Origin of the sequence: Flavobacterium pygoscelis (assembly GCF_023162025.1) — a bacterium.
Lineage (GTDB): Bacteria > Bacteroidota > Bacteroidia > Flavobacteriales > Flavobacteriaceae > Flavobacterium > Flavobacterium pygoscelis.
Window position 1 is genome coordinate 1 of sequence record NZ_JALNUB010000013.1, and the last position, 45,899, is coordinate 45,899.

Consider the following 45,899-nt stretch of genomic DNA (forward strand, 5'->3'; position numbering starts at 1 on the left):
ACAACAGCCGTTTGGCGAGATTGGGGTTTTAGGCTTAATTTAAATATGGTTTTGTACTTGGAAAATTTGTGTTTAATAGAAAAATCTCGCATCTTTACTCCCCAACCTCGCCAAGCGCCAAGACGTTGTAGGCAATGCTGCGGAAGCGAGGTCCTAAAATAGATTGAATAAAATTAAACAAAAATGAATAATAACTTTTTTTCTAACTTATTTCTTTGGTTATCATTAATAATTTTACCAGAAATGGTCTTTTCTCAATCAAATGACTTTACCATTCAAGATGTGAAATTTGAAAGTCAAGGCATAACGCTTGCTTGTTCAATTGTAAAACCTAAAAATCCAGTTGCAGCAGTTGTAATTGTTCACGGTTCTGACCCAGTAAAAAGAGAATTAGAGTTCGCAAAAAGACTTGCTAAAGAAGGTATTGCTGTACTGACATATGACAAACGTGGAGTTGGTGAATCTGGTGGTGTGTATGTAGGACCTTCGGTTGGTACTAATAATATTGACACTACAAATCTTAATTTATTATCTGACGATGCGAATGAAGCAGTAAAAGCATTTCGAACCTTTTTGAAAAACAAAAAAACATCAATTGGATTAGTTGGCTTTAGTCAAGCAGGATGGATAATTCCAATTACTGCGAGCAAAAATCCACAAATAGAATTTATGGTTCTATTTAGTTGCCCTACAATTACAACTTTAGAACAGCTTAGGTTTCAATTTTATACAAATGGAAACAATAGTTTTTGGGAAAATCATACAGAAGCAGATGCTCGTGAACATATTAGAAATGACCCAGACAAGTATCAATTTGTGGCAACTGACCCAAAAATTTCTCTGAATACTCTTTCAATTCCAGGACTTTGGCTTTTTGGAGAAAAGGATATACAGATTCCTGTAAAATTGTGCATAGAACAATTAAATACATTTAAAGTTCAAGGCAAACCTTTCGAATACACATTATTTTCTAAATTAGGACACAATACATCTTCGGCCGATATTACAGAAACTGTGGACATTTCAATTCAATGGATAAAACAGAAAGCTTTGAATATTAAAAAGTTTAAATCATCAAAATAAAGCACAGCCTACAACAGCCGTTTTGCGAGATTGCGAATTATGTGGTAAATTCACGTTTATCTTTCGCAAGAAATTTAGTAGTAACAGAAAATACTCGGTTACGAAGCTCGCAACCTCGCAAAGCGGCGAAACGTTAGCGGTCAGCAGCGTTGGAGCAAATAAAACTACAGAAAAATAGAAAATATTTAGAATTTAAAAAGACAAATTTGATCGATTTTTTTTGAGTTTTTAAGATAGAAAATTGAAGTTGATTATGTTTATAGAAAGCAGAAACTTGAAAGTTGGAATCTGATTAAGTTTGTCGCATGTGGAAACTGGAATATTGGAATTAACTGAGATAACAAAAAAAAATGACGAAATTAGATAAATATTGAAATGGAAAATCGAAGTTTTTTAGAAGCGAAATTTTTTCGATTTTTTTTTGGATTTTAAGGTTATAGAAGATGCTTAATAAAATATTTGGCAGAAATTGAAAAGGCAATAATTATAATTTGGAATAGACGTTTAGAATAAATAAACTGCCGAACCGCTAACAGCCGTTTGCCATGATTGCGGGTTTAGTGGAATTAACGTTTTTATTCATATATTCGTTGCGGTAGAATATACTCGGCTTCGAAAGTCCGCAACCACGGCAAGCGCCAAGACGTTAGCGGTCAGCAGCGTTGGAGCAAATAAAACTACAGAAAAATAGAAAATATTTAGAATTTAAAAAGACAAATTTGATCGATTTTTTTTGAGTTTTTAAGATAGAAAATTGAAGTTGATTATGTTTATAGAAAGCAGAAACTTGAAAGTTGGAATCTGATTAAGTTTGTCGCATGTGGAAACTGGAATATTGGAATTAACTGAGATAACAAAAAAAAATGACGAAATTAGATAAATATTGAAATGGAAAATCGAAGTTTTTTAGAAGCGAAATTTTTTCGATTTTTTTTTGGATTTTAAGGTTATAGAAGATGCTTAATAAAATATTTGGCAGAAATTGAAAAGGCAATAATTATAATTTGGAATAGACGTTTAGAATAAATAAACTGCCGAACCGCTAACAGCCGTTTGCCATGATTGCGGGTTTAGTGGAATTAACGTTTTTATTCATATATTCTATAGGGGGTATAACCAAAAGTATACAGATAACTAATATAAAAAAGGTCGAAAACTCCAATGAAATAAAGGTTTAACACTAAAAAAGACCAAAAAGCAACTCAAAACGAAATGTATATTAACTACCATTTAAGTACCATTCAAATAAGTGTTTTAAACGCTTTAAATACATCAACTACCATTACCACAATAAAACATACCTAAAAGGTTCAAGTAGCTTTAAAACAAAGGCTTTTATAAATATAATAACCGTTTAAAATAGTATTTAAACGGTTTTTTTATGCTCTTTTATTAAAGATATAAGTACTACTAAAAAATAATGAATAGTATTTTTGCAGATAGTGTTGCGGTTAGTGTTGCAGTTAGAAAATAAGATATTTTTATATCTAAAACATACCCCGTAGTAAATATAAATTACTGTTTTAGATAAAAAAATAGCCTTACGCAATGGGATAATACCAAATACGTAAGGCTATTTTTTTTATTAATTTACTTTAAATCAGTACGTTATATTAAAAAGAGCGTTTTATTACATGAAAAATCTGCAAAACGTCATTTAAAGAATATTCAAAAGGTTTACTGGTTGGATTTCTTGATGACAAAGTTATCATTCCGTTTTGGTTCAGTTTAGAGATGTCTTTATGCCAAATACCATCTTTTGCGATTATAACAAAACCATATTTTGTATTATGAAAACCATTTTTCCACAAATGCTTTCCAACTTCTCTACCTAATATGTCTGCTCCTGAAGGGGTGTCGTAGCCACCACCATTCCACATGCTTTCTCCACTTGATTCAAACCCAACATAATTACCACGACCTATATGATCTACTTTAAATGTAATCTTTGAAAACTCATCCTTACATATTTTAATATCATCGTAACACTCTATATATGAAGCGTGCGCGACAAATGGGATTTTAAAAACCTCGATTCTGATAGTCTCATCAGGATAAACAAAATACTTATTCCCACTAGAATTTTCTAACACCTCAGGTTCTTGGTTGTCATCAAAAAGCTTTGCTTCATTTTGAATTTCATACACCAAGCCGGAAGGTTCATTAGCAATCATATTTAAATCATCGCTTGAAACTTCTTGATTAATTTTTTTTTCCATCTCTCCCACACCAGAAAGCAACCATTCTATATTAATTTCAGGATAATTAGATAAAATGTTATCTAAAAAATCTGAATTAACAGACGTTAGTTTCTGCTTTCCTTTGAAATTACCATACGTCATGCCTAAATTTTCAATAAATTTTTCCTTTCCAATTCCTTTATATTCAGCATATTGCAAAATTCTTTCCTTGATAAAGGATATATTTTTATCCATAATTTGTTTTTAAGATATTATTTTATCTATATTTGTCACGACAACAATACAAAACTATGGAGAAAAATAATACTGTCCTAACAAACGGACTAAAAACAAAACAGCAAATAAGTATTCTTGAAAAAAGATTGCAGTACGGAGACTACACAACTCTCGGAGCGGCACTTAGTTGTGCTCCTGATGCAGCTAAAAAAAGATTTGTTCGTGGTAACATCGAAGCATATAACGCATTGGATAGAATTATCACCAACCGTGAAAAAGTGGTTACCGATTTACAAAATAAACTTTAATTCCAATTTTATGTTTGAGTATCAACAAAACACACTATGCGTAGCTAGTACATGGCTTTATTCTACAGGAATAATGTCAGAGGCTAATTATAAATATTTATGCTCTAACGGTAAAATCAAAAAACTAACCATCGGAGGAAACGGTCGCAAAGCTTTAGTAGCTTACGAATCAATCCCTGATCGTTTCAAAAAACTGATCCGTGAAAAAGTGGGTGATCCCTACGCAACTGTCAAGAATATTGTTTTTGGCGATTATATGAATTGGGACCACGATGCCGAAATCTATTTTAGAGACTATCTACTAGAAAATGGCACTCACCTACCCGAAGAAAAGCAAAAAGAATATACGCATCAAGCCATTATGTTCAATGCTGTTAAGCATATCGCAATGAATATTGTAGTTCAAAAACGTTTCGGAGGCAAAAAACAAATGTGGGATCGAATGCTAGAGGCAATCGGAAACCTTCCTGAAACTTGGATGCACACTCGATACAAAAACGTAGTTTCTTTTAAACGAGCCATTCAAAAATACGAGCAAGAAGGTTACAGTTCTATCGTATCAGGAAAATGGATGAACTCCAACCCTTCCAAAATCGTTGACGAAGTTGCTGATTTCATTATGTCGCAGTATTGTCTTCCTGTAAAATACACTATCACTGAAGTATTAAAAATTTACGAATCAGTTCGTGAAGCCAAGGGATGGAAGTCACTAAGTGAGAGAGCAATTGGTGCGTGGTTGGATAAAACGGAACAAAAAAGAATTTGGATGCTCGCTAGAGACGGAAAAGACGAATATATGAAACACTTCGGTCATACAGTTACTAGAAACCGCACGCAATGGTTTCCTAACGCTTGGTGGGCTATCGATGGTACAAAGCTGGATTTGGTACACTTTGCTGATAACAAACAAAAGATGGCTGCCGAATTGAAAATAAACGTTGTTTTCGACGTTCACAGCGAAAAAATCATTGGTTGGGATATTGCTTACAGCGAAAACCACGCATCGCATTTTAGAGCGATTAAAATGGCTGTTAACGATTCGGGTTGTCGCCCGCATTTGTTCACTTATGATAAACAATCGGGGCATACATCTGGAAAGATGCAAAATCTATACAATAAACTACCTGTAAAAGGACACCATTACAGCCACAAAGTTGGTAGAAAGTCAAGTCCAGCAGAACAAATTTTCAATCGTTTACAACAGCAAGTAATCTCGAAAATGTGGTTTTCGGACAAGCAAAGCATCAAGGTTAGAACCGCAACCAACAAACCGAATACCGATTTTATTGTCGAGTACAAAGAGGCATTGCCAACAGTAGATCAGTTTAATAAAATATTCTCGGCCCTGGTGAACAAGTGGAATGCGGGAAAACAAGAGGACTGGACGTATAGCAGAACCGAACGATACAATGAAGAAACGGAACACCGTGAAGAAATAAGCATAATGGATCAATTATCAATGTTCTGGATTGACGAAACAAAAGTTAAGAAATACTACCCTCACGGTATGCCACTTACCGTGGAAGGTAAAGATTATATCTACGAAGTCTATGACGAAACCAACAATATCGACATGGAATTTAGAAGAAAATTTGTTGGCGAAAGTCTAATCGTTAGATATGATCCAGAACGATTGGATGAGTTTGTTGGGCTGTACGAATTGACACCATCAGGCGAAAAGAGATTTGTTGCTTATGCACAATCGAAAAGAATGCACGAGTCGATTCCTGTTTTAATGAAAGGAAATTCAAGAGCACTATTAGATCAAGACATTGCCATACGAGATGCAGAACTAAAACGAGATCAATTAGCATACGAAAACTTAATTAAGCGTTCCGGCATTACTCGTGAAAGCTTAATCGAAGAACAAGAGCTCATGATAAAGTTTCAAGGTCACTTACCCAAAGAGGAACAAATGGAAACCGACCGTACCGCATTTCATTCAAGATTTTAACTATTTAAAGACCATTTAAAAACTATTTAAACCCTGATTAAATCTAAGATTATGACACACACAGACAAACTAGCAATCGTAGAACATTTAGATCAATATATTACTCAAAAAGGATCACAAAACAAAGTGGCTATAGAAATGAAAACCGTTTCTGCCGCTACCCTATCTCAAATGAGAAATCACAACTGGGAAAACATTGCTGAAGAAATGTGGCGCAAAGTTTCTGCCTTTTTAGGTATAGGTACCAATGAGTGGAAAATTGCCGAAACGGGAAACTCTCAATTGCTTATGAAGTTGTTTTCTGAATCTCAAAACCACGCTTTGGTTATAGCTATAACAGGAAATGCAGGAAGTGGAAAAACTGCCATCGCCAAAAAATACGAAGAAGAAAACAAAAACGTGTATCGATTGTCTTGCAATGAATACTGGGACAAAAAATGGTTTTTGCGTGAGTTGCTTTCTAAGATGGGAAAAGAAACTGACGGTATGACCTTACCCGAAATGATGTACAAAGCGGTTACCACTTTAAAATCGGTATCAAAACCGAAGATCATTTTAGACGAAGCCGACAAATTAACCGATACCGTGTTGCTGTTTTTTATCACACTATACAACGAGCTCGAAGGACATTGTGGTATCACAATTATGGCTACCCAATATTTAGAAAAGCGCATTCGACGTGGAATAGCAATGCAAAAAAAAGGCTATCGTGAGATTTACAGCCGTGTAGGTTTAAGATTTATCGAATTAGATCAAACCACGTTTGCCGACATTAAAGAAGTATGTGTTGCTAACGGTTTGAAAGATGAGCAAGCTATTAGAGGAATTGCCAAAGATGCCGATGGTGATTTAAGACGAGTGAAACGATTGGTTTTCGCTAACAAAAGAGCACAGTAATGAGCGATTTCAGATACCATCCGATAATCGAAGACCTCAAAATTAATGAGGACGGGACCGTAATACTATTAAAAGGTCAGTCGATCAATATTTACGAACATGCGCATGGAAAAACAAAAAAAGGAAGAAAAGTGGTAACCATAAATCAAAAGACGCTAACCACTACCCGATTAACTCTCGAAGCTTGGCAGGGCGTGAAACCCTCGGGAGAAATGACCGCGCGGAGAGTTGATGAAAACGGAGGTGATCACTACTCTAATTTATACTGGGGGAAAACAGGATCTACAGCAAGTAATCAAAAAGACAATCCATCCCATGATGCGCGCAGAAAATTGACTCGTGAAATATATGAAGACATCAACGCAAGATGTGCTAAAGAAACCAAAAAGTCGCTGTTTAAAGAATACGGAATTGACTCCAGCACCTATTACCAAAGCAAGTTCTATGAAAAAGATAAATAGAGCCTACTCAGTATCAAACGTTCTTTCGAAAAAATTTAATGAATTAGAGTTTTCAGGCGAAATGGAAGCGAGTTTAGGAAAGCCGGATAAAGCGTTTTCTGCTATCATTTGGGGAGGAACAACTAATGGTAAAACCGAATTCGCAATACAGTTTGCTAGATACTTGACCAATTTCGGGAAGGTTGCTTACAACTCCCTCGAGCAAGGAGTTTCTGCCACTATGCAAAAAGCATTAGAGCGGAATCACATGGAATCTTGCGGTAATTCTTTTGTGTTGCTTGACCGAGAACCTTTTGAAGACTTGATAATACGAATGAGCAAGCCAAAAGCTCCAGACTTCCTTCTTATAGATTCTGTTCAATATACCAGAATAACAAAAGGACAGTATTATCAGCTGAAGGAACTAATGCTAAAAAAGGGAAAAGGAATCATTTGGATCTCACAAGCAAAAGGAAAATTACCTAAAGGAGCATTAGCCGATGATATCATGTTTGATGTCGATTTGAAATTATGGGTAGAGGGATTCAAAATGTTTCCTGATGGAAGGTTAAACGGAGGTGGTGAGCCATTCGTTATATGGGCAAAAAGAGCCGCTAAATATTGGAATGAAATAGTTTAAAAACAAAACATCATGAACAAAACAACAACAAAATTACAAATCACACAAGACGCTTACGAAACCATGACCTTAGAATTTTACATGCGCTGGTGCGAAAGCCTAACCGGTAATGTCAGACAATTCCAATCCATATTAGCAAATAAAGCGATCAATGCTTATTTCTTGATGGAATTAACAAAGTCAGAAACCGAGTTTCACAAATTAACTGATCTATATGTAGGATCTACGACTGTTTCGCCTTTAGACTTCAAGAAATGTTACAACGAGTGTACTTATCGATTGTTCAGTCTTCGTCCTGTTGCACTCCTTGAAGATTTAAAAATAAAAGGCAAAGCACAAGGAATACCAGTATTTAATCTAAGCCAAAACTAGCCTATGAAAATACATCAAAACACCACACGGTTCAACGATTTACATACGGTACTGACATATTGCACAGCGGTAGAAAAATCAAGTGATGGACGAAATTGCCTCTTTACAACACTAGAGCGCATTTGCATCAATCAGGAACGAGGCGCAATATACACCCAACAATCCGCTCAAAAAGGAGAGTTAGACCAAAGCCAAGTTCGCACCTATCAAGTGCCAGAACACATCGAATTAAAAATAAAACAATTACTAAATAAATAATCATGGCACAAAAATTTTGCAAACTTTTCGAAGTACAAGAACATCAAGTACTGTTTAGAAACTCCACAAATGATGATGGTGAAGAGGCAATAATAATGACTACTCAAATAGAAGGGTTAGAAATGTCCGCAACTATGACAGGTTTCGAAGAAAACAATACTACAGCCGATGAACAATTTGAAAAAATTGATCAATTAAAAGCAGATAGTTTTTTTATATCAATGTCTAACCTAACTCAAGAATAAAAATGAGCATCACAGCCGAATTAACAACAGCCGAATTAGAACAAATGTTAGCGAACCGCAAAAAAGCAGAACGCGCTAAGGAAGAAAAAGAAAAAGCAAAATATGAAGAAGACCGCGATAAAATGGTCGAAAAAGTACTGCTAACCGCTAGTGCCTTATTTAGAGAACTGGGAGAGTTTAAAACCTACTGTCACATCGAAATGGACAAACAAGCGGTGAAGCTCTCGGAATATGGAAAAGTTCGAAGCAACTCCAAAGGTGGTTTTTCAGTGACTAATTCAGATGATACGATGCGCATTACCCGCCGTAGAGATACAGAGCCTGTTTGGGACGAACGAAGCGGAAAGGCCGTAGAACTGATCTAAGAGTTTTTAGGCGATGCCATCAAAAAGCGAGACACTAAGATGCACGACATCTTAATGAGTTTCTTAGAACGTAACGCCAACGGTGATCTAGAATACGGTCGAGTAATGGACTTGTATAAGCACGAAGACAAGTTTGATGATCCACGCTGGAAAGAAGGATTAAAACTCATCAAAGAATCGTTCTCGAACCACCTGAAAGGGTACGGTTACGAATTCAAAATGAAAGGTGCTGATGGAAAGTGGCAAAACTTGTATTTAAACTTTTCAAGCCTTTAAGATGAGCGATCACAAAACCACAATACTACTAGCGATACTGCTAGTAGTATTAAACGGAAAAGAAATTGTCGAATACATCAAATGGCTTCGATTCAAAATAAGAACCTATTTCAAACAACTAGAAAATGAACGTAACCATAACGCCCGTAATAGATCACGAAAGCTACAATCTTAACGGCCATTTTGTCTATAAAGACACCCACGGCAATTGGACTTGCAAAACGGATTTATCCGATCTAGAGCTAAGAATGTTCAAGAGATACGAAAAATTAGTAATCAACAACCCTGCTTTTAAAAGACATACAAAAGCAAGTTATAAAACAAAGTAATTGGTTAGTTAATTCGGTTTCCCGTGTTAAAAAGTGGACGACTTTATGTCTGCGGGTTCGATTCCCGCCTCGGGAGCAAACTTTAAAACAAAAAACAATGTCAAAAAAAGATCAATATTTAGAAATTATTTTACAAACAAATAAATGGTTTGAAAATAAGACAGAACAATTAAAATTGCTTATCAATAAAAGAGAAACCTCTAAAATTTTGATTGAAGACGGTAAGGGTAATAAGGTTGACCTACCAGATGATATGAAAGAGGGCTTTTACTTTGGAATTCAAACTGCACTTGAAGTATATGGCAATTTTCCAGTTAAAATAAATCGAACTAATGACAGCAACTAAAGCCTACATATACGAAGGCACAGGAAGTGCCACAGACGACTACTTCAAGCCAAAAGCCACCAATACCAATTCCCCTCCATTGGAGGAGTGCCCAAAGGGCAGGGTGGTTCTTAACTGGGCCATCTTCGACAAAACCAACAAACAACACCTCACACTACTTTCTCAATTGCGCACACTACAGTGGACGATTCCAAGTGAGAAATGGGGAGAAGTCGCAGACCTTCCTAGATTAAGTGCCTTTTTAAAGAGTCCTGAAAGCCCCGTTAAAAAGCCTTTAAAGGAAATGCAACCAGTAGAGGTTTCAAAAACTATAGAATGTTTTAAATCAATGATCAGAAAAAAATACAAATGAAAAAACTACTAAGCAGAATATTCAACAAAATTCAATTTGAACTATACGGCGGTCAATCTGCTGCTTCAAACGAAACAACATGGAGATAATACTATTAAGAATTCTTAGCGCAGCTTTCATTTTTATGATTGGTTTCTTTTTTGGAATTATCAGAGAAAAACCAAAGAAAAAAACTGATAAAGCCAAAGGTGTAAAATGCACCTGCAGTAATCCACAATGGTGCGATATCCGTTGCACCGCAAAAGAACTATTCTATGAAGACAGCCGAAACTGACACATATAGTATAAAAGTAATATGTCCCCACGACATAGCACAAATTAGAGTAATAGAAATTATCGCTACTTGCGAAACCACACAACTGGTTTGCACCCAATGTGGCGAAGCACTCGAAGAACCTAAAACAGAATGTTAAGATGAGAAAAATATTAATTATACCAGAGAACTTACTAGAAATGGGTTTTCAAAAATTAAAAGGAGATGACTTTGATTGCGGAGGTTTTTATACATGGTTCGCTTTTTATAAAAATGGCAACGAGTTGCACATTACCTATGAATTCGATAAAGACGGAAACTTTACTAATGGTTATGTAGAATTCAATGGCGAGGTTTTAAAAGGTCGCGAAATTAAGGAACAAGATATTAAATTTTTAATCGAATTAATGTAATGAAAATAACCTTAAAAATATCCCCCTCACAACTGAACTCCCTAGTGTATTGTTTTAGCTCAATCAAAACGGTTTTGTCCGTAGAAACTCGGGAAGTAAAAGTAAGCCGTTTTATCCTGGAGAAAGTCGTGCTGAAGCTTCAAAAAAAACAACTGGAAAACCAAATGAGTCAAACGAAACTCTTTGCAAAAAAAAAGACAATCAGTTGCAGTCTTGATTATCCCGAAGCGCATTTTTTAGAATTATTTCTAGAAGTCGCTATACAACACCCACTCAATGAATACGATCGCAATGTAGTTAGACATTTTCAATCACAACTTAATCAAAAACTAACATGAAACAAAAAATATACATCGCTGGCAAAGTAACTGGCGAACCAATAGAAGAATGCCGAATCAAATTTAAAATAGCACAATTAGAACTGGAGGCCAAAGGCTTCATTGCTATAAACCCGCTCGAAATAGTAACAGACAGTACCACGCCTTGGTTTACAGCAATGCGCATGTGTGTATCCGTATTGGTCAATTGTGATGCCGTAGTCTTATTGCCTTGCTGGGAAGATAGCACAGGAGCGAAAATAGAAAGGAAATTAGCGGAAGACCTCCAAATCCTAATTTGCAATTACACTCCTTTTGGTTTAACCGTTTTACAAAAGCACCAATGGAACAACTAACGACCTACAAAGTAACCTTCAAAGAAACAACGGACGAATGGCTTTTTCAGTACAGAGAATCGGATCGAGTAATTCACGCCTTTTTCAACCTTAAAGGGGTGCGAGTTTTAAAGCTCTTACATAATGTTCAGTTTCCTGGTACCATAGACGAAATGGAAAAATGGTCGCAGTATAAAAAAATTGTGACTATAGAATTAGTGATAAACGATTACTCCTTTGAAACGTTTTGGACTAAGTACAATTTGAAAGTAAAAAAAGATGCTTCGCAAAAGGCTTACGAAAAATTAAACCTGGTCGAAAAAATTAAGTGTTTCAACGCTCTTAAAAAGTACGATGATTTTTTAGCTAAAACAGGTCAAGCCAAAGCGCACCTAGTTACCTGGCTCAATCAAAAAAGATTTAATGATGAGTATTAAACTATTATAACTACCCGGATTGGCAATCGTTTTAATGTTGCCAATCCAAAGTTATAATCGATAATAACAAACACAAAATATTTTAAAAAAAATAAACATGAAAACAAATAGACAAATAATCACATTTATAGCTGTAACGATAGTATCGTTGCTATCGTTTAATGCAATGGCACAAAACGGCTTGCGCATTAATGACACAGAATACTTTACATTTTCGGCATCAATAGATCCTAGAGCAAGCATCACCGAGAAAACGGCAGATATCGTTGCAGAGATAGAATATGTAGGCGCAATTTATGCCAAAGCAGGCGTTGAATACTTCCCAGGTACAACACCAAATTATTTTGATGTTCACGGAGCCGTAGGACTCAATGCAATGATTGGACGCTTTAATCCAACCCGTATTTATACCGGAATTAGGTTAGGACGCATTTTTAGAGAAAACAAATCACGAGGCGAACTATTTGGTTTAGAAAGCGGAATAGATTTCCCAATCACCGAAAAGCTTTTTATAGGAGCACGCGCCACTTATGACTATCGCAATGACGGAATTCCATTAGGTTGGGATTCCTATTGGAGAGCTTCAGGGTTTATTAGAATAGGAATTAAATTTTAGTATCATGCAACATAAAATAAAGAACACCGTCGCCTTTCAAGGCTTAACGCCAATGCAAAAAGGGATTTACGTACGCCGAAAACCTATGAAAGAAATTGAAGATCATTACCGTGAAGCCTCAAATATAGGTTTTGAAAAATGGCTACAAAACCACAGCCCTACAACATTAATTAAAAACATAATTTTAGAACTTACACAAGATGATACTAGGATTTAGCACACAGATAAACAGTAAGCCTACTTATTTTGTAGAGAAAATTAACCGAGGTTTTTTAATTAATCAAATTCACAAAGACTTTGAGTTTGATTGCGATAAATATCCAATTGATCTATTCAATCTTAACAAGTATGAGCCAAAAATCCACACCATTCGTGAGGACAAAACCGAAAGATGGAAAGCAGGAATGAAGATTGATTTTTTTATCAATGTTCGCACAAAGGATATGTTTCGGTTTGCTCCTGTTCTGCCAGTTGTCAGTATTCAAAGCTTCGAAGTTGAAAAGTTATGTGATACTGGAGAATGGTATAAAGATTTTATTGTATTGGTAGATAATGTCTATCAGGACGTAGACGAAATTAAACAAATAGCACAAAACGATGGCTTCGATACAGTAGAAGATTTCTTTGAATACTTCAACAAAGATTTTAAAGGAAAAATTATTCATTGGACGGATAAGAAATATTAATTCTTACATTTGATTTATGCAAACACACACACTTATATTTTCCGTTCCAAAACTTCAAATTCCTGAAGTGTTAACAATTGAATTTGTAATTAATATAATCAAGAATGATTTAGCTTCGATTGATTACTTTGGATTTGAAATTGATAACCAAGCCGATTACACAGATTTTGAACAACAAGAAGTCAATGATAAAAACACATACATTGACTTTAATTTTTCAACTCCAAATGTTGTCGAATACAAAGCACTTTCTAAAACTGAAATAGATACTTTGATTTTGGAAATTATAGAAAATTCGGAATCTATTGAATTACGTGCAGATCATAAAGACGTCACTATTTATTTGTAATCAAAGCTAAGGTTTATGCTATCAAGTCAGGACATAGAACAGGTAAATAGAATTCTAAAAAGAATTGTTCCTAGCATTATGCTTTCCGTTCAAAATTACAATCCCGATCAGGAATTGAGAGAAGGTATAGTTATTGGCATACCAGGCAAAAAAAAGGGGTTTAATGAAATGGTTTACACTAATATCGAAAACATTACACCTTGGCAGCTAAAAACATTTGATACAATGGTCAAAAAATTCCTTCCAAACAAATCAACAATAGAACAACACGGAACCATTACACGGATAATTTTTAAATAGTGCCGTTTATTTGCATAATTAAAATAAAATCCTACATTTGAAATAACTTAAAAAATATATTATCATGAAAAAACTTATTTTACTTTTGACTTTATTATTTGCATTTACTATAAGTGCACAACAAAAAAAACAATATAGAAGTGCTAAAACGGGTCAGTATGTGACAAAAGCTAAAGCCGAAAAAAGTCCATCTACTACCTATAGTACACCAAGAAAATCAAAAACTAAAAGTAAATAATTTTGAAAAAAATTATCGTCTTGAGCACATTAGCCCTTTTGTTGGGCGGTGCTGCAGTTGCCTACGAATACGCTGGCAAAAAATGTACAGGATCAAAAAACTGTAGCGCATGTAAAAATTGCAAAGGATGTAAGTATTGTAAAAAAGAAGGTGGCACCTGTGGTGTATGTAATTAAGTATATTTTATGACATTTTTTGACTTTTTAAAAGACCTCAACGATACAGCTAAAGAAAGATTAAAAACACCTATTTCTGGCGCTTTTATATTTTCCTTTGCCATATACAATTGGAGACCGATTGCACAATTATTTTTATCAACTAATTCCATAGAAGACCGAATAGAAATAATTAATGTTGAGTATTGTAATTGGTCTGCAATAATTGTTCCGATTGTAATGGCTCTTATATACACGCTAATTGTGCCAGCTATTATGATTATGATTGATTGGATCCTAGTGCCAATTAAAAAAAACCGAATCACTAGAATCTATGTTTCTAAAGAATTCCTTACTGAAAAAAAAATAAAATATGCTTCGCAAGAATTTAAGTTAAAGAGCGTAGAGACAGGTAATAAACAAATTGAGGAGTTTCAGATGAAAATAAAAACTTTAGAAGAAAGTCTAAAGCAAATGAATAATTCATATAATAATACTATAAGTGAATTGAACGAAAGACTAAGTCAATCCAATTTACTAAATGTTAATTACTTAGAAGAAGTGAATTTTCTTAAAACCAATAAAGAAAGTGAGGAATCTGATTCATATATTATCAAGACAATACCAAAGAAAATTAAAGAACAGTTTTTAAGAATTAATTATTCGAGAACTGATGGTGAAATTGATTTTTCTAATCATGATGTATCTGAAAGTTTAATAAAATATCTCATTGCATACAATCTTGTTAAAAAGCATAACGAAGATGGTAAATTTTATATAACCACAAAAGGAGTTAATCTCTTTCATCACTTAAATATGGTAAATAATTTGTAACTATGAAAAAAATAATATCGATTATATTGTTAATAATTGGCTTTTTTGCACAAGCACAATTTACACCAGGGCAATTAAAAGAACTCACACAGAAACAAGCTACCGCATTGTCTAATGAGATCGCAAACAATTCAAAGTCACCATTAGTTTTTGTAGAAGCTAAAGAAAACACAAAAGGTGATTACTACGTTATGAACTTTGGTACAGGAGAAAACATGCTAAAAGTAGTATTTAATGTTTTTTATAAAGGGGAAAATAAAGCACTCGAAATTAAAGGCGAAAAAATCTATAGATTTTATCAAGCTTTTGGCACTTACTTAGATTTGTTTCCAACTTGGAAGAAGATATTTAAGCCTGAAGCAGAATTAGAAAAAACGGTAGATGATTTTAATTCTCAGGAATTAATTGATAAATCAGACAAAGTAAATTTCAAATTTAAAGGTGAGGGAAAACAATGGAGTATTACAAATTGGTCATAATAAAACAAACCATGCAATCAGCGTGGTTTTTTTATGCTTAAAACTCAACTTGCACCATATAACAAATTTGCATATTTTTGACTATGCAAATTACTAACCAAGCTATCGGGATTCAAAACAATAAGCTTAAGCGTTATAAGCTCATTATGGATTTGTATAATTTGCACAAAACAGAAGACATTCCTGATGCGGTTGTTTTAAGAAAATACATTTACCCAGTTTACCCAATTTCTAGAACTACTTTACACACCATCCTTACTACTCCAGTCAACAAACAAATTGCCGAACTGGAAGTTGTTAAAAACAATCAGCTCCGATTTGCAATTTAAACATTGTGAACGCCTAGGTTATAAATGACTTGGTATTGTTGTATGCCGTCGTCACGCTTCACTCTTCTAAAACTCCTGCGTATTAATGCACCAGTGTTTAAATCGGGTTTAAACCCGTGAATGACTTTGTGCGCCTCTTCCATTAATCCCGACAACAACCACGCAACCTCTTTTTGACCTAATGGTGCTTTACCGCTAGAGTTGGTTATTTTTAAGTTGGCAAAAATCAAAGTAATGCTTCCTGTTGCCTGTTGGCGGTTCTGCGGTGTTGCGCTTTTATCAATTCCTATCTCGCTATAATCAGCGCCCGAAAAATCAATTAAACAACACGGCCACTTCACGGGCGCATGTGGTCCATAATCGTCTAGTTGTCCCCAATCTTCATCTACATAGTTTATTCCGGGTATTGCTTGTATTTTGTTCTGTATGCTTAAAAGTATTTCTTTCATGGGTTAAATTTTTTAATTAGTTCCTGGTTAAACAATTCCATATTGTCGTCAATAACTCCTTTTACAATTTTTACAACTTGCGGATGATCGCCCACCATTTGCCTTTTCTCAACTTTTATTTTTTGCCCTATTTTCATCAAAGCGAGTCCTTTCCATTTTGAAGCTTCAGCGGTAAGTTTCACATTTTTTTTGCTGTTGCTTTCGCCTCCGTTGGCTTTTGTGGTAATGACTCCAGTCGCTTTGTAATACATCGCCCAAAAGTATTTTTTCATTTGAGCCGTGACCGTGATCTCACCACCTTCGTTGTGGATAGATGCATAAGGCAACGAACTGCTAAATAAAATCATCCCATCTCGAACATTGTATTTTATCGAACGGCGTAAATTCCCAGAGCGATTCATAACAGAGCCGCGAGAGTTATTAATTTTTGGAGAAGCCCATTTCTCTGTAAAAAAGGCTTTGCGCTCAAAATTTCGGTCGAATTCGTCCGAAAGTTCAACGGCTAAATCTTGGGTGATTTTTTTTTCTAAGTCGTTAATATCCATTTTATTTGATATAATGTATTGTTATTCAAAATACTTATATTAATTTTGTTGTTATGATAACCATATTTGACTATAGCCCAACACCTCAAGAACTAAACGACATTCGTTTTGATTCTTTTTCGTTGTGCTTAAAATTTGGTATTGAAACTTCAAAAGAATTAACTCCTGAACTTTATAAAGAGTTAGTTTCTCAGGACAATGCCTACTACGACTTAGCATCTTTGTTTGAGTTTAGAGGCGATCAAGAAAAAGCAGATCAGTTTTGGAATAAACTTCCAAAAGAAACTCGCCTCAACGGACTGGGCTATGATTGTGCTGATATTGCTATTTAGCATTTGCAATAAAATACTCGTTTACCTTACTACCAATACTGCTATAGTCGCTCATTAAATGAGGCATAAAATCTTTTACTGCTTGTTTTTCATCAATACCGTACGTTTTTAGTTTTGCTCTAAAGTCGTTTATCCAACCTTGGTATCCATATCCTTTTTCTAATATTTCTGTTTGGTGAATTGCTTCGCCCCCAAGCTTTTTTATAAAGTCTGGATAAGTATGACGCGCACAAAATTGGTTTACTGTCTCCATATTTTTAATACCAACAGGAGACAACTTTCTTGGTGCTGTTTGCGTTTTTGCGTGCAATATTTCGTGCCATAAAGACTCAAAAGAATACTCCTGGTTAAAAGTCATTTTCTTTCCGCTTTTAATAGCTGCCAAACCACCTTTAAACTCTTCTAAAGGATTAAACTTTATGCTTGAAAATTCGTGACTGCTCATAGTAATTTTAGAACCGCCAACCCATTTGCCAGTTTTATCACTATAAGACATACTGTGCTGCATCATGTAAGACCGTGATTTTAATATTTTTATATCGTCTAAGCCGTTTCTAAAGTCTTCAGGAGATAGTTTTGCATAGCTCATTAAAATATTCTTTATCTCCTTATTAGTCGGCTCATCACCTTTAATAAAATCCGCGATATTAATACTATCCTGTTTTTTCAACTCCTTTCTAACTTTGTCCGCTCCCGCAACTTTGGTGTATGGATGCGTTGGAGGAAAAACAACTTTTTGCGCACCTGGATTAAATCTAAAAATCGCTAGTTTGTTTTTTCCGTCCTTACCAATTTGTGAGGTTGCCGTTTCTGCCTTCGTAATTGATTTTGCACTATCGCTTACTTCATACTTTCCTTTGCGCACTTGTACAGCATTACAACGACAACGCCAACCGTTTGGCGGGTAATAGGACAACCAAAAAGCATCATCACTTGGTAATGTCACATCTCTTAATGCATCATGAGAGTCACGCACACGATCATCACCTGCAGTGCGATATTGCAAGTCGTAATCGTTGCTGATATTCGCCCAATTTCCTGCGGATTGCGAAGACGAAACCGCAAATTGATATTCTGCCTCTAGGTAGTTCTGGTTGTAGTTTTCTTTGATGCTTTCCACATCTTTAGAAAATGCCGAAAAGGATTTTATTTTGCCGTTCTCTGTCAAAAGTAATTGTGACGCTTCCGCCAATTGCGCATTCGTTTTTAATCCAGAAAAGATAAAGGTGTCTTCTTTTAAACTTTTTAACATTGCTTCAGGAATGTCATTGTCGGAAATAGCACCGTTTAAAATTCCGCTAGTTTCTTTGATTAAATCTTTATACGCTTTAGTGTTCCCTATATCCTCAGGTTTGTAATTGCCTTTTTTATGCAACTGTTTAAATGCTTTTTCAACACTGTTTAAGATGCCTTTAAATTTGTCTTTATCAAAAGCTAAAGTTTGGTTTTGTGTTTTACAATCGTCACAATCACAATCATACAAAAACGATAATCGACTATTTAAAGCCCCAAAATATTGGTTGTAATATTTGGGGCTTAAACGAAAAAATCCCCTCCCAATGATAGTTTAGTTGGTTCTGGACTGGTAACTTGTTTTGCTTTTACAATTTTCAATCCAAAAGTGCTGTTCATCCACTCTACATCCATTTCATAGCTAGTCATCGAGTCCTTAACCATTGTCCATAACTGTGCAATGTCCTCCGTTTCGGGATAAGAAAAAACGCAGTCACCAGACAATACGCCAATATTTATTAATGCAGGGATAACCTTTGTGTTCCAGTACTGCTCAATCAATGACAAGTCGGCATCAACCAAAGTTTGCAAGGTGTCTTGCATTGTTTTTTCTTTGGAGTTGGAACCGTTCACAGTATCTTGACCCATAACCGCACCTGAAATTAACATGGAGATTTCGTTGTTACAAAATGTCATTAACTTTTGGTACACATCACCGTTAGCATTGGAAGCTTGCGCCCATTCAAATTTTTCGCTTTCATCAATAATGAACCAAGCGGCCGCACCCATATCTTTCATCATGCGTTCTGCTCTTCGCAACATCGCTACGTTTTGGGTGTCGGTTTTCATTACTCTTGGCGGTATTCCCGCAATCTCACATAATTCAGACCAGCAACTTTGTGCAAATCTTTTAAACAATACGTGTGGTACGGCGCTGTTTAGCAGTCCTAATTCTTTAGGATTACCAAACTCTAATATCCAAGTGCCATATTCTGCCATTTCGCGATACGCAACAAACTTGTCAGCGTTATAATCGGGGTAAAATAAACCCTCACGAGGTTCGATGTTTTGGCGATCAATCAACGTGCATTGCAAGTCTTGTGCTTCACCTTCACCAATCCAGTTGAATTCAATCACAGAATGGCCGTGTGTAATTGAACCAATAATAGCTTTGTTCACCTCATTTACCCAAATTTTATTTTGAAGCAATGCCGTGAGCTCTTCATTTTCTTTTCCGCTTTTGTCGGAAATAGTAAAGGACGTAGCTAATGATTTTAATATTCGATTACCCAGTTGAGAACTCAATAAGCCATCAATAGAAATCTCATCATACAGATTGTATAATAAATGGCGTTTGGGTTTTTCGGCTTTGCGCGCCATTGTCAAAGCGGTATTCCAAGAACCAATATCTTGACGCACGCGTGACATTGATTTTTGAAGTATTTGATTAACTAACTTTGTATTGTCTAATGCACCTGCTTTTGCGGGAGCTGTTTTTTTTTGTACTGCCATTATATATCGTGTATAAATTTAACTCTTGAACCATAGCCAAAAGTGTCTGTTTCGTCGCTAGAGTCTGCAATTGGTATAATCGGTAAGGAATCGAGTGTTACAGTTCCTTTTGATAACTTAACAAGCCATGCAACGGCTCTGTCGTAGCGTTCTTTAGCTTGTTCATAAATCACATCTGCATTACACAGTTCTACAATGTACCATTTGGCCACGGTGATAGTATGTGTTAAAATCAAAGCATTTCTTTGCGCTCCTGTTGTTGCAAAAATGGCAGGAACATTATATAAAGAAGCCCCTGACAAATAACCACCTACCTCTTGAATTGCTGCGCCAATAGCTTGCAGTACTAAGTCGTCATTGCCTTCGGTGATTTGATCTACTTGATAACCGTAAATGGCGCTTCCTAAATCTTCTTTTGCTAAAAACATACTAATGTTGTTTGATGATTTTTTGAATGATCTTAACCCAATGTTTCGGGCTAGAGCTAATTTTATTTAAAGGACCTACACCTTCATAAATTTGATGTTGCATATAAATTGGAAACCCTAAAACATCCACGCCTATTTGATAGCTTATTACTCTCATATTTTTAAAATTTTCTATTGTTAACTGCTCCAAAAGAATACCCGCCTTCCATTTGCACGGTTTTGTTTTCTAAAATCCAAACACCACCTTCTAACATATCGGGTCCGTCCATCATTTTGGCTTTTTCCGAAACGCCTAACATTTGATCTTCCATAACTCGCATGTCAGGATCATTCTTTTCGGCAATGTTGAAAATCAAATTACCCAATCGGTTCTTTGGTTCTAGCGTTCCTTCGATACGGAAATACTTGTCTGTTTTCTTTCGAGCATCTGCAGTAATTGGTAAATGCAGTATTCCGCCACCTTGCTTTTTAATCTCAGGCAAAATCACCTGTTCATAATGTGGTGCCTGCAGCGAGTTGTTTTCGATATAAATTCTTTTAACATCAACTTCGTGAGCGGCTAAATAACTATAAGCTTCATACAGGTAACTCACAAACTTGGAGTTGTTGGTTTGCTTGATCCATACTTTGTACAGATAGTATTTAGTGCCTTTTTTACCTATTACGCCCACTGATTTATAAGAAGCTTGTTTGTTGACGCCACGGTCTTTATTGGAGGTCGATGGATCGGCATACACCAACACATTGTCGCACGATTTCAACGGCGGGCATTTGTCGTATTTTAACTCTTGAAAAACATCACCCGAACTTTGTGGATTGTTGAAATATTCTTTTTGAGCTGAGCTCCAAGAAATCGTTTTTAAAACACGATCAATATTTGCTTCACTATTTTTGGCTGGCCAAGTGCTTTTTCCTTCTTTATCTCGAATGTTAACGATGTCGTGAATGTCTGCTAGTTTTGCCATTTCGGTAACACAACAATACTTCGCAATAATATTTCCGCATATCATAATTTGCAAATCACTTGAAATAGAGCGTGTAGGAATCAACGCCTCCATTATCCATTTTACTTTTTGTTTAATACGTTCTGGGTTTCGACATTCCTCATCGGTGTCAATGTCGTCAATGTTGATTTTGTCAGGTCGCTTTTCATCTTTACGGGTACCACGTGGACTTTGTCCCGCCCCGAGAGCTCTAAAGCTAACACCTTTACGAGTTGTGAATTCCCCTGCCTCCCAATTACCAATACTTTCTTGTACTCCATAGTCGTTAATAATTCGGTTGTTAGCTTCTAAAATCGATTTGTATGGTAGCAACAACCTACAAGCGTTGTCATAAGTACTTGATATTTCAAGAAAATTTGACTTTCTACCTGTCATTGCCATATATAAATCTTCCATCATTGTACGTCCAGACTTCGACAGCTCTCTAGCCCAGCTCCTAACTTCAAACCATTCAAGATTTGCCAAAACGCGTTTAGTTGCCTTAATGTGGAATGGTGCGGGTTCTGAAGTATAGAAGTTTGGAAAATAGTATTTAAACCATTGTTCCGGGTTTTTCTCTAGTTTGGCAATACGATTGTTTTTATCAACTACACTTTCGGTTAAGTCAATAGGTGTAGCCTTTCGGGTATTGTCCCGAAATTGCTGCCATTGTTCAAAATACTTTTTATCCTCTGCTTTAGTAGCCATACTGTTATTTCATTTTTGCAGTGATGAAAACATCAAACAGATTCGTAATTGTTTTCGCTAGTTCTAAATCTTGCGGGCGTACAAATTCAATGAAGTTTCGAGCCACTTCTACAGTATCACCAATTGAGGTTTCAGTTTCTAGTCGGTTAATTGCTGCGGTAAGTTTTATAATGGTGTCGGCTTCCTTATTTACAGCCACTTTAAAATCTCGGTCTGCTATATCCGTATTCAAGAAATCAAGTTGATCGTATAAAAAAGCGAGCTGGTTTTGCTTGGTGGTCAGCAATGATTTTTTCAAACTATCCCACTTGTCTTTTTTAATCCAGGACGCAATGGTTTTTTCGGTCACAAACACCCGTTCTGCAATTTCCTTTTGCGTCAATCCGCCTCCTATATATAAAGATTTTGCAAACTCTTTTTCTTGCTTTTTTAGTAACGCCATAATCGTGATTTTATACGCAAAGTTGCCGTAATAATCAACGTTAAAAAAAATACTGTTCAGTAGCTTTAAAGAGTTGTTAAGTCAATAAACACAAGTGTTAAGCGGTTTAACACTTTTTTTTTTGCTACTCAAAAACAACTAATCTTTGCCATCACTATAAGACATAACTAAAAAAAATTACACATGCCAAAACCTTTTGTTTTTAACGATGAGAACCAAGCCAACAGCTACGGATTTAGAATCCTAACTGCAGGTATTAGTTTGAAGCGTTTCAAAAACAATCCAGTAATGCTAGATCAGCACTATAATTCTACAAGTGCCGTATTGGGGCTTTGGGAAAATATGACGGTTGACAAAACACTTTTACTTGGAGAGCCTGTTTTTGATGTAGAAGACGAAGCCGCCTTGAGAATATCAGGTAAGGTAGAGCGCAATATTATCAAGTCCTGTTCCATGGGAATCACGTTCAAGCGTGAAGACTTAAAGATCATCGGTGAGGAATTGATAATGACAAAGTGTGAGCTATATGAATGCTCCATTGTTGCAGTTCCTTCCAATGCTAATTCTATCAGACTATACGCTGATGGTGGCGAATTATTAAAGGATGAAGATGTGAAACAGTTGTGTTTGTCGCTACAACCTGAAGAAATACAAGAAATCGAATTAAACCTAGAAAACGATATGAAAAAGATCACATTAACACTTGCTGTCCTTACAGCATTAAGTTTTGATAAAGCAACCCCTGAAGTGGATGTTGATGCCGTAGAAGCCGCGGTACTTAAATTATCAAATGATAACGCAACGCTGACTGCAAAACTGTTGACGTTGGAAAATGAAAAAGAAAAAGCGCAAGAATTGGCCATTGAAACAATGGTGTCGCTTGCTATTACTGCAGGAAAGATTCCCGCTACCAAAAAAGCGGATTTTGTAGCACTAGCTGTTGCCAATTTCGAATTAGCAAAAAGCACCTTAGAAGGTATTCCCACAAAAGTGACATTGGCGGGAGGTATTGTTCCGGTTGTTCCTGGTGCGGTTGCAAGTGTAGATGAGTTTGAAAAGTTGTCACACGAAGCAAAATTAAGCTTCAAAGCAACAAATCCAGAGGGTTACAAAAAATTGTTTAATCTATAAATTAAAATATTATGCCAGCAGCATTTCCAGAAATGTGGGAGAACAGAGTGCGAACTTTACTCCAAGATGAGCAATTAGCTCCGTGGTTAGATGGTATTCCTGAAATCGACACTCAAGTTCTTGAGGTTGGTTCTGGATCTGCCTCTGAATCAAATATTATCCATATTCCTATTACAACTTTTAGACCAGGTGTATTAATCAATAATACAACTTATCCAATCGCTTTAGTGGCTTATGATGATACAAGTATGACTATTCAGTTAGACAAATATCAAACGAAGGTTACAACCTTGACCGATGATCAAGTGATGGGTTCAAGCTATCCACAAATAGATTCAGTAACAAAATCACATCGTGATGACATTACCGAATCAAAATTTGCTAAAGCAATTCACGCTATTGCACCACAAGTTGCAGTTGCAGGAAAAACTTTTGTAATTCAATGTACTGGTGACGAGGTTACACCAGGTGGTAGACGTAAAATGCTTTGGAAAGATTTAGTTGCTGCAAGAAAAGCAATGAATGATGCCAAATGTAAAAAAAGAGGTAGAAGAATTGTGTTGTCTGATGATCACGTTACAGATTTATTAGAAGATAATTCTAATAAATATGCAGATAAACTTGCAGATTATTTATCAGGCGAGATTAAAGGAATGTTAGCAGGTTTTCAAGTTTTTGAAAATGTTGACAATCCAATGTATACTGCTTTAGGTGCAAAGAAAGCTTTTGGTTCTGTTCCATCAGGAACGGATAGATCAGCATCGGTTATTTTCCACCCAGAAAATATTGTTAAGAAAACGGGACTTACAAAACAGTATATGTCAGATTCCGAAAGCGATCCAGAAGGACAAACAAATAAATATGCTCTTAGACATTATTTCATTGCTGTTCCTGTGATGGATAGATACTCAGGCGTAATTATTTAGTATAAATAGAATGGCTCTCATTTCTTGAGAGCCATTTTTTAAAAATCAATTGATGTTAGAATCCTTACTATTTCCCGCAATCGCTTCTTTTTTAACTGCGCTAGGAATGAAAATCCTAGAATGGAATAAAGACAAAGCCACAACCAAATCGACCGAAATTGATAACGAAATCAAGTCGGCTACTTTTTATCAAACCCTTTTGGATGATATGAGTAAGCGATTGGAGGAGTCTATTATTGCTATTGAAAAAAGGGATGTTAGGATCAAGGAAAGAGATGAAAGGATTGAACACCTGATTGATGAAATGGAACTCCTTACGGGTGAATTAAGAAAATACAAACAACTTAACGGTAAAACGTAATGAGCCTATTATCAGAAGCAATTATAAAAAAAGCGATTACTCAATTAGGAGTGAAAGAAATTCCGAAAGGAAGCAATGCAGGTCCTGAAGTTGAGATCTATCTAAAAAGTGTTGGACTCGGAAAAGGATATGCCTGGTGTATGGCATTTGTTTATTGGGTAGTAAACGAATCGGCTATTAAAACAGCGATTAAAAACCCTTTAAAGAAAACAGCCAGTGTATTAGATCAATACAATTCACGACCACTATTAGTTCAAAAAATACCGCAATCGGGTGATATTTTTATTATGGATTTTGGCAAAGGAATAGGTCACACAGGATTTGTTGAAAAAGTAGTAGGTACACAAATCTACACGATTGAAGGCAACACCAATGCAGATGGTAGCCGTGAAGGTTATGCCGTTTGCCGACGAAAAAGAGAAATTAAAACCATTAAAGCATTTTTAAGAGTATGAAAAAATTGAAACTCATATTTTGTTGTTTGTTCGTTCTCCTCACAATGGTTAGTTGCGGAAGTAGCAAACCCATTGTGTTGCAGAATGAAACTACAAAAACAAGAATTGAAACGGTACACGATACTGTTTTTAAAATCGAAAAGGACTCTAGTTCTATTGCAGCATTGTTAGAATGCCAAAATGGAAAAGTCATTTTAAAAAAAATTGTCCAGAGCGAATCAGGGAGTAAATTAAAAATCCCAAAGATTCGCCTCGCGGACAACTTGCTCCGAGTCGATTGTGAAGCGGAAGCGCAAAAGTTATTTGCTCAATATAAAAATACATTCGAGAGCGAAAACAAAATTACACAGTCGCCCCCAATTGAAGTGAATAAACTCACTTTTTTGCAAGTATTACAAATTTATATGTTTTGGGTCTATAGCCTAATCGCTGTAATCATTGCCGGTTGGGTATTTATAAAATCTAAACTTTAATTATTATGAAAAGTAAGTATTTCAAAACAAGTGATGGAACTGAGTTCTTCACAGAAACAAACGCAATTAATCACGCTCGCACATTAATAGACAAAACGGTAACGCCTCCAAGTGTTGACGTTGAAGAAATCGAAGTTCAAGAGGTCGAAACCATAAATGGTAAAGTAACGACTGAAGAGGGAACCGATGAAGGAACCGATGAAGGAACCGACGAAGGAACCGACGAAGGAACTGATGAAGGAATCGACGAAGGAAAGGACGAAGGAACTGATGAAGGAATCGACGAAGGAACTGACGAAGGAAACGACGAAGGAACCGAGAAAGGAACTGGAGAAGAGCTTCCAAAGATAAATTTAAGCAGATTCAACAAAGCACAATTAATCGCATTTGCTGCGGATAATGAACTTGTAGTTGATGAAACGGCTACTAATCCCGTAATCCTTGCTTCTATTGAAGCGCAACTAACTGAAAAAAACCAAGCGTAATATGTTACCAGGAATCAATATAGAATTTCAAAACGGTCAGTTAGGTCAAGTAGTTGATCTTCCAGATGGCACAGCGGGATTGCTTGCGAGCGCAACCGCTGTTGGAATTACCTTTTTGCTCAACACACCGTACCAAATAAAAAGTATGGTTGATGTTGCGGCATTAGGAATTATTCCAGACGTAAACAATCACGTGCTGTATAAAACTTTGAAAGAGTTTTATGCTGAAGCAGGCGAAGGTACAGAGTTGTGGTTGATGGGCTTTGCAAAAACAACTAAAGTAAGCGACTGGTTTACGCTGGATGTTTTGACAGGAAAAGCACCTGCAGAAAAGTTGTTAGATAGTGCCAACGGAAAGATTAGAATGTTGTTTACAGCATTTTCGCCTTCTGGAGCTTATACGGTGACTTTGGCGGGAAGCATTGACGCTGATGTAATGATCGCTACTAATCTAGCACAACAACTGGCTGTAAATTATACGGCTAATAAATATGCACCATTCTTTACCATTATAGAAGGTTATGCCTTTGATGGTGATAAAGTTACCTTAACGGAATTGAGCACAGCAAGTTTCAATCGTGTAATGATCGCTTTGGGTGATACCGAAAAGCGCACAGGAACATCAGCTTCAAAAGGTGCTGCAGTTGGAATCATTGCAGGACGTTTTGCGAAAATTTCAGTCCATGTAAATATTGGAAAAGTACGTGACGGTGCGCTGTCTAACTTGGTGGCCTATATTTTAGACACACCTGCAGAACAATACGATGTTGAAGCTTTGCACGATAAAGGGTATGTGACTTTTAGACAACACACAGGAAAGTCCGGTTACTTTTTTACCGATGATCCTTTGGCTTGCGAAATTCAAGACGATTATCACTATGCATCAAGACGTAGAGTAATTGACAAGGCGTATCGCTTGGCTTACACCGCTTGTTTAGAATTCCTTTTGGATGATAACACAGTGAACAACGACGGCACACTTTCGCCTATTTATGCAGGAATTATTGAAAATGAAGTCGAGAGCTTGATTTTTAAACAAATGACTGCAAACGGTGAACTTTCGTATGACTCTGGTGATGCCAAAGATAGAGGTGTGATTTGTAAGATGGACTTAACAAATAATGTTACTTCTACTTCAAAATTGAAGTTTTCTAAACTTCAAGTAAAAACGAAAGGTACGAACAGATGGATTGACGTCCCTCTGGGATTTGTGCCAGTAACTTCTAATTAATTAAGATATGGCTTTTAATAGTAGAGAATATGAATGGGCTGACCTTACTATGATTTTAGGTGGTCGAGACGTTGTAGGATTTAGAGCGATTAAATACTCAGAGAAAATTGAACGTGAAGCGGTCTATGCCAAAGGAAGAAATGCACATTCGATTCAATCGGGAAATTCTGCAGTAAATGGCGAAGTAACCATGTTACAATCGGAATATGAAGCGTTGGTTGTTTCGGGCAAAGGAAGCATTATGTCACTTTCCTTAGATGCTCTTGTTGCTTATGGAAATCCTTTAAACTTAGATGCTATCGTAAAGGATAGAATTGTAGGGATTCGATTTACAGAGAGTTCGAAAGAACTGAAACAAGGAGATAAGTTTATGGAAATCACATTGCCATTCGTAGCGCTGAGAATTCAGAATCAAGTCTAAAAACAAAGAGAATTATTATTTAAAAAATCCCTTCCTATGTGGGAAGGGATTTTTTTTTAAACAACAAACAAAATGAACAACATAACATTAAAATTAAAAAGCGGTCAGGCTTCACTTGAAGAAATTGACGCATGGAAAGCAAAGCATGGCGAAATCTTTGCAATTGTTGTGGAGGATAAAATTGGGTATTTACGCAAAGTAGATCGTAAGACTTTGAGTTTTGCCTCAACAGTTGGCACAAAAGATCCAATGAAATTCAACGAAATTATTCTGACTAATTGCTGGTTGGGTGGTGATGAGGAATTAAAGAACAATGACGATTACTTCTTAGCCGTTAGCGGAACGCTTTCACAATTAATAGTTGTAAAAGAAGCCGAGCTGGTAAAGTTGTAGCCGCTGCGGAAGTTGATCCAGATGATTGGATTAGAAAAACCAACGCACAGCTTCGCTATTATTTACGCATTGAAGATCCGGATAGTCTTAGCGATGAAGATTGGGCGGCAAAATTTCAAGAATTACAATGGATTAGAAAATCCGAAGACACAACAAAATAAGCGATGAACAACGTTTTTAATTACATATTCAAAATCACATCCGATGCCGAAAAGGTAACTGCGGGTATGAATAAGCTGAATGCTTCTGTCGATAAGATAGAACACAGCACGTTGAATATGGATAAAACGTTTGGGAAAGCTTTTCGCAATATGCAACGAGATATTGCAACTATAAAACTCACGTCGATATTAGACCAGGTTGATCGAGTAGCAACAGGATTAAACACCCTGAATAAGCCGGGCATGGATTTGAGTACAAACATGTACGACTTGCAAGCGATAACTGGAGTTGCAGGTGAAAAACTAAAAGAGATTGAAGGTTATGCGCGTGAAAGCGGTAAAACTTTTGGTGGTTCTGCCGCTGATGGTGTCGAAGCTTACAAGTTGATACTATCGCAGTTGAATCCAGAGATTGCTAAAGTACCTGTTGCTTTAAAAACAATGGGAAATGATGTTTCTATTCTTTCCAAATTAATGGGTGGTGATACTGCAGCCGCGACTGAGGTTTTGACAACAGCAATGAATCAGTACCAAGTTTCGACCGAAGACCCAATACAAGCCAGTAAGGAAATGTCAGTCATGATGAATGTTATGGCAAAGGCCGCGCAAGAAGGATCTGCAGAATTACCACAGATAAAAGGAGCGTTGGAGAAAGCAGGTATGGCAGCAAAAGGAGCTAATGTATCTTTTGCAGAAACTAATGCCGCTATTCAGATTCTGGACAAAGCAGGTAAGAAGGGTTCTGAAGGGGGAGTTGCCCTTATTAATACATTGGCAACATTATCACAAGGGCGATTTTTGCCTAAAGATGTTCAGGAGGAATTAGCAAAAGCAGGCGTTGATATCAACATACTTGGAGATAAAACTCTAACGATGGCTGATAGAATGAAGCCATTACGAGCTATTATGAATGATAGTGCTTTGGTAACAAAATTGTTTGGAAAAGAAAACAACAACGCTGCAATTGCATTGATTAGTGGAATTGAAGAGCAAGAAAGATTAACCAAAGCTATTACAGGAACAAATTCGGCTTACGATCAAGCGGCTATTGTAATGGAAGCTCCTGCAGAGAAAAACAAAAGACTCCAGGCGCAAATTGATGATTTTAAGATTTCATTATTCAACGGCACCAATGGTTTAATGGGTTACGCTTCTGTATTAGGAAGTACGGCAAAAGATTTTAGCGATTTAGTTCCTTTGATTTCTGCAGGTGGTAAAGTTTTTTCTACACTGACAAGCGCAACTAAACTTCAAGCCTTATGGACTGGAATAGTGGCTGGAGCTACAACAGGCTGGACGGTTGTGCAAGCGGCATTTAATGCGGTAATGGCTGTAAATCCAATCGTTTGGATTGTGTTAGGAGTTATGGCACTTGTTACCGCGATTGCGTGGGTTGTCAATAGTACCGTAGGTTGGGGCGAAGCTTGGAAACACACTATTAACGGTGCAAAACTACTCTTTCAGGCTTATGTTGAAAGCGTTAAGTTTTATTTCAGTACGATGGTCAACGGTATCATGATTGGTATTAATTACATCAAAAAAGGATGGTACGAGTTTAAAGAGGCTATGGGATTGGGAGATAGTTCTGCCAATCAAAATATGCTTGCGCAAATAAACGCAGATACTGAAGCTCGTAAAAAAGCAGTTGTTGATGGTGCTAAAAAAATTGCAAAACTTGGTTTGGACGCTAAAGATGAGTTTGTGATGGCTGGTAAATCAATAAAATGGAAAAAAGCTGCAGACAAAGTTTCGGATGCAATTGCACCGCCAAGCGTTCCAGGAACAGCAGATAGTGCAAATGCAAACGGTGGCGGTTTAGGAGTAGGAAAACCACCAAAAACCAAAGGAAATGATGCTGTAGCAACTGGAGGAACAAAAAATACAACGATCTATATCACATTGAAAGATTTGATTGGCGAATTAAATATTACGGGCAAAGATTTTAAGGATAGTTCACAACAAATGGCGGAACAAAGTCAGGATGCATTATTGCGACTGCTTGCAATGGCTACAACAGCAGGAAATTAAATGAACAATAACGATATATTATTTGCTTCGCTGGTAGGCTCTAAGATAATAGAGAAGATTCCGCGTTTAACAGCCGTTCAAAATGAGCTGATGAAACATGTGTTACCACCATTACCGTTTTTGCCTTTTCGAAATAATGAAGCTATAGCACAAGTTTCTTCAGAGGAATATTTTAATCATTGGGAAGCAGATAAGTCGTTAGGTGAAGAACAGCAGTTTTTTCCGTTGTCGATGTCTATTGATGAGGGCAAAACGTATTTCAGATTGCCTTATGAGCCTTTGATTAGTATTGCTGGTAAAAATGTTATTGCAAAAAGAAGGGTGGCTAAATGGAACGCTGAAAATTCAAACCAATTAACGGGAAGCATAAAAGAGAGATGGTCACAAGATGATTATGAAATAACCATTACAGGTGCTTTGATGGGCGCTTTAATTAGAGGAAGCTATGAAGATTGTTATCCAAGAGCTGATTTTGAAAAGCTGAAAAAAGTGTTAACCAATTCAAAAGAGATTTGGATCAATTGCCCGCCATTAGAACTATTAGGAATCAATAAAATAGTTATTGATGATTTTAGTTTCCCTTTTACCAAAGGTGAAAATGTACAGGCTTACGAGATTAAAGCAAGCTCTGATTATAGTTATAACCTTTTAATGGAAATATAATGTTTACAATGGATTGGAACATCGTTTTTGAAACGAAAGGCAAAAAAATAAAGCTTGGTATTTTGGCAGAATGCGAAATTGTCTGCTCTGTTGATAATTTGGCAGATACGGCAACCATTGTATTGCCAGAAGCGGTTATGAATCAGGTTTTGAACCTTGAAAATAAAATTAGTCGCGGTTCCGGTGTTTTAATCCAATTAGGATATGATGGCAATCTTGAAACCGAGTTTGAGGGATTTATCCAAGATATAACAACGAATGATTCTACACTTAAAATAGTTTGCGAAGATGCTTTGTTTTTGTTTCGTGTAGGAGTTAAAGATGTAGAGTTAAAACCAAGTTCTTTAAAAAAGATTGCGCAATATTTAATTGATAAAATAGACCCGACTTTTAAATTATCATGTGATTATGATATTAGTTATGAAAAGTTTGTCATTCATCAGGCTACAGGTTTTGATGTACTGAAAAAAATTCAAGAAGAAACAAAAGCCAATATTTATTTTGACACAACCAATAAAACATTGCACATACATCCTCCTTATGTTGAAAAATCGGGCACAGTACGTTATTCGATGCAAAGAAATATTGAAAAAAGCACATTAGAATATAAAAAAGCGATTGATAAAAAGGTTGAAATCACAGTTGAAAGTACGGATAGCAAAGGAAAAGTAAAAAGTATAACAGCCGGAACAACTGGAGGCGATAAAATTACGCTTAAAGTTGGTCCAATGAATGAAAACGACATGCGAAAAGTAGCAGACGCTGCTTTAAAAAAAAATAGTTTTGATGGCTATACAGGTTCATTTGATGGTTGGTTAATACCTTTTGTAAAACCTACTTATTCGGCAAAAATTGAAGATCAAGATTACCCATATAAAGATGGAAGTTATTATGTAGTGGGAGTGAAAACTAATTTTAGCGAAAGCGGTGGTGTTAGAACCATTACACCAGGAATAAAATTATAATGGATAAAATAGCCGAAATAAAAAAGAAGCTTCAGGAAGTTGTGGGTGCAAATCCTAACTATCCTATTGTTGGTGAAGTTACCAAAGTGGCCGGTGAAAGCTGTTCGATTAAGCTAATTAGTGGTTTGGAATTGTCCGATGTAAAGTTGAGTGCAACTGTTTCTGAAAGCGCCAACTATTTATTAGTAGAACCTTTGGTTGGATCAAATGTTTTAGTACTGAGTGGTGATGGAACTCTTTCGAATTTATATGTCGTAAAAGTGGATCAGGTTGCGAAAGTTAAGTTATCACAAAATGGTTTAAAAGTCGAGTTTGATAGTACGGATAATAAAGTGAGAATTGAAAATGATAACGTGAGCTTGAAAGATTTATTTACGGACTTGGCAAACATTCTTAATAATTTAAAAGTGGGAGTGCTTTCTCCCAATGCTCCAAGTAGTACTATTACTCCAGATGTGGTGGCTTTGGTAGAACAATTTTCAGCAAACGTTAACAACCTTTTAAAATAGGTTTAAATAGTATTTAATGAAAGCAATAGGAATTCAATATAACGATAACAATGACAACGGCGAAATCCTTGATTTAAAGGTTTCGGTTGTGCGTGATGCTTCTGGTCAGATTGCTTCTGGGTTGGTTATAGGTAATACTTTAGAACAAAACAAAGCGTCCATATTAATTGCGCACCAGGGCGAATTTAAGTTCAATCCAGATTTGGGAGTTGGTCTTGGCGATATCGCTTTAAGCTCTGATTATTTGGAGTACAGGCATAAGATTAGAGAACATTTTGCAAAGGATGGATTGGTTGTAGAAACGTTGGATTTGTTTGAAAATAAACCTTTAAAAATAGTGGCAAATTATGAATAAGGGAATGATTTTTCAAGGACAAAGTTTGATGGATAAAACCATTGAGGCAACTGGTAATGTAGAACTTTCCTTTGAAACTGCTTTGTTAAATGGCGTTTCAGTAACAGAAAGTTTTGCTGTTGGTCAGGAAGTTTTATTTCCTGCAGTAGAGCGTAAAGCAATTGTTGGTTTATTTAACAGCAAAAATAGACCAGCCTCAGAATTTTTAAACGATGATTATGGCTTTAATGAGCCTTTAGGAATTGGCACAATGGTAATAGGATCAACCTTTATAGTAGGATAAAATGGCTAGAAATAGAGCAGATATAAAATTGGAAATGACAACCGCCTTTATGGCGAATGAAACTTTAGCGGCTATATATGGTTTTCCTGTAGGCTCTTTGTTTGTTAATGAGTTTTCTAAAGTGAGTTTTGAGAATCAAATGTTTGACCTGTTCGCTTATTTCATGTTTCTTTTAGAACAACTTTTTGACACACACAAAAAAGAAGTTGATGCTATAATTGAGGAAAAAATGCCACACCGCGCCAGTTGGTATCGCTTTAAAGCAAAAGCCTTTCAGTATGGATTTGCATTGATTCAAGACAGCGACAAATATAATAATGCAGGTTTTACCGTTGATCAGATTGAAGCTTCAAAAATTGTAAAATACAGTGCTGTTACGCAAAGCGCGGGTCAATTGTTAATTAAGGTTGCTACAGAAAGCGGTGGTGTTCTCTCTCCTATTTCGAGTCCGCAAAAAGCCTCTTTTGACGCTTACATTGCTGAAATAGCAGATTGTGGTGTAAAGTATATTGTGATCAATAATTTGCCCGATATCTTGATATTGACTATGCAAATTTATAGAGACCCGTCGGTTATTGATCCGCAAGGTATGAGCATAGTAAATGGTAATTATCCGGTACAGGATGCCATTTTAGAATTTATGAAGGACCTCCCATTTAACGGGGAATTGGTTCTGGCGCATCTGGTAGATAAACTGCAAAATGTTGAAGGGGTAAAAATACCGCATATCATAAATGCAGAATCTCAGATTGTAGATATTAACACAGGACTTTATTTACCTCTTCAGCCTATCAATGTGAAGACGGTACCGGAAAGTGGGTATTTCACGATTCCAAATTTTGATAACGTAAGCTATGTGGTATAAAGTAGAATGGGATCGATTGATTTTATTGCTGTTGCCAACTTTTCTGAGAAAGCCAGTATTGTTTGGTTACATCAAATCGATGATTGTGCCTATTGCGAGCTTGCATTATAAATGGGACCAAATGCGAAAGGCTAATTTATTGAAGTTGTCTTATAATGGTCAAAAATGCTATTTACGAAAAGCTTTGAACGATAATTTTGATCCTGATTTAAGACGCATTACGATAGACGCCACTTTAGGGATCGAGCAAAATTACATTTATACCACGGCAGAGAACCTGCCTGTTTACCTAGGAACTATGTATTTAGAACCTGACTTTAATTACAGTAACACTACGGTTGATTTTCTAGTTAGTGTGCCCGAGTTGATTTTAAATAATAAAACGAACGAAATAACGGCTATTGTTCACTTTTATAAGTTGGCTGGAAAAAGCTATAAACTTCTTGCAATATGAATACTATTAATTTTAATCAGGTTGGCGGTTTTCCTTTAACGACAAATATTTTGGCGAAACTGCAAACGGCATTTTCAATATTTAACGCCTTTGGTGCTATCGTAGGTGATCTCACTATCATTTCTGGATGCATCGTGACTGGCGTTAATGTTAGTGATGGTTTTGTTTATATCAATGGTGAGATTTTAGAATTTAAGGGAGGTCCCATTCAAAGTAAGGTAATCGTTAAGGAAGATATTGAAAATTTAGTTTTTCAAAATTCAAACGCGTATCAATCGATAAAAATCCGTTATGTACAATTTGGCACAGGTTTAAATGCAATCAATTGGTCGGAGTTTAAGCGAGGTTTTGCTACAAAAGATATTGCTGAACAATTTTCGACAATCTTTTTGGCACTAGATAATAAAGCCAATGCGTCCCTTATAGCGCCAATGATTGCTAGAATTGGAGCCCTAGAGGCGAGACCTGTTTTTAGTAATGTAGTAAGAAACAAAGGCTACTTTACTCTAGGCGATGTTTTCTCAGCTCCTGCAGGAACTGCTCTACCCGTTTCTGGCGATTGCACCTCGGCAATTATAGCCGCTTATGATGATCCTGGTAATAGCTACATCAATGTGATCATTGAAAACCCGATGTTAGCAGATAATTATTTAGTAAAAATGTACGTCGAAAGTCTGGGCATTATAGGTCGTGATAATGATATTGGTGCGCCCGTTTATAAAATTTTGGCTAAAAATAGTTTTAAAGTAGGAATAGCTGAACTCTATAATTCTGCACAAAGTATTCGTATTCATTTTGAAGTTGTTGAACTATAATATAAAAACATAATGGCAGATAAAAACACCGTTAAGCCTTGGTTTAAAACTGGTTTAAAACCTACACAAAGCCAATTCTACTCTTTTTTTGATTCCATTTTCTGGAAGGACGAAAAAATTCCTGTAGCAGAGATTGAAGGATTGCAAGCTCTTTTGGATGAAAAAGCAGATGGCGAAGTTTATAGTAAACTTTCGGCCTTTACTGATGATATAGGAGCTACAGATTTAGAGATCATAAAAGTTAGAAATAAAGCTCAGATCGTCAATCAAATATTAGATGTAACTAAGAAATATGAAATTCGGAGAAACCTGACCTTTACAGACACAGAGAGTATTTGGATGGATAATTCTCCGTTGATTGAAGGATTAGGTGCCGACTTTATAACTATTGAAACTGCATTGCCTAACAGCACAATATTTAAGGCGACAAACGCTCAGAACATCAATATTAAGAACATCGCTCTTAGTGCTAAGGGAGCAGGATCTAAAGTTTTTGATTTAAGAGACACGAACGGATCACATGAGTTTAGGCTTGTAGGCGTTAATTTTATAGATGCTGAGGATTGCGGTACAATTGACGGTTTTCGTCAATGGTTCTGCAAGGATGTGGGCTTTTATGGATGTAAGACTGGTTTTGAATTAAAAGGACTGGTAAAAGGTATTTTCTTTGAAGAGAGTAATTTACTAAATTTTGCTAGCACAGGTAAATTGTTTAGACAAGGTGCTGGATTGTCAATCACCGATAGATGTATTATTCAATTGAATTTTAACGTTCCTATTGGGGCTGTTTTCATGGACTTTATGCCTTCTGTTTTCGTTGATAATGAAGCGTTGCAAATTGTAAATTGCGTAGCTAAAGTAAATGGAGAAAAGAACGATAACAACACATCGGCTTTATTTCCTAATCTATCACCTAATAACACCAAGTGTTTGTGGAGTGGTAATTCTGGTTTGGCTAATACTGCTATAGAAAAGATTGTCATTGCTCCAGCGGTTACGACAAATTATGTTATTGACTGGCTTAATGATTCTTACGACATAACACTTACGGCAGATACTACGTTTACCGAAGTAAATAGACCCGCATCAGGTAGAAGAACAAAAACGCTAAACATTACCATTGACGGTAATTTTACGCCTACGTTTCCTGTTGCATGGGAGTTGAATAAAGTAGGAACATTCAAAAAAGGAGAGCTAAACAGCATCACAATTAAGTTTATTAGTACGAGTAAGTATGCTATGAAAATAGATAATAGTTTGAGTGTTTATCCAGCACCTAATGTTTCAAGTGTTAGCCCTTCTATTAGACCTAGCGAAACTTCCTTACTTAATGTGTATGGCTCTTTTTTCACGCCTGCTACTATAGTAAGTATTGATGGCGGTCATATTGTTAACTTCGTTACTTTTAAAAATCAAGGTCACTTAGAATTAAGTGTAACTACTTTTACAGATGAAGGTGATTTCGCTTTGGTAATTAGTAACGGAACACAAGTTGCTTATCCTAATATTGTGAATGTTTATTTAGGAGTTGTTTATATTCCTTCAAGTGTAGATTGGACTAACATCACTAACAGTCCCGACGTTTCTTTTAACGGATCAGTTAAGCTGACTTCATATAATGTTTTTCAGTCAGCAACGTATGTTAAAAACATAAGATATAATAAAAACTTTTCTATTAGGTGGAATTTAGAACGAACTAGTTTGGGTGTTTTTCCATACACAGATAGATATAATATTTTAGAGCTAGTCGATGCTTCAGGAATAATGATTTTTGGTTTTCAGTATCAACTGGAAGGCGGTACAGGAGAAAACATGTATGTAGAAGCGCCAACAGGATTGAAGCAATTAAAACAAGGTGCACCAAACACGCTTAACGATACTTACGAAGAAAGAGTTTTAGCTTTAGAAAAATTTGATTGTGATTTACGATGGATTAATGGTGTTTTGAATTTTTACTTTTTGGGTGTTCTAAAACACACTTTTTCAGAAAAACTGACTTCAGACCTTTTCATAAAAGTCAATTTAATATATTCTAACTTAATAGGAATTAAATATATAGAACTTAATTAAATTGTACATAAAAACATAGAATTAACTTAAAATTTAGATGCCAAAACTAAACCAACCCACCCCACAAAAAAAACATATTTCAATGGAAATTAGTTATTGCATGGGTTTGAGGTGATTGTGCAAAAAGTATGAAGTTATAAGTGTGATTCCCTAGAGGACGGGAAGTAAAAAATAGTCCTCCGACATTAAAAAATCTTTCTCAGGGATTCATTTAAAATTACGACACCAAAGCCGATCGGAGGACATAAGTCTTCTGGTTGGCTTTGGTGCGTTATGATGTAATCCCTGAGAACGGCAAAGATATAATAAAAAGTAATTAATAAATCATCAATCAAAAATCGAATGAACAAGTATCACAAAACATTAAGCAAGATTCTCGAAAACGGGAAACTTCAAGAAAACAAGAAAGGAAATATTACCTATTTGCTAAATCAAGCATTAGAGTTAAAGCCAATTGACCTACTCGAGCTTTTCGAGAGCCACGGCCTAGCTAAAAAGAAATTGAAGGATGAGTTAGGTTTGTTTATGGCTGGCGAACGTAATACTGAAGCTTATCGTGGTATTGGTGTATCGTGGTGGGATTATTGCGGTCCTATATTAGTAAATAGTTATCCAACGTATTTTGAGCAGTTGCCTAGGCTTATTGAGAAGATTAATAAAGAAAAGCGTGCCTCAAAGAATTATGTGTTATTCTTAGGCTCTAACAACACTGAAAGCAACCAACAGCCGTGCCTTAGTTTGATTCAGTTTCAAATAGAGAAAGGAAAGATTATTGTAAGCGCCTACCAACGTAGTTCTGATGCATCCTTAGGCTTACCAAGCGACATATATCACTTGTATTTGATTAGCAAGCAAATACAGTTACCATTGAAGTCTATAACTTTGTTTCTTGGCAACGTTCACATCTATGAAAATAATATAGAAGCCACTCAGGAGTTACTTAAAGGCGGTAAAGCTACATTTAATTTAAATGTTGGTTAAATAGTGTTTAAAATGTATTTAAACGCTTGTGTGGATGTATATGGGGGTTTTGGTTTATTTTGATACTTTTCGTTGTGTTTTTGTGTACTTTTGGTTTTTCCGATTATAATTCGTTGCGGTAGAATATACTCGGCTTCGAAAGTCCGCAACCACGGCAAGCGCCAAGACGTTATCTGTAATGCGGTAGGAGTGCCTAATCTTCGTCTATAATTTCAGATAAATCAAAATGCTCTTTACATTCTTCAACTCCAATTTCTTCTAAAACTTTATCTATTCCAAAATAATCTAAAAAATCTTCAATTTTTAATTTTTCAAGTAATTGCTCTTTGTCTATATCTTCAATTTCAATTGAAACGCTTTTATAACCATTTGAGTCAACATTTACTTTTCTTGCACTTAATGTAATATCCATAATAAGTTATTTATTCGTATCTGCATGCAAAAAGCACTACAGATAACCGTGGTTTGGCAATATTGCCGTTTTCGTTTTTGCAGAAAATCTGCGGTTTAATGTAATTTAGTTTTTCAATTTACGTTTGCATTTCGGCAACATCGCCAAGCCACCAAACGTTATGCGTCAGCAGGTTGGATCGCACAGAAAAAGAAGAAATTAAAGCTTGAAAACGGAAATGCAAAACTTTGAAAGCGTAATTTTTATCGTTTTTTTTAGCTTTTAAAAAAGAAAAATGAAACTTGATCAACTTTGCGGAAAGCAGAAACCTGAAAATTGAATTTGATTAAGTTTATAGAATGTGGAAACTTGAATATTGGAATCTGATTAAGATTTTGGAAAACAGAAACTTAATAAAATTGGCTGAATATTGAAATGGAAATTAGAAACTTGAAAAGTAAAATTTTTGCGATTTTTTTTTGATTTTTAAGGTCAAAATAGATGTTTAAAACTGAATAAAATAATTAAATTCGGAAAAGCCAATTGAAATAAATTGGAATGGACAAATATACAACATATACTGCCGAACGCATAACAGCCGTTTGCCGTGATTGCGGGTTTAGTGGAATTAACGTTTTTATTCATATATTCGTTGCGGTAGAAAATACTCGGCTTCGAAAGTCCGCAACCACGGCAAGCGCCAAGACGTTAGTGGCAAGCAATCCAAAAAAAAACGAATAAAAAACTGACAAATGAATTTAGATTTTACAACAGATTATATTTTAGAAAATGATTATGTTTCATTAAGACCATTAAAACTTTCTGATAAAGAAAAACTAATGGAGTATTCTATTAATGAACCTGAAATTTGGAAGTTTAACATTAATGGTGGTAATGGCAAGGAAAATTTTGAAAAATATTTTGATACTGCAATTAAGAATCTTGATGAAAATAAAGAATATCCATTTATTGTTTTTGATAAAAAAAAGAATGAATATGCAGGTATGACAAGATTTTATGCTATTTCTAATGAATTTAAGCGACTTGACATTGGTTATACTTGGTATGGCAATAAATTCCAAGGAACAGGAGTAAATAAAAATTGTAAATATCTATTGCTTGAATTCGCATTTGATAAACTTCAATTTACAAGAGTTGGTTTTGGAGCAAACAGCAAAAACGAAAGAAGTATTAATGCAATGAAAAGTATTGGTTGCAAAGCAGAAGGAATTTTAAGAAATTTTAGTAAAGACGCTGACGGAAATACTATTGATGCCACAATATTTAGTATTTTAAAAAGTGAATGGAATGAAAGTGTAAAAAATGATTTGAAAATAAAGAGTGAAAATTTTGCCAGCCACTAACAGCCGTTTGGCGAGATTGGGGTTTTAGGCTTAATTTGAAGATGGTTTTGTACTTGGAAAATTTGTGTTTAATGGAAAAATCTCGCATCTTTACTCCCCAACCTCGCCAAGCGCCAAGACGTTACCAGCAATATTACCAAAAATGAACGCAGAACAAAGAAAGGAAAAGATAAAAACATTAAGGAAACAGGAAGATCGAAAACAAAGATTACCTGAATATATAACTGCAATGACTTCTATTTCAGAAAAAGTAATTTCAGAAAATTATATTTTAGCAATTGAACAAATTGAGCAAACCTTGATTGAACTAAATGGAGCAGATTTTAATTTCAACTATTTAAATTTAAGTTTCGCTGAAAATGATATTAAGAATCTGAAAAAAACTTTGTTAGCGCTTAAGTTAGAATTATCTAAAGAAAATTATTTGAAATTATATAGATTTTCCGAAATAGCAATTTTGAAAATAGAAACCAATTTTATAATTGATAAGTTTGTAGAAGTAATAAATTTTGACGGAGATTCGTTTTGTGTTTATGATGAAAATTTTAAAAATGGTTTATGGATTGACTATTCGCAAAATTATTGGTTTATAAATAATAAACTTGAGTTTCTTTGGATTTACGAATTAAGAATATTTGGAAAAGAGTGGATGAAATTAATCAATACAGAAATATAAATACTGCTGGTAACAGCGGTTTGCAGAAATGGCGAAATATGTGGTTAATTCACGTTCATTTTCCGCAAGAAATTTTATTTTAGTGGAAAATATGCGGTTACGAAGTTCGCCACTTCTGCAAGCCGCGAAACGTTGTGCGTCATTTTGGTGGAACGCAGAAAAAAAACGTTAATGAAGAAAATTTTAATAATCTTTTTTACAATTTTAATTTCCTTATTTGGGTTTTATAAGTTTATGACTTATGACAGAAATTATACTTGGACAAAAGAATTCGAAGAAAGCGTAAAAAATGCTACAAAAAATACAAAGTTCACAATTCAAAAAATTGAAAAAACCGAAGTAGAAAACGTAAAATTACCTTTTGAAAGAAACTTAAAAATAAAAATTCAAAAGGCTTTGAGTGAAGTTGGACTTATGAATTATGGAACTGAATTTAGTGAAACAATTTATTTAGTTTCTGACAATCCAAGGGAAATATTACAAGTGAAAAGTTGGTGTTTAAGCGACCATATAATTGGAATAGAAATTATCGAAAAAAATATAAAAGAAGAAAACCTAAATGTAATTCGGAAAAACATTGAGGTTGAATTTAATAATTACAAAATAGTTTGTAAAAAACTGTAAAAAAATAAAAACGAACGCACAACAGCGGTTTTGCAAGATTGCGAAATATGTGGTTAAATCATGTTTATCTTTCGCAAGATATTTTATCTTAGCCGAAAGAACTCGGTTACGAAGTTCGCAACCTAGCAAAGCCGCGAAACGTTAGCAGATAGCGCACCGCACCGGAATTTAAAACAGCTAAAAAACAAAAAAAACTATAAAAAAGTAATACGTTTTTAAAGTAATTCACAAACATTTAAAGTATTTTTGACAAAGAAATTTATAGCTGAATTATATGAAAAACATTGATAAAAAGAGTTTAGAAAATGCGTATCGATTATTTGAATCAGATGATATAAATAAAATTGAAATAGGTTCAACCAAAGGTTTAAAGCAAATACATAGTTATTTATTTAACGAATTATATGACTTTGCGGGTAAAGTTCGTGACAAAAATATATCAAAAGGTGGATTTAGATTTGCAAATGCTTTGTATTTAAGCGAAATTTTAGTCAAAATTGAACAAATGCCTGAAAATAATTTTGATGAAATTATTGCCAAATATGTAGAAATGAATATCGCTCACCCATTTATGGAAGGTAACGGTAGAACTATGCGAATTTGGTTGGATATGCTTTTGAAATCTAAACTAAAAAAATTAGTAAATTGGCAATATGTAGACAAATCACTTTATCTACAAGCTATGGAAAGAAGTCCAATTAATGATTTAGAATTAAGAACTTTATTAAATAGTAACTTAACTGAAGAAATAAACAATAGAGAAGTAATCTTCAAAGGAATTGAACAATCTTATTATTATGAAGGCTATCAGAAAGAAGATGATGAAGAATAATTAATAACTCAAATACCGAAGAAATAAGCGCCATCTGCTAACAGCCGTTTGGCGAGATTGGGGTTTTAGGCTTAATTTGAAGATGGTTTTGTACTTGGAAAATTTGTGTTTAATGGAAAAATCTCGCATCTTTAATCCCCAACCTCGCCAAGCGGCAAGACGTTGGTGGCAATCTTAAAAAAAATCGTGGAAATACAAAACTTTATTAAAATATGACACAAGAACAAAAAGATGTTATTTTACAATTTTGTAATCAAATTGAAGAATTAGATATCACAAATATTGTTTTAAACTTTAACGTAACTAAAGTTGGTTTATATAACATCGAAGTTTTCGATAGTTTAACAAATCGTGTTTTTAAACAGCTTTCTGAAGAATTACAAAATGGGATTGGAATATTTTTACCAACTCAATATAATTATCAAAATGAATTTGGAAGTGGAAATTTAGAGACTGATTTACAAAATTTTTTTACTTATGTTCAAAATGTTCAATATTACACGAATTGTGAATCAATTTTAAATAGATTAGTTTATTACCAAGTTGCGAATGGATTTTGGGACAAAGGACAAAGAAAGATTTATCCAACAAATGAAGTTAAAGCACGTGATGTTCAAATTAAAGTTACTAATTTAGAAAAAGTAATTAATAGCGAATTAGGAAAAGTACAAATTGAAAAGAAAAACTTAATTGACTTTATTCAACAAAAAACAATTGAAGTTCAACAAATTGAAAGAAACTTAAATGCTTCCGACAATAATTCAACACAAATTTCAACTTTACTAAATCAAAGTACATCAACAAATGAAAAAATAAATAGTATTTTAACACAACAAAGTACAAAACTTGACGAAACAAAAACTCTGCTTGAAGAGCAAAAAATAGAATATAATAAATTACTAACTGATTATGATTCAGTTAAAAAACAATATAAGGAAGATTTAACTGAACTTGAAAGTAAACAAGTTATTTTTAAAGAATATCTAAAGTTTGTAGAAGATAAAAAAGCATATTTTGAAGAACGAAATAAATATTTAGATGATTTAATTGGACGAGAAGTTGGTGCTTCATTATTTGAAACTTTTAAGCAAAGAAAAAATGAATTAGAGAAACCTGTAAATTTTTGGAAATGGGCTGTTCCAGCAATGGCAGTTATAACAGTCACTTGGATTGCTTTTTTATTCCGAAATTTTGCAACTGAAACAGATATGATTCAGAAATATATTTTACTTGGACTTAATACTTTAAAAACAATTCCTGCATTGATATTAACTTATTTCGCTATAAATCAATATCGAAAAGAAAGAAATTTTCAAGAAGAATATGCATTTAAATCCGCAGTAGCGTTAACCATATCAGAATATGCTAACAAATTAAATACAGCAGAAAATAAGGATAAATTAATAATGGATTCTGTTAACAGTGTTTTTCTTTCACCAATTGAAAAAAAAATTAATAAAGAAATGAATATGAGTACATTTAACGAAACTCTAAAAACATTGAAAGATGGAATTGTTGATATTTCAGAAAAAATAAAGAAATAAAATTAAACGTAAGAAAGAAAGACAGCCACCAACAGCCGTTTGGCGAGATTGGGGTTTTAGTGGAATTAGCGTTTTTTTATCATATCTTCGTTTCGGCAGAAAATACTCTGCTATAAAGTCCCCAACCTCGCCAAGCGCCAAGACGTTAGACAGCCATTTTACCAACTGAAACCTATGACCGAAACTATTTTTAAACAAGAAGAAAAAGCTATTTTATTAAGTGTTGATAAAGCTAAAGCTTCGTCTAATAATTCGCAAACAATAGGTAGAAATGGTGAAATACCAATGATTACATTTCTAAATAATTATCTACCAAATACTTTAAAAGCTGTTTCAGGTCATTTTATGTCTCAAAATTCAATAAAATCTCCACAAATTGATATTATGATTCTCGATGCGAGGTATCCTTTAATTGGTTATAATACAGATGGAACAGTTTTGGCAATGGCTCATTCCGTTTTATATGTCATTGAAATTAAAACAAATTGCAGAAAAAATGATGTATCTAAAACTTCTCAGAATTTTAAAAACATCGGGACACTCGTGGACGATATCTGGAAGGATGAAAAGTTATATTGGAAAAAACCAATGTTTTTACTTCTTGCATATAGAATTGTTCCAAAGATTAACATAATTGAAGAAGCATATTTTGATTACTGTGATCCATCAAACAATCATTTCGATATATCTATCTTACGAACGTTAGATAATGAAGAAATGGGAAATCTTATTCATTTTGAGCCAACAGATTTTGATGAAATAGATACTAATAATAAGCTTTATGTTAATAAAAATAATCATTTATTAATGTCAATTTCGGAAAGAACTCCACTTGCAGATTTATATTATTCTCTAATTCAGAGCTGCTATTTAATTTTAGAAAATCGAAATTATTCGTTTGGAGATATAGCCGAACATTTTAATGAATACTTAAATTGGTCAACCATTAGAAAGAAAAATTAAAAAACGGCTGCTAACAGCGGTTTGCAAAAATGGCGAAATATGTGGTAAATTCGCGTTTATCTTTCGCAAGAAATTTTATCTTAGCCGAAAATAATCGGTTACGAAGTTCGCCACTTCTGCAAGCCGCGAGACGTTGTGTGCTAGTTTACCAGAAAATTTACGGTTAAAAGAAAATTCAAATTAACAATGAAAAATAATTGGGAAGAAATAAAATGGATTTTTGAACCTGATGGGACACTAAGAGATATTTATGTACAAAACGTAAATATTGAAGATTGGAAAATTCTAATAGATTATTTAAATGAAAATCATATTTTAAAATACGGACCATATCATGAAATTAAAATTGTAAGTAGAATTGAAAAGGATTATTTAATTCAATTATTGACAGACGTAACAGGAGAAATGGAATTAAAAACTGTGGGAATTATTATTGACGATATTATTATAAACACTCATTTTTTTACAGTTAATGAAATTGAATTCGACATTGAACCTAAAGAAATAAACTCTGAAAATAATTTTGAAAAGGTTTTGAGTTTTATGAATGAGATTAGTCGGATTTTAAATAAACAATTAATTTTGACGGGCGAAAATCAAATTAATTTTCCACTTGTAACAGTTGAATATTCAAAAAAAATAATAAAAGTATTGACAAAAAAAGATGCTAAAAAGTTGTGGCGATAAAAAACCAGCACACAACAGCCGTTTGGCGAGATTGGGGTTTTAGGCTTAATTTAAATATGGTTTTGTACTTGGAAAATTTGTGTTTAATAGAAAAATCTCGCATCTTTACTCCCCAACCTCGCCAAGCGCCAAGACGTT

Annotated in this window: 68 protein-coding genes; 58 read left to right on the forward strand and 10 right to left on the reverse strand. The window is 34.9% G+C overall.

Features of this window, described 5'->3' with window-relative positions:
• Positions 1 to 183: 183 nt before the first annotated feature.
• The gene (locus MW871_RS14830; RefSeq protein ID WP_248429185.1) at positions 184 to 1,083 is read left to right on the forward strand and encodes an alpha/beta hydrolase family protein; all 900 of its coding nucleotides are present in this window, start codon (positions 184 to 186) and stop codon (positions 1,081 to 1,083) included.
• 1,613 nt (positions 1,084 to 2,696) lie between these two features.
• Here MW871_RS14830 and MW871_RS14835 read toward each other — a convergent pair.
• On the reverse strand, positions 2,697 to 3,518 hold the full coding sequence (locus MW871_RS14835) for an XRE family transcriptional regulator (RefSeq protein ID WP_248429186.1): 822 nt from the start codon (positions 3,516 to 3,518) through the stop codon (positions 2,697 to 2,699).
• Positions 3,519 to 3,574: 56 nt separating this feature from the next.
• On the opposite strand from MW871_RS14835, the gene MW871_RS14840 reads away from it, so the two are divergent.
• From MW871_RS14840 to MW871_RS14980, 29 genes are all read left to right on the forward strand, one after another.
• Positions 3,575 to 3,808, forward strand: coding sequence for a hypothetical protein (locus MW871_RS14840; RefSeq protein ID WP_248429188.1), 234 nt, complete (start codon positions 3,575 to 3,577; stop codon positions 3,806 to 3,808).
• Positions 3,809 to 3,818: 10 nt separating this feature from the next.
• Positions 3,819 to 5,762 (forward strand): hypothetical protein, encoded by a 1,944-nt coding sequence (locus tag MW871_RS14845; protein WP_248429189.1) that lies wholly within the window; start codon positions 3,819 to 3,821, stop codon positions 5,760 to 5,762.
• A gap of 51 nt (positions 5,763 to 5,813) precedes the next feature.
• Positions 5,814 to 6,659 (forward strand): AAA family ATPase, encoded by an 846-nt coding sequence (locus tag MW871_RS14850; RefSeq protein WP_248429191.1) that lies wholly within the window; start codon positions 5,814 to 5,816, stop codon positions 6,657 to 6,659.
• On the forward strand, positions 6,659 to 7,120 hold the full coding sequence (locus MW871_RS14855; RefSeq protein WP_248429192.1) for a hypothetical protein: 462 nt from the start codon (positions 6,659 to 6,661) through the stop codon (positions 7,118 to 7,120). The genes MW871_RS14850 and MW871_RS14855 overlap by 1 nt, the downstream gene beginning before the upstream one ends.
• Positions 7,104 to 7,739 (forward strand): P-loop NTPase family protein, encoded by a 636-nt coding sequence (locus tag MW871_RS14860; RefSeq protein ID WP_248429193.1) that lies wholly within the window; start codon positions 7,104 to 7,106, stop codon positions 7,737 to 7,739. The genes MW871_RS14855 and MW871_RS14860 overlap by 17 nt, the downstream gene beginning before the upstream one ends.
• Before the next feature lie 12 nt (positions 7,740 to 7,751).
• On the forward strand, positions 7,752 to 8,111 hold the full coding sequence (locus tag MW871_RS14865; RefSeq protein ID WP_248429194.1) for a BrnA antitoxin family protein: 360 nt from the start codon (positions 7,752 to 7,754) through the stop codon (positions 8,109 to 8,111).
• Between the two features lie 3 nt (positions 8,112 to 8,114).
• Positions 8,115 to 8,369, forward strand: a complete 255-nt coding sequence (locus tag MW871_RS14870; RefSeq protein WP_248429195.1) for a hypothetical protein — start codon at positions 8,115 to 8,117, stop codon at positions 8,367 to 8,369.
• A gap of 2 nt (positions 8,370 to 8,371) precedes the next feature.
• Positions 8,372 to 8,614, forward strand: a complete 243-nt coding sequence (locus MW871_RS14875; protein ID WP_248429196.1) for a hypothetical protein — start codon at positions 8,372 to 8,374, stop codon at positions 8,612 to 8,614.
• A gap of 2 nt (positions 8,615 to 8,616) precedes the next feature.
• The gene (locus MW871_RS14880) at positions 8,617 to 8,979 is read left to right on the forward strand and encodes a DUF3164 family protein (protein WP_248429197.1); all 363 of its coding nucleotides are present in this window, start codon (positions 8,617 to 8,619) and stop codon (positions 8,977 to 8,979) included.
• Between the two features lie 39 nt (positions 8,980 to 9,018).
• Positions 9,019 to 9,255, forward strand: coding sequence for a hypothetical protein (locus MW871_RS14885; RefSeq protein WP_248429199.1), 237 nt, complete (start codon positions 9,019 to 9,021; stop codon positions 9,253 to 9,255).
• A 125-nt stretch (positions 9,256 to 9,380) separates the two neighbouring features.
• Positions 9,381 to 9,584: a hypothetical protein gene (locus MW871_RS14890; protein ID WP_248429200.1), complete on the forward strand. Its 204-nt coding sequence runs from the start codon at positions 9,381 to 9,383 to the stop codon at positions 9,582 to 9,584.
• 97 nt (positions 9,585 to 9,681) lie between these two features.
• Positions 9,682 to 9,930: a hypothetical protein gene (locus MW871_RS14895; RefSeq protein WP_248429201.1), complete on the forward strand. Its 249-nt coding sequence runs from the start codon at positions 9,682 to 9,684 to the stop codon at positions 9,928 to 9,930.
• On the forward strand, positions 9,917 to 10,282 hold the full coding sequence (locus tag MW871_RS14900; protein WP_248429202.1) for a hypothetical protein: 366 nt from the start codon (positions 9,917 to 9,919) through the stop codon (positions 10,280 to 10,282). The genes MW871_RS14895 and MW871_RS14900 overlap by 14 nt, the downstream gene beginning before the upstream one ends.
• Before the next feature lie 79 nt (positions 10,283 to 10,361).
• Entirely contained in the window at positions 10,362 to 10,556 is a 195-nt protein-coding gene (locus tag MW871_RS14905) for a hypothetical protein (RefSeq protein ID WP_248429203.1), read from the forward strand.
• The gene (locus MW871_RS14910; protein WP_248429204.1) at positions 10,537 to 10,695 is read left to right on the forward strand and encodes a hypothetical protein; all 159 of its coding nucleotides are present in this window, start codon (positions 10,537 to 10,539) and stop codon (positions 10,693 to 10,695) included. The genes MW871_RS14905 and MW871_RS14910 overlap by 20 nt, the downstream gene beginning before the upstream one ends.
• 1 nt (position 10,696) lies before the next feature.
• Positions 10,697 to 10,948, forward strand: coding sequence for a hypothetical protein (locus MW871_RS14915; protein WP_248429205.1), 252 nt, complete (start codon positions 10,697 to 10,699; stop codon positions 10,946 to 10,948).
• A 164-nt stretch (positions 10,949 to 11,112) separates the two neighbouring features.
• Complete coding sequence (locus MW871_RS14920) at positions 11,113 to 11,286, forward strand: hypothetical protein (RefSeq protein ID WP_248429206.1); 174 nt, start codon at positions 11,113 to 11,115, stop codon at positions 11,284 to 11,286.
• Entirely contained in the window at positions 11,283 to 11,621 is a 339-nt protein-coding gene (locus tag MW871_RS14925) for a DUF4406 domain-containing protein (protein ID WP_248429207.1), read from the forward strand. The genes MW871_RS14920 and MW871_RS14925 overlap by 4 nt, the downstream gene beginning before the upstream one ends.
• The gene (locus tag MW871_RS14930; protein ID WP_248429208.1) at positions 11,609 to 12,037 is read left to right on the forward strand and encodes a hypothetical protein; all 429 of its coding nucleotides are present in this window, start codon (positions 11,609 to 11,611) and stop codon (positions 12,035 to 12,037) included. The genes MW871_RS14925 and MW871_RS14930 overlap by 13 nt, the downstream gene beginning before the upstream one ends.
• Positions 12,038 to 12,134: 97 nt before the next feature.
• Complete coding sequence (locus MW871_RS14935) at positions 12,135 to 12,653, forward strand: hypothetical protein (protein ID WP_248429210.1); 519 nt, start codon at positions 12,135 to 12,137, stop codon at positions 12,651 to 12,653.
• A gap of 4 nt (positions 12,654 to 12,657) precedes the next feature.
• Positions 12,658 to 12,870 (forward strand): hypothetical protein, encoded by a 213-nt coding sequence (locus MW871_RS14940; protein WP_248429212.1) that lies wholly within the window; start codon positions 12,658 to 12,660, stop codon positions 12,868 to 12,870.
• Entirely contained in the window at positions 12,854 to 13,339 is a 486-nt protein-coding gene (locus tag MW871_RS14945; RefSeq protein ID WP_248429213.1) for a hypothetical protein, read from the forward strand. Before MW871_RS14940 ends, MW871_RS14945 begins: the two co-directional genes overlap by 17 nt.
• A gap of 16 nt (positions 13,340 to 13,355) precedes the next feature.
• Entirely contained in the window at positions 13,356 to 13,688 is a 333-nt protein-coding gene (locus tag MW871_RS14950) for a hypothetical protein (RefSeq protein ID WP_248429214.1), read from the forward strand.
• Between the two features lie 15 nt (positions 13,689 to 13,703).
• Entirely contained in the window at positions 13,704 to 13,988 is a 285-nt protein-coding gene (locus MW871_RS14955) for a hypothetical protein (RefSeq protein WP_248429215.1), read from the forward strand.
• 64 nt (positions 13,989 to 14,052) lie between these two features.
• A complete protein-coding gene (locus MW871_RS14960) occupies positions 14,053 to 14,226 on the forward strand; it encodes a hypothetical protein (protein WP_248429216.1) in 174 nt (57 codons plus the stop codon).
• A gap of 20 nt (positions 14,227 to 14,246) precedes the next feature.
• Positions 14,247 to 14,402: a hypothetical protein gene (locus MW871_RS14965; RefSeq protein ID WP_248429218.1), complete on the forward strand. Its 156-nt coding sequence runs from the start codon at positions 14,247 to 14,249 to the stop codon at positions 14,400 to 14,402.
• Between the two features lie 9 nt (positions 14,403 to 14,411).
• A complete protein-coding gene (locus MW871_RS14970) occupies positions 14,412 to 15,215 on the forward strand; it encodes a hypothetical protein (RefSeq protein ID WP_248429222.1) in 804 nt (267 codons plus the stop codon).
• A 2-nt stretch (positions 15,216 to 15,217) separates the two neighbouring features.
• Positions 15,218 to 15,694, forward strand: a complete 477-nt coding sequence (locus MW871_RS14975) for a hypothetical protein (RefSeq protein ID WP_248429223.1) — start codon at positions 15,218 to 15,220, stop codon at positions 15,692 to 15,694.
• 83 nt (positions 15,695 to 15,777) lie between these two features.
• Complete coding sequence (locus tag MW871_RS14980) at positions 15,778 to 16,023, forward strand: hypothetical protein (RefSeq protein ID WP_282454613.1); 246 nt, start codon at positions 15,778 to 15,780, stop codon at positions 16,021 to 16,023.
• Here MW871_RS14980 and MW871_RS14985 read toward each other — a convergent pair.
• A complete protein-coding gene (locus MW871_RS14985; RefSeq protein WP_248429224.1) occupies positions 16,020 to 16,472 on the reverse strand; it encodes a hypothetical protein in 453 nt (150 codons plus the stop codon). The two genes, MW871_RS14980 and MW871_RS14985, sit on opposite strands and share 4 nt — an antisense overlap.
• On the reverse strand, positions 16,469 to 17,017 hold the full coding sequence (locus tag MW871_RS14990; RefSeq protein WP_248429225.1) for a phage virion morphogenesis family protein: 549 nt from the start codon (positions 17,015 to 17,017) through the stop codon (positions 16,469 to 16,471). Before MW871_RS14990 ends, MW871_RS14985 begins: the two co-directional genes overlap by 4 nt.
• Before the next feature lie 53 nt (positions 17,018 to 17,070).
• Here MW871_RS14990 and MW871_RS14995 point away from each other — a divergent pair, with 53 nt between their 5' ends.
• The gene (locus tag MW871_RS14995; RefSeq protein WP_248429226.1) at positions 17,071 to 17,349 is read left to right on the forward strand and encodes a hypothetical protein; all 279 of its coding nucleotides are present in this window, start codon (positions 17,071 to 17,073) and stop codon (positions 17,347 to 17,349) included.
• Here the strand turns inward: MW871_RS14995 and MW871_RS15000 are convergent.
• The 6 genes from MW871_RS15000 to MW871_RS15025 are packed head-to-tail and all read right to left on the reverse strand — an operon-like array spanning position 17,342 to position 22,655.
• Positions 17,342 to 18,832 carry a phage head morphogenesis protein gene (locus tag MW871_RS15000; protein ID WP_248429228.1) on the reverse strand — a complete coding sequence of 497 codons (1,491 nt, stop codon included), beginning with the start codon at positions 18,830 to 18,832 and terminating at the stop codon, positions 17,342 to 17,344. The two genes, MW871_RS14995 and MW871_RS15000, sit on opposite strands and share 8 nt — an antisense overlap.
• A 53-nt stretch (positions 18,833 to 18,885) precedes the next feature.
• Positions 18,886 to 20,094: a phage portal protein family protein gene (locus tag MW871_RS15005; RefSeq protein ID WP_248429229.1), complete on the reverse strand. Its 1,209-nt coding sequence runs from the start codon at positions 20,092 to 20,094 to the stop codon at positions 18,886 to 18,888.
• Positions 20,094 to 20,522: a phage protein Gp36 family protein gene (locus MW871_RS15010; protein WP_248429230.1), complete on the reverse strand. Its 429-nt coding sequence runs from the start codon at positions 20,520 to 20,522 to the stop codon at positions 20,094 to 20,096. The genes MW871_RS15005 and MW871_RS15010 overlap by 1 nt, the downstream gene beginning before the upstream one ends.
• 1 nt (position 20,523) lies before the next feature.
• Positions 20,524 to 20,679: a hypothetical protein gene (locus MW871_RS15015; protein ID WP_248429231.1), complete on the reverse strand. Its 156-nt coding sequence runs from the start codon at positions 20,677 to 20,679 to the stop codon at positions 20,524 to 20,526.
• Positions 20,680 to 20,683: 4 nt separating this feature from the next.
• The gene (locus tag MW871_RS15020) at positions 20,684 to 22,213 is read right to left on the reverse strand and encodes a hypothetical protein (RefSeq protein WP_248429232.1); all 1,530 of its coding nucleotides are present in this window, start codon (positions 22,211 to 22,213) and stop codon (positions 20,684 to 20,686) included.
• A 4-nt stretch (positions 22,214 to 22,217) separates the two neighbouring features.
• Complete coding sequence (locus MW871_RS15025; RefSeq protein ID WP_248429233.1) at positions 22,218 to 22,655, reverse strand: terminase gpP N-terminus-related DNA-binding protein; 438 nt, start codon at positions 22,653 to 22,655, stop codon at positions 22,218 to 22,220.
• A gap of 183 nt (positions 22,656 to 22,838) precedes the next feature.
• Between MW871_RS15025 and MW871_RS15030 the strand changes: the two genes are divergently transcribed.
• From MW871_RS15030 to MW871_RS15125, 20 genes are all read left to right on the forward strand, one after another.
• Positions 22,839 to 23,786 (forward strand): HK97 family phage prohead protease, encoded by a 948-nt coding sequence (locus MW871_RS15030; protein ID WP_248429235.1) that lies wholly within the window; start codon positions 22,839 to 22,841, stop codon positions 23,784 to 23,786.
• Between the two features lie 11 nt (positions 23,787 to 23,797).
• Positions 23,798 to 24,712, forward strand: a complete 915-nt coding sequence (locus MW871_RS15035) for a phage major capsid protein (RefSeq protein WP_248429236.1) — start codon at positions 23,798 to 23,800, stop codon at positions 24,710 to 24,712.
• Positions 24,713 to 24,764: 52 nt separating this feature from the next.
• Positions 24,765 to 25,073 (forward strand): hypothetical protein, encoded by a 309-nt coding sequence (locus tag MW871_RS15040; protein ID WP_248429237.1) that lies wholly within the window; start codon positions 24,765 to 24,767, stop codon positions 25,071 to 25,073.
• Positions 25,073 to 25,528: a CHAP domain-containing protein gene (locus tag MW871_RS15045; RefSeq protein WP_248429239.1), complete on the forward strand. Its 456-nt coding sequence runs from the start codon at positions 25,073 to 25,075 to the stop codon at positions 25,526 to 25,528. The genes MW871_RS15040 and MW871_RS15045 overlap by 1 nt, the downstream gene beginning before the upstream one ends.
• A gap of 5 nt (positions 25,529 to 25,533) precedes the next feature.
• Positions 25,534 to 26,001 (forward strand): hypothetical protein, encoded by a 468-nt coding sequence (locus MW871_RS15050; RefSeq protein WP_248429240.1) that lies wholly within the window; start codon positions 25,534 to 25,536, stop codon positions 25,999 to 26,001.
• Positions 26,002 to 26,006: 5 nt separating this feature from the next.
• The gene (locus MW871_RS15055; protein ID WP_248429241.1) at positions 26,007 to 26,486 is read left to right on the forward strand and encodes a FliH/SctL family protein; all 480 of its coding nucleotides are present in this window, start codon (positions 26,007 to 26,009) and stop codon (positions 26,484 to 26,486) included.
• 1 nt (position 26,487) lies between these two features.
• On the forward strand, positions 26,488 to 27,717 hold the full coding sequence (locus MW871_RS15060) for a DUF2586 family protein (protein ID WP_248429247.1): 1,230 nt from the start codon (positions 26,488 to 26,490) through the stop codon (positions 27,715 to 27,717).
• A 7-nt stretch (positions 27,718 to 27,724) separates the two neighbouring features.
• Complete coding sequence (locus MW871_RS15065; RefSeq protein WP_248429248.1) at positions 27,725 to 28,138, forward strand: hypothetical protein; 414 nt, start codon at positions 27,725 to 27,727, stop codon at positions 28,136 to 28,138.
• 72 nt (positions 28,139 to 28,210) lie between these two features.
• Positions 28,211 to 28,531 (forward strand): hypothetical protein, encoded by a 321-nt coding sequence (locus MW871_RS15070; protein WP_248429250.1) that lies wholly within the window; start codon positions 28,211 to 28,213, stop codon positions 28,529 to 28,531.
• A 164-nt stretch (positions 28,532 to 28,695) separates the two neighbouring features.
• Positions 28,696 to 30,720, forward strand: coding sequence for a phage tail tape measure protein (locus MW871_RS15075; RefSeq protein ID WP_248429253.1), 2,025 nt, complete (start codon positions 28,696 to 28,698; stop codon positions 30,718 to 30,720).
• A complete protein-coding gene (locus tag MW871_RS15080; protein ID WP_248429254.1) occupies positions 30,721 to 31,383 on the forward strand; it encodes a DUF6046 domain-containing protein in 663 nt (220 codons plus the stop codon). It begins immediately after the preceding gene.
• 8 nt (positions 31,384 to 31,391) lie between these two features.
• Complete coding sequence (locus tag MW871_RS15085) at positions 31,392 to 32,348, forward strand: hypothetical protein (RefSeq protein ID WP_248429256.1); 957 nt, start codon at positions 31,392 to 31,394, stop codon at positions 32,346 to 32,348.
• Positions 32,348 to 32,857, forward strand: a complete 510-nt coding sequence (locus MW871_RS15090; RefSeq protein ID WP_248429257.1) for a hypothetical protein — start codon at positions 32,348 to 32,350, stop codon at positions 32,855 to 32,857. The genes MW871_RS15085 and MW871_RS15090 overlap by 1 nt, the downstream gene beginning before the upstream one ends.
• Before the next feature lie 16 nt (positions 32,858 to 32,873).
• A complete protein-coding gene (locus MW871_RS15095) occupies positions 32,874 to 33,212 on the forward strand; it encodes a hypothetical protein (RefSeq protein WP_248429259.1) in 339 nt (112 codons plus the stop codon).
• The gene (locus MW871_RS15100) at positions 33,205 to 33,495 is read left to right on the forward strand and encodes a hypothetical protein (RefSeq protein WP_248429260.1); all 291 of its coding nucleotides are present in this window, start codon (positions 33,205 to 33,207) and stop codon (positions 33,493 to 33,495) included. The genes MW871_RS15095 and MW871_RS15100 overlap by 8 nt, the downstream gene beginning before the upstream one ends.
• A 1-nt stretch (position 33,496) precedes the next feature.
• Entirely contained in the window at positions 33,497 to 34,360 is an 864-nt protein-coding gene (locus tag MW871_RS15105; protein ID WP_248429262.1) for a nucleotidyltransferase, read from the forward strand.
• Positions 34,350 to 34,814: a hypothetical protein gene (locus MW871_RS15110; RefSeq protein WP_248429264.1), complete on the forward strand. Its 465-nt coding sequence runs from the start codon at positions 34,350 to 34,352 to the stop codon at positions 34,812 to 34,814. The genes MW871_RS15105 and MW871_RS15110 overlap by 11 nt, the downstream gene beginning before the upstream one ends.
• On the forward strand, positions 34,811 to 35,629 hold the full coding sequence (locus tag MW871_RS15115; RefSeq protein WP_248429266.1) for a hypothetical protein: 819 nt from the start codon (positions 34,811 to 34,813) through the stop codon (positions 35,627 to 35,629). Before MW871_RS15110 ends, MW871_RS15115 begins: the two co-directional genes overlap by 4 nt.
• A gap of 12 nt (positions 35,630 to 35,641) precedes the next feature.
• A complete protein-coding gene (locus tag MW871_RS15120) occupies positions 35,642 to 37,699 on the forward strand; it encodes a hypothetical protein (protein WP_248429267.1) in 2,058 nt (685 codons plus the stop codon).
• Between the two features lie 342 nt (positions 37,700 to 38,041).
• Positions 38,042 to 38,680, forward strand: coding sequence for a thymidylate synthase (locus tag MW871_RS15125; RefSeq protein ID WP_248429274.1), 639 nt, complete (start codon positions 38,042 to 38,044; stop codon positions 38,678 to 38,680).
• Positions 38,681 to 38,873: 193 nt separating this feature from the next.
• Here the strand turns inward: MW871_RS15125 and MW871_RS15130 are convergent, their stop codons facing one another.
• A complete protein-coding gene (locus tag MW871_RS15130) occupies positions 38,874 to 39,092 on the reverse strand; it encodes a hypothetical protein (protein ID WP_248429276.1) in 219 nt (72 codons plus the stop codon).
• Positions 39,093 to 39,823: 731 nt separating this feature from the next.
• Here MW871_RS15130 and MW871_RS15135 point away from each other — a divergent pair.
• From MW871_RS15135 to MW871_RS15165, 7 genes are all read left to right on the forward strand, one after another.
• Positions 39,824 to 40,435 carry a GNAT family N-acetyltransferase gene (locus MW871_RS15135; RefSeq protein ID WP_188050796.1) on the forward strand — a complete coding sequence of 204 codons (612 nt, stop codon included), beginning with the start codon at positions 39,824 to 39,826 and terminating at the stop codon, positions 40,433 to 40,435.
• A gap of 142 nt (positions 40,436 to 40,577) precedes the next feature.
• The gene (locus MW871_RS15140) at positions 40,578 to 41,111 is read left to right on the forward strand and encodes a hypothetical protein (protein ID WP_248429278.1); all 534 of its coding nucleotides are present in this window, start codon (positions 40,578 to 40,580) and stop codon (positions 41,109 to 41,111) included.
• Positions 41,112 to 41,282: 171 nt separating this feature from the next.
• Positions 41,283 to 41,735, forward strand: coding sequence for a hypothetical protein (locus MW871_RS15145; RefSeq protein ID WP_248429279.1), 453 nt, complete (start codon positions 41,283 to 41,285; stop codon positions 41,733 to 41,735).
• A 274-nt stretch (positions 41,736 to 42,009) separates the two neighbouring features.
• A complete protein-coding gene (fic, locus tag MW871_RS15150; protein WP_210646963.1) occupies positions 42,010 to 42,567 on the forward strand; it encodes a protein adenylyltransferase Fic in 558 nt (185 codons plus the stop codon).
• A 212-nt stretch (positions 42,568 to 42,779) separates the two neighbouring features.
• Positions 42,780 to 44,111 carry a coiled-coil domain-containing protein gene (locus MW871_RS15155; RefSeq protein ID WP_248429280.1) on the forward strand — a complete coding sequence of 444 codons (1,332 nt, stop codon included), beginning with the start codon at positions 42,780 to 42,782 and terminating at the stop codon, positions 44,109 to 44,111.
• 174 nt (positions 44,112 to 44,285) lie between these two features.
• Positions 44,286 to 45,074: a DUF6602 domain-containing protein gene (locus MW871_RS15160; protein WP_248429282.1), complete on the forward strand. Its 789-nt coding sequence runs from the start codon at positions 44,286 to 44,288 to the stop codon at positions 45,072 to 45,074.
• Between the two features lie 186 nt (positions 45,075 to 45,260).
• Positions 45,261 to 45,761: a hypothetical protein gene (locus MW871_RS15165; RefSeq protein ID WP_248429284.1), complete on the forward strand. Its 501-nt coding sequence runs from the start codon at positions 45,261 to 45,263 to the stop codon at positions 45,759 to 45,761.
• Positions 45,762 to 45,899: the final 138 nt, after the last annotated feature.

Coding starts and splice junctions, on each gene's coding strand:
- MW871_RS14955 (WP_248429215.1), top strand. CDS start 13,704: ATGCTATCAAGTCAGGACATAGAACAGGTAAATAGAATTCTAAAAAGA.
- MW871_RS15070 (WP_248429250.1), top strand. CDS start 28,211: ATGAACAACATAACATTAAAATTAAAAAGCGGTCAGGCTTCACTTGAA.
- MW871_RS14935 (WP_248429210.1), top strand. CDS start 12,135: ATGAAAACAAATAGACAAATAATCACATTTATAGCTGTAACGATAGTA.
- MW871_RS15080 (WP_248429254.1), top strand. CDS start 30,721: ATGAACAATAACGATATATTATTTGCTTCGCTGGTAGGCTCTAAGATA.
- MW871_RS15110 (WP_248429264.1), top strand. CDS start 34,350: ATGTGGTATAAAGTAGAATGGGATCGATTGATTTTATTGCTGTTGCCA.
- MW871_RS15160 (WP_248429282.1), top strand. CDS start 44,286: ATGACCGAAACTATTTTTAAACAAGAAGAAAAAGCTATTTTATTAAGT.
- MW871_RS15120 (WP_248429267.1), top strand. CDS start 35,642: ATGGCAGATAAAAACACCGTTAAGCCTTGGTTTAAAACTGGTTTAAAA.
- MW871_RS15035 (WP_248429236.1), top strand. CDS start 23,798: ATGCCAGCAGCATTTCCAGAAATGTGGGAGAACAGAGTGCGAACTTTA.
- MW871_RS15155 (WP_248429280.1), top strand. CDS start 42,780: ATGACACAAGAACAAAAAGATGTTATTTTACAATTTTGTAATCAAATT.
- MW871_RS15065 (WP_248429248.1), top strand. CDS start 27,725: ATGGCTTTTAATAGTAGAGAATATGAATGGGCTGACCTTACTATGATT.
- MW871_RS14875 (WP_248429196.1), top strand. CDS start 8,372: ATGGCACAAAAATTTTGCAAACTTTTCGAAGTACAAGAACATCAAGTA.
- MW871_RS14835 (WP_248429186.1), bottom strand. CDS start 3,518: ATGGATAAAAATATATCCTTTATCAAGGAAAGAATTTTGCAATATGCT.
- MW871_RS14920 (WP_248429206.1), top strand. CDS start 11,113: ATGAGTCAAACGAAACTCTTTGCAAAAAAAAAGACAATCAGTTGCAGT.
- MW871_RS14960 (WP_248429216.1), top strand. CDS start 14,053: ATGAAAAAACTTATTTTACTTTTGACTTTATTATTTGCATTTACTATA.
- MW871_RS15085 (WP_248429256.1), top strand. CDS start 31,392: ATGGATTGGAACATCGTTTTTGAAACGAAAGGCAAAAAAATAAAGCTT.
- MW871_RS15010 (WP_248429230.1), bottom strand. CDS start 20,522: ATGTTTTTAGCAAAAGAAGATTTAGGAAGCGCCATTTACGGTTATCAA.
- MW871_RS15095 (WP_248429259.1), top strand. CDS start 32,874: ATGAAAGCAATAGGAATTCAATATAACGATAACAATGACAACGGCGAA.
- MW871_RS14870 (WP_248429195.1), top strand. CDS start 8,115: ATGAAAATACATCAAAACACCACACGGTTCAACGATTTACATACGGTA.
- MW871_RS15005 (WP_248429229.1), bottom strand. CDS start 20,094: ATGGCAGTACAAAAAAAAACAGCTCCCGCAAAAGCAGGTGCATTAGAC.
- MW871_RS14885 (WP_248429199.1), top strand. CDS start 9,019: ATGCACGACATCTTAATGAGTTTCTTAGAACGTAACGCCAACGGTGAT.
- MW871_RS14990 (WP_248429225.1), bottom strand. CDS start 17,017: ATGGATATTAACGACTTAGAAAAAAAAATCACCCAAGATTTAGCCGTT.
- MW871_RS14930 (WP_248429208.1), top strand. CDS start 11,609: ATGGAACAACTAACGACCTACAAAGTAACCTTCAAAGAAACAACGGAC.
- MW871_RS14975 (WP_248429223.1), top strand. CDS start 15,218: ATGAAAAAAATAATATCGATTATATTGTTAATAATTGGCTTTTTTGCA.
- MW871_RS14915 (WP_248429205.1), top strand. CDS start 10,697: ATGAGAAAAATATTAATTATACCAGAGAACTTACTAGAAATGGGTTTT.
- MW871_RS15135 (WP_188050796.1), top strand. CDS start 39,824: ATGAATTTAGATTTTACAACAGATTATATTTTAGAAAATGATTATGTT.
- MW871_RS15100 (WP_248429260.1), top strand. CDS start 33,205: ATGAATAAGGGAATGATTTTTCAAGGACAAAGTTTGATGGATAAAACC.
- MW871_RS15025 (WP_248429233.1), bottom strand. CDS start 22,655: ATGGCGTTACTAAAAAAGCAAGAAAAAGAGTTTGCAAAATCTTTATAT.
- MW871_RS14900 (WP_248429202.1), top strand. CDS start 9,917: ATGACAGCAACTAAAGCCTACATATACGAAGGCACAGGAAGTGCCACA.
- MW871_RS14995 (WP_248429226.1), top strand. CDS start 17,071: ATGATAACCATATTTGACTATAGCCCAACACCTCAAGAACTAAACGAC.
- MW871_RS14970 (WP_248429222.1), top strand. CDS start 14,412: ATGACATTTTTTGACTTTTTAAAAGACCTCAACGATACAGCTAAAGAA.
- MW871_RS14985 (WP_248429224.1), bottom strand. CDS start 16,472: ATGAAAGAAATACTTTTAAGCATACAGAACAAAATACAAGCAATACCC.
- MW871_RS15140 (WP_248429278.1), top strand. CDS start 40,578: ATGAACGCAGAACAAAGAAAGGAAAAGATAAAAACATTAAGGAAACAG.
- MW871_RS15145 (WP_248429279.1), top strand. CDS start 41,283: ATGAAGAAAATTTTAATAATCTTTTTTACAATTTTAATTTCCTTATTT.
- MW871_RS15045 (WP_248429239.1), top strand. CDS start 25,073: ATGAGCCTATTATCAGAAGCAATTATAAAAAAAGCGATTACTCAATTA.
- MW871_RS14950 (WP_248429214.1), top strand. CDS start 13,356: ATGCAAACACACACACTTATATTTTCCGTTCCAAAACTTCAAATTCCT.
- MW871_RS14895 (WP_248429201.1), top strand. CDS start 9,682: ATGTCAAAAAAAGATCAATATTTAGAAATTATTTTACAAACAAATAAA.
- MW871_RS14890 (WP_248429200.1), top strand. CDS start 9,381: ATGAACGTAACCATAACGCCCGTAATAGATCACGAAAGCTACAATCTT.
- MW871_RS14830 (WP_248429185.1), top strand. CDS start 184: ATGAATAATAACTTTTTTTCTAACTTATTTCTTTGGTTATCATTAATA.
- MW871_RS14905 (WP_248429203.1), top strand. CDS start 10,362: ATGGAGATAATACTATTAAGAATTCTTAGCGCAGCTTTCATTTTTATG.
- MW871_RS15055 (WP_248429241.1), top strand. CDS start 26,007: ATGAAAAGTAAGTATTTCAAAACAAGTGATGGAACTGAGTTCTTCACA.
- MW871_RS15125 (WP_248429274.1), top strand. CDS start 38,042: ATGAACAAGTATCACAAAACATTAAGCAAGATTCTCGAAAACGGGAAA.
- MW871_RS14855 (WP_248429192.1), top strand. CDS start 6,659: ATGAGCGATTTCAGATACCATCCGATAATCGAAGACCTCAAAATTAAT.
- MW871_RS14940 (WP_248429212.1), top strand. CDS start 12,658: ATGCAACATAAAATAAAGAACACCGTCGCCTTTCAAGGCTTAACGCCA.
- MW871_RS15090 (WP_248429257.1), top strand. CDS start 32,348: ATGGATAAAATAGCCGAAATAAAAAAGAAGCTTCAGGAAGTTGTGGGT.
- MW871_RS15115 (WP_248429266.1), top strand. CDS start 34,811: ATGAATACTATTAATTTTAATCAGGTTGGCGGTTTTCCTTTAACGACA.
- MW871_RS14880 (WP_248429197.1), top strand. CDS start 8,617: ATGAGCATCACAGCCGAATTAACAACAGCCGAATTAGAACAAATGTTA.
- MW871_RS15105 (WP_248429262.1), top strand. CDS start 33,497: ATGGCTAGAAATAGAGCAGATATAAAATTGGAAATGACAACCGCCTTT.
- MW871_RS14980 (WP_282454613.1), top strand. CDS start 15,778: ATGCAAATTACTAACCAAGCTATCGGGATTCAAAACAATAAGCTTAAG.
- MW871_RS14945 (WP_248429213.1), top strand. CDS start 12,854: ATGATACTAGGATTTAGCACACAGATAAACAGTAAGCCTACTTATTTT.
- MW871_RS15165 (WP_248429284.1), top strand. CDS start 45,261: ATGAAAAATAATTGGGAAGAAATAAAATGGATTTTTGAACCTGATGGG.
- MW871_RS14860 (WP_248429193.1), top strand. CDS start 7,104: ATGAAAAAGATAAATAGAGCCTACTCAGTATCAAACGTTCTTTCGAAA.
- MW871_RS14865 (WP_248429194.1), top strand. CDS start 7,752: ATGAACAAAACAACAACAAAATTACAAATCACACAAGACGCTTACGAA.
- MW871_RS15130 (WP_248429276.1), bottom strand. CDS start 39,092: ATGGATATTACATTAAGTGCAAGAAAAGTAAATGTTGACTCAAATGGT.
- MW871_RS15020 (WP_248429232.1), bottom strand. CDS start 22,213: ATGGCTACTAAAGCAGAGGATAAAAAGTATTTTGAACAATGGCAGCAA.
- MW871_RS14845 (WP_248429189.1), top strand. CDS start 3,819: ATGTTTGAGTATCAACAAAACACACTATGCGTAGCTAGTACATGGCTT.
- MW871_RS15060 (WP_248429247.1), top strand. CDS start 26,488: ATGTTACCAGGAATCAATATAGAATTTCAAAACGGTCAGTTAGGTCAA.
- MW871_RS15030 (WP_248429235.1), top strand. CDS start 22,839: ATGCCAAAACCTTTTGTTTTTAACGATGAGAACCAAGCCAACAGCTAC.
- MW871_RS14850 (WP_248429191.1), top strand. CDS start 5,814: ATGACACACACAGACAAACTAGCAATCGTAGAACATTTAGATCAATAT.
- MW871_RS15075 (WP_248429253.1), top strand. CDS start 28,696: ATGAACAACGTTTTTAATTACATATTCAAAATCACATCCGATGCCGAA.
- MW871_RS14910 (WP_248429204.1), top strand. CDS start 10,537: ATGAAGACAGCCGAAACTGACACATATAGTATAAAAGTAATATGTCCC.
- MW871_RS14925 (WP_248429207.1), top strand. CDS start 11,283: ATGAAACAAAAAATATACATCGCTGGCAAAGTAACTGGCGAACCAATA.
- MW871_RS15015 (WP_248429231.1), bottom strand. CDS start 20,679: ATGAGAGTAATAAGCTATCAAATAGGCGTGGATGTTTTAGGGTTTCCA.
- fic (WP_210646963.1), top strand. CDS start 42,010: ATGAAAAACATTGATAAAAAGAGTTTAGAAAATGCGTATCGATTATTT.
- MW871_RS14840 (WP_248429188.1), top strand. CDS start 3,575: ATGGAGAAAAATAATACTGTCCTAACAAACGGACTAAAAACAAAACAG.
- MW871_RS15040 (WP_248429237.1), top strand. CDS start 24,765: ATGTTAGAATCCTTACTATTTCCCGCAATCGCTTCTTTTTTAACTGCG.